Below are 53967 nucleotides of genomic sequence, written 5' to 3' on the forward strand. Positions count from 1 at the left end.
CGGGACGGGAGAACCGGATCACGCGACCTTGGGCCCCTTGAGGCTCAGGCGCCGGCTTCCGTGGCGACGAGCTGCCAGTTCGGGTCGCGGGTGCCCAGCGTCCGGGCGAAGGTCCAGACGTCCGGCACCTCGACCACCGCCTCGGCGCTGCCGTCGGTCACCTGCCCCTGCGCGTTGCGGGTGGCGGTGATGAGGTGGGAGAGGAAGTGCACGGTGACCTGCGCGACGCGGTTCTTCACGTCGACGGCCACGATCTCGGCCTTGTCGAGGGAGACGAAGGTGGTCTCCACGGTCTCGCGGCGGGCCTCGCGGGCGTCGATCTCGCGCTCGAAGCCCTCGCAGACCTCGCGGGAGAGCAGGCTGCGCAGGGTCTTGCGGTCGCCCTTGGCGAAGGCGATCACGATCGCCTCGTAGGCGCTGCGGGCCCCCTCCACGAAGGCGCGCGGATCGAAGGCGGGCTCGACCTGGACGATGGATTCGAGGCCCTGGGCGATGGCCGAGCCGGGCTCGGCGATGCCGCGCCAGTCGCGCACGTCGGTCTTCACCGCGGTCTGGCCGCGATCGGCCGGGGGCTGGACCCGGTCGGCGCCGGGCAGGCGCACGACGTTGTCGCCTTCCCCGCGGGCCGGCGGCTCGGTGCGGCTGCGGTCCACCGGCTTGAAGGGCGAGCGCTCCGTGCCGGTCTTCTGACCCAGCACCGAGCGCAGGCGCCAGATGACGAAGACCGCCAGCGCGAGAAAGATCAGGGTCGTCAAGTCGAAGGAGTCCTGCATCACTGATCCGATCGTGGCCGTGGCACGAATACGTTACTTCACGGGGCTCTGGAAACCCGGCCCGGGTCCTCGGCTGACATGCGTGGCCGAGACACGCCCGGCCGAATAAGTCCGGCCAGGAAGGATCTGGCCGGGAGAGATCTGGCCAGAAAGATCTGGCCATGTCGCGCATTCCCCCGGCCCCGCGCAAGGCGCAGGCCGGGTTCCTGCGCGCGGAAGTCTCGATCGGGGTCGAACCTCCGGGCTCGTGCGGAGATATGGATATCGCGGGCGGCGATTCCAGGCGAGGGCGCGCGCCTGCGCCGCCTTGACCCGGCGGCGGCCCCGACGGGTCCCGCGTCCCGGGCTCCTGGGCTCGCCTTGTCCCGTGCGGGCGAGCGTGATAGCGCGCTATCGCGCGGGCCGGGCGGTGGTGGCAGGCCAGTGTGCAGGCCGGTGCGCCCGGTTCCGGGCGACCGGGATCGGCGCCCACGGGGTTCGCCCCCGGGAGAGCGCATCAGACCCGGGCCCCACCGCGCCCCGACGATCCAGGAAGAGGACAGAACGCCATGGCCGACACTCCGGCACCGAACGGCAACGGTGGCGCCACGGCGCAGACCGACGACGCGACGCCGACGATCAACGCGCTCGCGCAGTACACCAAGGATCTCTCCTTCGAGAATCCGAACGCGCCGCGCTCCCTGCAGCCGCAGGAAAGCGGGCCGCAGATCAACATCCAGGTGAACGTCAACGCCAAGCAGGTGGCCGAGTTCGATTTCGAGGTCGACCTGACCCTGGAAGGCGATGCCAAGATCGCCAACGAGGTGCTGTTCGCCTTCGAGCTGACCTATGCGGGCATCTTCCGCATGCGCAACATCCCGCAGGACCAGCTCCACCCGGCCGTGATGATCGAGTGCCCGCGCCTGCTCTTCCCCTTCGCGCGCCAGATCGTCGCCGAGGCCGTGCGCAACGGCGGCTTCCCGCCCCTCTACATCGACCCGATCGACTTCGTCGGCCTCTACCGCCAGAAGGCCATGGAAGCCCAGGCCCAGGGCGAGACCGGCCCGCTCGCCTCCTGAGAGCGCGCGTCGCGCCCCGTCCGCCCGGGGCGGGATCCGGGGTCCTGAGGATCGAAGGCCGGACTTGGCCGTTACTCGCAGCCAGTCCGGCCGCGGCCCCGCGTGCCGCCGGTCGCCGGATCGCCTCAGCCCCGGGATCGCATGCTCGCCACACACCACCTCGCCCTGATCAACGTCTTCACGGGCGACATCCAGGGCGGGCTCGGACCGTTCCTCGGCACCTGGCTCGCGGAAGCCGCGTCGTGGAGCCCCTCGCGGATCGGCTTCGTCACCACCCTGGTGGGGATCGGCTCCCTCCTCCTCAGCGGCCCCTTCGGCGCCCTGGTCGACCGCCTCGGCCGGCCCCGGATGCTGATCGCCGTGGCCTGCGGCGCCATCCTGTGCGGCACCCTGCTGCTGCTCCCCGCACGCGGCGTCATCCCGGTCTTCGCCGCGCAGATGATGGCGGCGGCGGGCGGCACGCTGCTGCTGCCGGCCGTCACCGCCCTGACCCTCGGCATCGTCGGCAAGGACCGCTTTCCGAAGCAACAGGGCCGCAACCAGGCCTTCAACCATCTCGGCATCCTGCTCGCGGCCGGCGGCATCAGCCTCGGCACCGGCTGGTTCGGCCCCGCCATCGCCTTCTGGGTGCTAGGCGCCATGGCGGTGCTGGCCATCGTGGCGGCGCTGACGACGCCGGGGCATTGCTACAGCGAGCGCCGGGCCGTGGGCTGGCAGGAGGAGGGCGACGACACGCCCGAGCGCGCCGGCCTGCGCAGCATCGTGGCCAACCGCAAGCTCCTCGTCCTCGCCGTGGCGCTGGCCCTGTTCAACCTCGGCAACGGCGGCATGCTCTCGCTGCTCGGCCAGAAGCTGGTGGCCACCGCCGTCGACGCCACGAGCTGGACCGCCCGCTACGTCATGGTGGCGCAGCTGGTGATGATCCCCGTGGCGCTCTTCGCCGGATCGCTCGCCGACCGGCGCGGGCGGCGCCAGCTCCTCATCGCCGCCTGCGCGGTGCTGCCGGTCCGCGCCGCGCTCTCGGCCTTCATCGACGATCCCCTCTGGCTGATCTCGGCCGAAATCCTCGACGGCGTCGCCTCCGGCATCATCGGCGTGGCCGTGCCGGTGGTGGTGGCCGACCTGACCTGGGGCTCCGGTCGCACCCAGACGGCGCTCGGCGCCCTCAACGCCCTCCAGGGCATCGGCGGCGCCCTCTCGGCCTGGTACGGCGGCCTCGCCCAGGCGATGCTCGGCTGGACCGGCGCCTTCCTGGCGCTGGGGGCGCCCGCCCTCGTCGCCCTCGGCCTCGTCCTGTGGCTCGACACCACCAGCGAGAGTCGCGGCCGAGGCGAAGGTGACGGACATCCGGGCGACGGGTCGTCCGCGAACGGCGCCGCCGCCGAGAGCGGGAGCGAACCCGGCCGCGGCACCGAGAAGGCTCGGGGCGCGCGCGAGCCGGAGACCGCCTGAGGGCGGATTGCCGCCCGGCGGAACAGGCCGCCCCCGCCCCGGTTTGGCGAGGGAGCCTCAGCCACCGGAGCCCCCGACCATGCACGATCGACCCGACGGACGGACCCTGCGGGTCACCGAACCGCGCGCCGTCCCCTGGCTCAGCATCGTGTTCGGCTACGGCCCGATGCTGCCCTTCGTGGTCGGTGCCGTCACCGCCTGGGTCCGGCCCGGCGATCCCTTGGGCGAGGCCGCCCTGCTCCTGACGATCCTCTGGGGCTGCGCCATCCTGCTGTTCCTGTCGGGCGTGCGCCGGGGCCTCAGCTTCCGCACCGAGGGCGGGCCGACCCTCACCCAGATGGCCACCATGATCGGGCTGTTCAGCCTCGGCTTCGTCGCCCTGGCGCTGGCGACCCTGGACGCGGCAGTGGCCGCGCTGGTCCTGCTCCTCGTCGGATTCGGGGCGATCGCGGTGCTCGACCCGATCGCGGCACGGCGGGGCGAGGCGCCCCTGTTCTTCGCGCGCCTGCGCCCGGTGCAGATCCCCATCGCCCTCCTCAGCCTCGCGGCCCTCCTGGCCCTGAGGCTCTGAACGCCCCCCTGCTTGCCGCCCCCCGCCACCCGCGATAGAGCCCCCGGGACCCCGAACAGCCCCGATGGACGCGAAGATCACCATGGCCAAGGCCGATTCAACGAAGGCCGACACCCTGAAGCCGCGCCTGCCGCGCGGTTTCGTCGACCGGCGCGCGGACGAGATCGCCGCCCAGCACCGCATGCTGGAGACGATCCGGCAGAGCTTCGAACTCTTCGGCTTCGAGGCGCTGGAGACGCCCTTCGTCGAGTACACCGAGGCGCTGGGCAAGTTCCTGCCCGACCTCGACCGGCCGAACGCGGGCGTGTTCTCCTTCCAGGACGACGACGAATCCTGGCTCTCGCTGCGCTACGACCTCACCGCCCCCCTGGCCCGGCACGTGGCCGAGCACTTCGACGCGATCCCCAAGCCCTACCGGAGCTTCCGCGCCGGCTACGTCTTCCGCAACGAGAAGCCGGGTCCGGGGCGCTTCCGCCAGTTCATGCAGTTCGACGCCGACATCGTGGGCGCCGCCTCGGTGGCGGCGGATGCCGAGATCTGCATGCTGATGGCCGACACCCTTGAGAAGCTCGGGCTCACCGGCCAGTACGTGGTCAAGGTCAACAACCGGAAGGTGCTCGACGGGCTGATGGAGTCGATCGGGCTCAGCGGTCCCGACAAGGCCGGTCAGCGCCTGACCGTGCTGCGCGCCATCGACAAGCTCGACCGCCTCGGCGACGCGGGCGTGCGCGAGTTGCTGGGCGCGGGGCGCAAGGACGAGAGCGGCGACTTCACCAAGGGCGCCGGATTGCCCGATGAGGCGATCGGCCGGGTGCTGGCCTTCACCGGCTGGACCGGAGCGGGATCGGCGCCGGCCGACAACGCCACCACCCTGGCGAACTTCGAAACCTCCCTGGCGGGCAGCGCCATCGGCCTGGAGGGCGTGCGCGAGCTCGCCGACATGGCCGCCCTGTTCGCGGCGGCCGGCTACGACGCCCGCATCCGCATCGACCCCTCGGTGGTGCGCGGGCTCGAATACTACACCGGCCCGGTCTACGAGGCGGAGCTGACCTTCCCGGTGACCAACGAGGACGGGCAGGTGGTGCGCTTCGGCTCGGTCTCGGGCGGCGGGCGCTACGACGGCCTCGTCGGGCGCTTCCGGGCCGAGCCGGTGCCGGCCACCGGCTTCTCCATCGGCGTCTCGCGCCTGTTCTCGGCCCTGCAGCTCGTGAAGAGCCCGCTGCTCGAGGGCATCGCCAAGCCCGGTCCGGTGGTGGTCCTGGTGCTCGACCGCGACAACGTCGCCGATTACCAGCGGCTGGTGGCGAGCCTGCGCGCGGCCGGCATCCGGGCCGAACTCTATCTCGGCGGCTCGGGCATGAAGGCGCAGATGAAATACGCCGACCGGCGCGGATCCCCCTGCGCCATCATCCAGGGCTCGAACGAGCGCGAGGCCGGCGAGGTCCAGATCAAGGACCTGATTGAGGGCGCCAAGGCGGCGGCCGCCATCACCAGCAACGCCGCCTGGAAAGCCGCGCGCCCGGCCCAGTTCTCGGTGCCGGTGGCCGAGATGGTCGAGCGGGTGCGCGAGGTCCTGGGACGCCACTTCTGACGTCCCAGGCGCACGACGGGGCCGGGGAGTCCTGCTCCACGGCCGGGAGCCGTCAGGCGACCGAGATGTCGACCTGGATGTTGCCGCGGGTGGCGTGGGAGTAGGGGCACACCACGTCGGCGCGCTTCACCAGATCCTCGGCCACCGCCCGGTCGAGGCCCGGCAGGGTCGCCTTGAGGGCGACGACGAGGCCGAAGCCGGTACCGTCGTCCCGCGGGCCGATGCCGACGCTCGACTCGATCTTGGACTCCTCCGACACCGTGATCTTGTCCTTGCCGGCCACGAACTTGATCGCGCCGAGGAAGCAGGCAGCGTAGCCGGCCGCGAAGAGCTGCTCCGGGTTGGTGCCGGCGCCACCGCCGCCGCCCAGCTCCTTGGGGGTGGAGAGCTTGACGTCCACCTTGGCATCGTCGGTCGCGGCGGAGCCTTCACGGCCGCCGGTGGCATGGGCGTGGGCGGTGTAGAGTGCCTTCATGTCGGTCTCTCCTGCTGAACGAACGCGGGGATCGCACGCGTCGGTCCGGCCGGGGCCGGCCCATATCGATTGCGCGCAACCTAGTTATTTCCTCGCATAGAACTTGATTGTGCGCAATATGAAATTTGAATAAGATCGGTCCCGCGGCCCGAGTTCGGCGCGCGGCCCATCGTGAAGGATCGTTGAATATGTCGGGACGGCAGACCCGCACGCGCCGGGAGCCGGTGGCGGAGCCGGCATCCCCGGACGCCCTGAGCCTGGACAGCCAGCTCTGCTTTGCCGTCTATGCCACGGCCCATGCCTTCGGACGGGCCTATAGGGCCCTGCTGGCCGCGCATGACCTGACCTACCCGCAATATCTGGTCCTGCTGGTCCTGTGGGAGGAGGAGGGGCTGACGGTCAAGGAGATCGGCCAGCGCCTGTTCCTGGATTCCGGAACCCTGACGCCCCTGCTCAAGCGCCTGGAGGCGGCCGGCCACGTGAAGCGGGCGCGGGACCGGGCCGACGAGCGGCAGGTGAGCATCTTCCTGACCGAGCAGAGCCGGGCCCTGCGCGGCCGGATGGAATGCGTGCCGGACGAGGTGGGCGGCCTGACCGGCCTCGATCTCGAGGGGCGGCGGGCCCTCCTCGACATCCTGATGAACCTGCGCGGCGCGCTGCATGCGGGCCTCGGCGAGGGCCAGGCCGGCGCCGGCGAAGACCAAATCAGCCTCGGCGAGGGGAGGGACCGCTCCGTTCCCTCCGGCCGCGACGCCGCGCGACGTGGATCCTGAGGGACGCGAGGCATGAAAAAAGCCGCTCCCGCCGTGGCGGGAACGGCTTCCTGATCGAGCCCGGGCGGATGATCCCGGCCGGCCCCGAAGGACAGGCCGGACCGATCGCGGAACCCCGGGCCTCGGGATCAGGTCGTCAGGATCAGGACTTGGTCTTGAGGTAGGCGATGATGTCGTCGACCTTCTTGGGGTCCTTGATGCCGGGGAAGACCATCTTGGTGCCCGGAACCTTCTTCTTCGGGTCGACCAGCCACTCGTGGAGATTGGCCTCGTCCCAGGTGATGCCGGAGGCCTTCAGGGCCGCCGAGAAGGCGTAGCCGTCCGCGCCTTCGCCGGCCTTCGAGCCCACGACGCCCTTCAGGGTCGGGCCGACGCCGTTCTTCTCGAAGTTGTGGCAGGCCTTGCAGGGGGCGAAGGCCTTCTCGCCGGCGGCGGCGTCGCCCTCGGCATGCGCCGACAGAGGCAGCAGCAGGGCCAGGGCGGCGCCGAACATGACATGACGCATCGTGTTTTTCCTCCTAGAAGCGGCTTCAGCCGCTCGGGCTTATGGCAGAGCTTACCCGTTTAGAACAGATCGAGACAGGAACGCGCAAGGTCCGCCGCGATGAGCTGCGGCCAAAGGAAGCTTCCCCGGCGGCGTTCGGTTCCGCCGCCGCGGTCGAGGCCACGAACCGGATGCGCCGCGCCGGCGTTTGTCCTAAGGTCCACCGCAAAGCGCCGTCCGTCCCTCCGTCTCTCACCGCCGCTTGCTCATAGGCGATCGCGGCTGAGCGGATGATGAAGATGGCCCGCCCCCGGAGGACATGCCCATGTCGATCGCCTTTCCCGTGCCCGATGCCGCCATCGTCGCCCGCCGCGAGGCGATCATCGCGGGCCTCGCCCCCCTGGTCGCTCCGGAGGCCCTGGTCACGACGGAGGACGAGCGCCGCGCCTTCGAGACCGACGGGCTCACCGCCTACCGCAAGATGCCCCTGGCCGTGGTGCTGCCCTCCACCACCGCCGAGGTCTCGGCCGTGATGGCGTTCTGCCACGCCAACGGCGTCCGGGTGGTGCCGCGGGGCGCCGGCACCTCCCTGGCCGGCGGCGCCATCGCCCAGGAGGATGCGGTGATCCTCGGCATCTCGAAGATGAACCGCATCCTCGACATCGATTTCGAGAACCGCACCGCGCGGGTCGAGGCCGGCATCACCAACCTGGCCATCTCGGGCGCGGTCAGCCACGAGGGCTTCTTCTACGCCCCCGACCCCTCGAGCCAGCTCGCGTGCACCATCGCGGGCAACATCGCGATGAATTCGGGCGGGGCGCACTGCCTCAAGTACGGGGTGACCACCAACAACCTGCTCGGCGTGACCCTCGTGATGAACGACGGCACCGTGGTGACGATCGGCGGCACGCATCTCGATGCGCCCGGCTACGACCTCCTCGGTCTCGTCTGCGGCTCGGAGGGGCAGCTCGGCATCGTCACCGAGGCGACCGTGCGCATCCTGCGGGCGGCGGAGGGCGCGCGCCCGGCGCTGGTCGGCTTCGGCTCGGTGGAGGATGCGGGCGCCTGCACGGCCGCGATCATCGGCGCGGGCATCATCCCGGTGGCGATCGAGTACATGGACCGCGAGGCGATCCTGATCACCGAGGACTTCGCCCAGGCGGGCTATCCGCGCGACGCCGAGGCCATGCTGATCATTGAGGTCGAGGGGTCCGACGCCGAGTGCACGGCGATGCTCGCCCGCATCGAGGCCATCGCCAGCGACTTCAACCCGACGAGCATCCGGGTCTCGAAATCCGAGGCCGAGAGCGCCGCCATCTGGAAGGGCCGCAAGTCCGCCTTCGGCGCCACCGGCCGGATCTCGGACTACATCTGCATGGACGGCACCATCCCCACCGGGCAGCTCCCCGGGGTGCTGGAGCGCATCGGGGCGATCTGCGCCGAGAAGGGCCTGCGCGTCGCCAACGTGTTCCATGCCGGCGACGGCAACCTGCACCCGCTGATCCTGTTCGACATCAACAAGCCGGGCGAGATGGAGAAGGCGGAGGCGGCCGGCGACGAGATCCTCAAGCTCTGCGTCGAGGTCGGCGGCTGCCTCACGGGCGAGCACGGCGTCGGCATCGAGAAGCGCGAGCTCATGCGCTTCCAGTACGCCCAGGAAGACCTGGAGCAGCAGATGCGGGTGCGGAACGTCTTCGACCCGCACTGGCTGATGAACCCCGCCAAGGTGTTCCCCCTGGAAGGGCGCCTGGTCGCCTGAATGCCAAGAGCCTGAGCGCCCAGGGTCTGTCAGGTTCCTCCTGAACCAGACAGACCCTCGATTGCGGTCACGTCGTTCGTCTCTTCGGGATAACCGGTTTCCGCCGATCCCTGACGACCTCTAGGGCTCGGGGCCGAAGGCCTCGCAGCGGAAGGCGCCGTAATCGGTGCGGGCCAGGCGTTCGGCGAGCGCCGGCAGGAACAGCGTCGCTTCCTCGGCGAGCCGCCACGGCGGGTTGACGACGATGAGGCCGTTGCCGTTGAGCCGGGTCGGATCGGGTTCGGACACCATGAGGTCGAGGCGCAGGGCCGGGCGGGCGAGAACCCGGTCGAGCTGCGCCACCATGTGGTCGACCTTGGCCACGTCCTTGATCGGGTACCAGCCGAGATAGATCCCGGTGGGCCACTTGGCCACCGCCCTGGCCAAGGCCGTTCCGAGGCGGTCGATCTCGCCGAGCTCCTCGTAGGGCGGGTCGATCAGGACCACGCCGCGGCGCTCCGGCGGCGGGATCAGCGCGTTGAGCGCGGTCCAGCCGTCGCGATGCATCACCTTCGACAGGGAATCCTGGTTGAAGCGCGCCCGCAGGATCTCGGCATCCGCCGGGTGCAGCTCCACGAACACGCCCTGGTCGGTGGGCCGCAGGAATTCGCGGATCAGGGCGGGCGAGCCGGGATAGGTGTCGGCCCCGTGCCGCTCCTGCACCGCCGCCACCGCCGCGCGGTAGGGCCCGAGCAGGGCTTCCACGGCCTCGGGAAAGGGGGAGTCGAGGCGGCCCCAGCCGTCCCGCCACTCGCCGGTGCGACCGGCCTCGTCGGCGGTGAGGTCGTAGAAGCCGAGGCCCGCATGGGTGTCGATCGCCCGGAAGCCCGTGGGCTTCAGGCAGAGATGCGCCAGCACCCGGCTCAGCACGAGGTGCTTCAGGACATCGGCGAAATTGCCGGCGTGGAAGGCGTGGCGGTAATTCATGGCGTCCGGGCCTGTCTCACCCCGCCCCCCGGCGCTCCGGCCCGGGGTGGGATCGCGGCATCATCTACCGCGCGGCGTCGATGGCGACCGCGTCGGCACGGCAATTCTGGCGCGCCACCTCGGGGCAGGGGGTGAAGCCGCGCAGGTCCTTGGCAAAGCAGATCCGCACCTCCTGGAGCTGGCCGCCCCGGCAGGTCACCGACATCATGTCGGGACGCAGGCCCCGGTTGGCCGCCACGAACTGCCGGGCGATGTCGATCGGCGCCATCCGGGTGTCGCGCTCGGGGGCCTTGAAGGCGTCCGGAAGGGTCACCGCCGCCCGGGCGTCGCGAGCCGCCTGGAAGTAGGAGACCGGGTCGAGCCCCGAGCAGGTGCCGTGGGTGCGCCACTCGTGCCGGGCGAGGCCCTCGCTCGGGTAGACCTCGCCCGCCACCGCGATCGCCTGCCGGGTGGGCGACCGCTCGACGGAGGAACAGTTGGACGGGTAGCCGCGGGTGTATTGCGGCCAGAGCCCGTGGACGACGAAGCCGAGGCCGCGTCCCGGCCGGCACTGGCCCTGCGCCTCGCGCCGGGCGCCGGGCCCCTCGCAGTAGGTCGGCGACCAGGACAAGGCCAGGACGTAGAAGTCGAACGTGCCCGGCGTGCCACCGCGCTCGAAACCCTGCGCCATCGCCGGCGACGCCGGTCCGCCCGACGCCATCAGCGCCAGGGTCAGGCCCGCCAGGGTGCCGCGTGCGCGCGACCGGTGCCCGGCGGCAGGGCTCACGGACGGGCTTCGCGGCAGGCCGAGGAATAGGCGTAGGCGAGGTTGCGATCCAGGCCGTGGACGCAGAACTCGATGCCCCAGTCGGCGCCGATGATCCCGAGCCCGTCGCGCACCGAGTAGTCGACCTTGCGGCGGACGCCGTCCGAGGTGGTGGCCACGGCGCTGCAGAAGCGGCGCGGGACGTAGTCGAGGCCCCAGGGGCGCCAGGCCGTGCGCTCGATGTGCTCGTAGCGCAGGATGGTCAGGGACGAGTTCCAGAACTTCGCCTCCTTCTCGGCGAAGTGCGTCGAGAGCCGCTCCAGCACCTCGGGGGCCTGGCAGCCGGGGATGTCGGCGTCGTAGTTGAATTCGCGCTCCTCGGCGGGGGTGATCTCCTCGCGGCCGGAGCGGGCGAGCGCCGGCTGGAGGGCGCCCGCCAGGACGAGGCCGAGGGCGAGGGCGGTGGAGAGGGGATTCGGGCGCATGCCGGCGTCTTTGTTCCGCTGGAGTCCGTGGAGCTGACCCGAACGATGGCGGCTCGGCCCGCCCTGTCAAGCAGGCGGCCGGCCGCGCCGTCGCTTTCCGCGGACCCTGGGGTGCGCCGGGCACACCCCGGATGCGGGACCAGCGCGCCTGTCAGTAGATCGGTTCGGCGAGGCCGGGGGCCGCGAGCGAGAGCGGCTCGGCGGCGAAATCCTCCGGGGGGAGGGCGGCCGCGACCCGGGGCGCCGGGGCGCGCGGCACCGGACCCCGCGGCGCGGCGGCGTAGGCCACCGGCGGAGCGGTCGGACGAACGGGGGCCGGGCCGTGGGCGAGCTGCGCGGCCGGAACCTTCGCGGGTTGGCGCGCCGACATCGGGGCGACGCCGTAGGGATCGTCCTCCTCCACGTCGATCGGGGCCTGGGGCGGGGCGGGCAGGCGCTCGGGCGGACGGGGCCGGGCCGTGGCGCGCGGCACGCCGTCGGCACCGAGCTGCGGCGTGAACTTGATCAGCGGCTGGCAGATGCGACGCAGGCCGCGCGGGTCGTGCCGGGCGAGGTCGACGTGGATGTGGTCGTAGTGGAAGACGTTCGAGCCCGGCGCCAGCACGGTGGAGAACCGGGCGCAGGCCCCGAGGAAGACCTCGCGCAGGAAGCCCTGCTCGGCCTCGGTGCCGCGCCAGCCGCCCTTCACGGTGATGACGTAGCCGTCGGCGAGCTTGAACGACATGATGTCGACGGCATTGCCGAAGGAATGCTCGGAGAGCTTGGCGCCGGCCTGGTTGTTGCGGCCGCGGCAGGCATAGGTGCCGGCGTTGATCTCGGCCACGGGCTGGCCGAAATACAGGTTCGCGGCCGGCTGGATCGTGTCGGCGAGCCAGGCCTCGGCCTCGGTCAGCGCCGGGCAGGCCAGGGTCACCCGCTGCTTGAGGGCGACGGTTCCCTTGCCCAGGCGGGTGACGCGATAGGGCTGCAGCATGCCGCAGACGCCCGGCCCGCTGATCTCCTTGACGGCGGTGACGAACTCCGTCGTCTCCACCAGGCGCTTGGCGTTGCAGGCCTGCTCGGTCTGGTCACGCCACGGCTCGCGCTGCTCAAACTTGTTGAGTGCACAGCCGGTGAGGCCCGCGCCGAACAGCGTCAGGGCCGAGAACGCGAATACGCTACGCCACATGACGCGGACGATGCGCCGGGTTCCGTAAACGTTGCGTCAACGATGCGGTGCGGGCGGCGTCCCTGTGGACGGGTGTTGACAGGAGGCGGCCGAGGCCGGACCAAGCCCCCATGCTGTCCCTCGTCGATCTCCGCACCCGTATCGCCGCCGGCACCCTCGACCCCGCCGGCGCCATCCATCTCGCCGAGGCCGCCATCGCGGCCCGCGACCCCGGCATCGGGGCGATCGTCAGCCGAAATCCCGCCCCGGCGATCGCCGGCTCCGGGCCGCTGGCGGGCATCGCGGTCGGGGTCAAGGACATCATCGACACCGCCGACCTGCCGACGCAGATGGGGTCTTCGATCTATGCCGGCTGGCAGCCCAGGGCGGATGCCGCCATTGTGGCGCGTCTGCGGGCGCTCGGCGCCGTGCCCCTGGTCAAGACCAGCACCTCCCCCTTCGCCAGCCACGATCCCACCGCCACGGTGAACCCGCGCGACCCCGGCCACACGCCCGGCGGCTCCTCGGCGGGGTCGGCCGCGGCCGTCGCCGCCGGGATGGTGCCCCTCGCGCTCGGTACCCAGACCGGCGGCTCCGTGATTCGGCCGGCGGCCTTCTGCGGGGTGGCGGCGATCAAGCCGTCCTTCCGGCTCCTGCCGACGGTGGGCGTGAAGACCTTCTCCTGGGCGCTGGACACCGTCGGCCTGTTCGGCGCCGGCATCCGCGACGTCGCCCAGGGCCTGAGCCTGATCGCCGACCGGCCCGCCCTCGACCTGGGCCTGGACGCGGCCCCCCAGGCTCCGCGCCTCGGCCTCTGCCTCCAGGGCTTCGCCGACGCGCCCGACCCGGACGCCCTCGCCGCCCTGCACCGGGCCGCCCGCGCGGCCGAGGCCGCCGGCGCCCGGGTCGTCGACCTCGTCCTGCCGGCCCCGCTGCCGGAGGCCTGGGCGCAGCACCCCGTCATCCAGGACTACGAGGCACGCCAGGCGCTGGCCTGGGAATACGCCCACCACCGGGCGCAGCTCAGCCCGGAACTCGGCACGCAGCTCGATGCGGCCCAGGATCTCGTCGCCGCTCAGTACGACGCGGCGCGCCGCGCCGCGCACCGGGCCCGGCGCGCGTTGAAGGACCTGTTCGGAGATTTCGACGCGATCCTGACCCTGTCGGCCCCGGGCCGGGCGCCGGCCGGCCTCGGCACCACGGGCGACGCGCGCTTCAACCGCCTCTGGACCCTGATGGGCGTGCCCTGCGTCACCGTCCCGGTCCCCGGGGACGGCCTGCCCCTGGGCGTTCAGGTCGTCGCCCGCTTCGGCGACGATGGCCGGGCACTCGCCGTGGCACGGATGATCGAGCAAGCCCTGGCGGTGTAGCGCCCCGACGCGGCAAGCCGACGAGATAGAACGACGACTGCCCCTCGCCCCTGCCCGTATTACAGACGATCGCCCCAATGCATTCCTGGAAACAGGCCGTGGCCCGGGCCTTCGACGGGGCCGAGGGCTATGACGGCGCGGCGGCGATCCAGGCCGTGGTGGCGGAGCGCCTGGCCCGGCGCATCGGGGCCGAGCCCCTGGCACGGGCGCCGCGCATCCTCGAGATCGGCTGCGGCACCGGCCTGCTGACCGCGCACCTGCGCCGGCACCTGCCGGGGGGCGTTCTCTTCGCCTCGGACCTCGCCCCCGCCATGGTGCAGCGCTGCCGCGCCCGCCTCGCCGGAACCGCGGACCTGCGCTTCGTCGTCATGGATGCCGAGCGGCCGGCCTGCGCGCCCGGCTTCGACCTCATCGCCTCGAGCCTCGCGGCGCAATGGTTCGAGGACCTTCCCGGAACCCTGGCGCGCCTCGCCGCGCTGCTGGCCCCCGGCGGCCTGCTGGCGGTGGCGACGCTGGGCGCGGGCACCTTCGCCGAGTGGCGGGCGGCGCATGCGGCCCTGGGCCTGGAGGCGGCGACGCCCGTCTATCCGGCCTTGTCGGACCTCGCCGCGCTGGCCTGTCCGGGCTGCACCCTCGCGGTCTCCGCCGAGCCCGTGGTCGAGGCCCATGCCGACGGCCGGGCCTTCCTGGGTTCCCTGCGCGCCATCGGCGCCGGGACGCCCGGCGCCGCGCGGACCCTCGCGCCGGGCACGATGCGGCGGGTGCTGCGGGGCTTCGAGGCGGGGGGCGCGCAGGTCACCTACGAGGTCGCGACGCTGCTCATCCGGCGCGCGCGACGGGGTTAAGGGTTTTCACGTGCAACAGCGGCTCAGGCCGCGGGTTGGGTGTCGCCGCCCGGGCCGCCGCCCCGTCGCAGCAGGAACACGCCCTGCGCGCCCATCAGGTTCCAGACCCACCAGGGCATCGCGAAGCGCATCGGCCGGCCCCTGGCATCGAGGGCGGTGGCCTTCTCGATCTCGGCGTTCACGGTCCGGCACAGGCCGACGAAGTCGCGGATCGTGCAGTGATGGATGTTCTGGGTCTCGTACCATTCCTCGGGCATCAGGGCCGTGACCGGCATGCGACCCCGCAGGGCGAGTTCCGAGCGCACCCGCCAATGGCCGAAATTCGGGAAGGAGATGATCACCTGCCGGCCGATGCGCAGGAGGTGCTCCAGCACGATGCGCGGGTTGCGCGTCGCCTGGATGGTCTGGGACAGGACGACCACGTCGAAGGCGTCGTCGGGATAGTTCGCCAGATCGGTGTCGGCGTCCCCCTGGATCACCGGCAGGCCCCGGGCGAGGCAGGCGTTCACGCCCTCCCGCGACAGCTCGATGCCGCGCCCGTCCACGCCGCGCCGGTCGCGCAGCAGGGCGAGCAGGGCGCCATCGCCGCAGCCGATGTCGAGGACCCGGGCGTTCGCCGGCACGAGGTCGAGCACCACGAGGTGGTCGACGCGGGTGCTGCCGGCCTCCTCGCGCGGCAGCGTCTCCGCCGCCTCCCAGGGCCGGTGCGCGAACCTCTCCGATCCCGTCACAGGCCGCGGGCCCGGGCGGCGGCGTCGATGTAGCCGCGTGCGGCGGCGAACATCGCCGGCTCGTCGAGGAGGAAGGCGTCGTGGCCCTTGTCGCTCTCGACCTCCACGAAGGCGACCGGGGCCGAGGCCGCGTTCAGGGCGTGGACGATGGCGCGGGATTCGGAGGTCGGGAACAGCCAGTCGGAGGTGAAGGAGATCACGCAGAACCGGGTCTTCGTGCCCCGGAAGGCCTTGGCCAGCACTCCACCCTGGTCGGCGGCGAGGTCGAAATAGTCCATCGCCCGGGTGAGGTAGAGATAGGCGTTGGCGTCGAAGCGCTCGACGAAGCTGAGGCCCTGGTGGCGCAGGTAGCTCTCGATCTGGAAGTCGGCGTTGAACGAGAAGGTGGGTGCCGAGCCACCCTGGAAGCGGCGGCCGAACTTGCGGTGCAGGGCCGGCTCCGACAGGTAGGTGATGTGCGCGCCCATGCGGGCGACGCCGAGGCCCTTGGCCGGCCGGGTGCCGGCCTCGAGGTAGCGCCCCTCGGCCCAGGCGGGATCGGCCATGATCGCCTGCCGGCCGACCTCGTGGAAGGCGATGTTCTGCGCGGAGTGGCGGGGCCCGGTGGCGATCGGCATCGCGGCGAAGACCCGCTCGGGGTAGCTCGCGGCCCATTGCAGCACCTGCATGCCGCCCATGGAACCGCCGATGCAGAGGAACAGGTCGCGGATGCCGAGCCGGTCGAGCAGCATGGCCTGGGCCCGGACCATGTCGCGGATGGTCACGAGGGGAAAGTCGAGGCCGTAGGCCCGGCCCGTGGCCGGGTCGATCGAGGCCGGGCCGGTGGAGCCCATGCACGAGCCGATGACGTTGGAGCAGACGACGAAGTAGCGGTCGGTGTCCACGGGCTTGCCCGGCCCCACCAGGGTCTCCCACCAGCCGCGCTTGCCCGTCACCGGATGGGTGTGGGCGAAGTGCTGGTCGCCCGTGAGCGCGTGGCAGATCAGGACGGCGTTGGAGCGGTCCGCGTTGAGGGTGCCCGCCGTCTGGTAGGCGATCTGGAACGGTGCGAGCTGCACGCCGGCATCCATCGCCAGGGGCTCGTCCAGGCCGAACTGCGCCACGAGGCCCTTGGGCTCGCGGGCCTGGGACAGCTCGGCGCCCGGCGCGTCGGCGCGCACCGATTCGTCTTCGGGCGTGCCTGGCTTGAGGGCGGTATCCAGCGACATGGTCATGAAACGGGTTGGAGGAGACGGCGCGTCGGTCCGGGCGGGACGGAAGGGACGGCTCGGCGTGCCATCCGGAGAGAAGACCATGCGTCGTGAGGCGTTGAGGTAGTGTGCGCTCCCTCACGCGTCAACGAAAGGGCCACGCACCGCGCTTGGGGCCCGCCCACGGTTTCACAACCGCCCCGTCGCGCCGGTTCCGGGCAAACGGCTCTGGCCCTTCGGCGCGCGCGATCGTAGACCGGGGCGGTGGCGCCCGGGAGGCGAGACCCCGGCGCCGGCTCCCCCGATCGTCCCCACCGCACCCTCGCGAGCCCCCGATGCGCTTCACGACGAGACCCGCGCCGCCCCTCGACAATCTCGGCGACCTGCGCGCCGAGATCGATCGGATCGACGCCGAGATGCACGCCCTGCTGATCCAGCGCGGGTCGATCATCGACCGGCTGATCGCGGTCAAGCGCACCTCGGCCAGCGGCTCGGCCTTCCGGCCCGGACGCGAGGCCTCGATGATGCGGCGCGTCGCCGAGCGCCATCGCGGGCTCCTGCCCCTCGACACCGTGGAGGGGATCTGGCGGGTCATCATCGCCACCTTCACCTACGTACAGGCGCCGTTCTCGGTCCATGCGGACATCTCGGGCGGGGATGCGCCGATGCGCGATTCCACCCGCTTCCATTTCGGCTTCACGGTGCCCTACCGGCCCCACCCCACCTGCCTCGCGGTGATCGAGGCGGTGGCCGCCTCCCGCGGCGACCTCGGCATCTTCCGCCTCGACCCCGACGGCTCGGGCGCCACCACCGACGCCGCGCCTTGGTGGGAAGGGCTCGTGGGCGCCGGCCGGCCCAAGGTCATCGCGCGCCTGCCCTTCATCGAGCGGCCCACCCACCCGGCCGGAACCCCGGTCTTCGTGGTCTCGAACCCGCTGGACGATCCGGCGGCGGCCCAGCGCGACTGGGTCCTCCATGCCACCCGCGTCGCCGCCTGGGAGCCGGAGGCCGCGCGCGCCCTGCAGGACCTCTACGGCGAGGTCGTCGCCCGCGCAGCCGGGCCGGACGGGCACGGCCTGCTCCTCGCCGTCCCCGGCGGGGTCAGCGCCCGGCAGTTGCACGAGGCCCTGACCCGGGCCGGCGCCGCCCCCGAGACCCTCGACGAGATCGGCAGCCACGCCGCCCGCTTCCGGGTCTGAGGGACGCGGATCTGACGCATGCGGGTCCGAGGGACGCGGGCCGGAGGCACGGGGCCCGCTCGCAAAGCCGGGCCAGCTTTGTTAGACGGGCGCTTCGCCGATCCACCGGCGGCCGCCAGGTCCTCGTCCATGTCCTCGTCCCCCACCTCCGCCCCCGTCGCTCCCTCACGCCCGGTGCCCCGCCCCGGCGTCCTCGCCATCGAGGCCTACGTGCCCGGCAAGAGCGGGGCGCCCGGCCATGCCAAGGTGCACAAGCTCTCCTCGAACGAGACCCCGCTGGGCCCGAGCCCGAAGGCGGTGGCGGCGATGCGGGCAGAAGCCGCCAAGCTCGAACTCTACCCGGAGGGCACGTCCCGGGCGCTGCGCGAGGCGATCGCCGCCCGTTACGGCCTCGACCCGGCGCGGATCGTCTGCGGCGCGGGCTCCGACGAGCTCCTGTCCTTCCTGGCCTATGCGTATCTCGGGGCCGGCGACGAGGGGATCTTCACCGAGCACGGCTTCCTGGTCTACCGGATCGCCATCCTGGCCGCCGGCGGCACCCCCGTGGTGGTGCCCGAGCGCGACCTGCGCGCCGACGTCGACGCGCTGCTGGCCGCCGTCACGCCGCGCACCAGGATCGTCTACCTCGCCAACCCCAACAACCCGACGGGCACCTACCTGCCCTTCGACGAGATCCGGCGCCTGCATGCGGGCCTGCCGCCCCACGTCCTCCTCGTCCTCGACGGCGCCTACGCGGAATACGTGCGGGCGAACGACTACAGCGCCGGCCTCGACCTCGCGCTCGAGGCCAACAACGTCGTGATGACCCGGACTTTCTCGAAGATCCACGGGCTGGCGGCGCTCCGCATCGGCTGGATGGTCGGCCCGTCGGAAGTGGTCGACGCGATCAACCGCATCCGGGGACCCTTCAACCTGTCGGGGGCCGGCATCGCCGCCGGGGCGGCCGCCATCGCGGACGACGTGCACGTGGCCGCCGCCGTCGCCCACAACGACACCTGGCTCGCCACGATGACGGGGGCGGTGCAGGAACTCGGGCTGACCGTGACGCCGAGCGTCGCGAACTTCATCCTCGTCCACTTCCCCGACGCGCCGGGCCGCACGGCCGCCGAGGCCGACGCGTTCCTCTCCGCCCGGGGCGTCATCACCCGGCGGGTCTCGTCCTATGGGCTGCCCCACGCCCTGCGCGTCACCGTCGGCGGCGAGGAGGCGAACACCGCCTTCCTCGACGCCCTGACCGCCTTCGTGCGGGGCGAGACCCGTGGCTGAGATCGACGCGCCCCTCCTGGAGACCCTGGCCATCGTCGGCCTCGGGCTGATCGGCTCCTCGATCGCCCGGGGCGCCCGGCAGTTCGGCCTCGCCCGGCGCATCGTCGCCCTCGACCGCGACGCCGCGGTACTGGAGCGGGTGCGGGCGCTCGGCCTCGCGGACACGGCCACGGACGACCTCGCCGCGGGCGTGGCGGGGGCCGATCTCGTCATCCTGTGCGTACCGGTGGGCGCCGTCGGCGCGGTGGCCGAGATCCTGGGTCCGGCCCTGAAGCCGGGAGCCATCGTGTCGGATGTCGGCTCGGTCAAGGCCTCGGTGGTGGCGGCCGTCACGCCGCACCTGCCCGCCGGCGTGCATTTCGTGCCGGCGCACCCCGTGGCCGGCACCGAGTATTCGGGGCCGGATGCCGGATTCTCGACCCTGTTCTCCGGACGCTGGTGCATCCTCACTCCGGCCGAGGACACCGACCCGGCTGCGACCGCGCGAGTCCAGGCCTTCTGGGAAGGCCTGCGCGCCATCGTCGAGACGATGACGCCGGAGCATCACGACCTCGTCCTGGCCATCACCAGCCACGTACCGCACCTCATCGCCTACAACATCGTCGGCACCGCCGCCGACCTCGAGGCCGTGACCCAGTCCGAGGTGATCAAGTTCTCGGCCGGCGGCTTTCGCGACTTCACCCGCATCGCCGCCTCCGACCCGACCATGTGGCGGGACGTGTTCCTGACCAACAAGGACGCGGTGCTGGAGATGCTGGGGCGCTTCAACGAGGACCTCGCGGCCCTGGCCCGGGCGATCCGCTGGGGCGACGGCGAGGCCCTGCACGACCTCTTCACCCGCACCCGCGCCATCCGCCGGGGCATCGTCGCCATGGGCCAGGAGACGGCCGAGGCCGATTTCGGCCGCGGGCGCCCGAGCGACCCCGCGGCCTGAGGCGCGTCCCCCGCGCGGGCGGTCGCTCAGTAGAGCGGCGGCAGCTGCACGTTGGGGATCGGGAACGGGCCGAGCATCAGGCGGCCCTCGGCGAGGCGCAGGGGCGGCAGGGGCTTGAGGGCATCGTCGGCCGGGGCCGCGACGCCGGCCTCGGCACTGGCCTGGCTGCGACGCCCGAGGAGCTGGCCGACGAGGCTGCCGATCAGCGCGCCCTTCTCGGCACCGAAGCGCTGGCCCATGACCTGGCCGACCAGGGCCTCGACGCCGGCCGCGCGCAGGTCGAGCTGGCCCTGGAGCCGGTGCGCGGCGTCGAGGTCGAGGCGGCCCTTGGCCTGGAGCCGGCGCTCGCCCTTGGCCAGGGACAGCAGCGCGATGTCGAGGCCGCCGCCGGCCTGGCGCCAGTCCTCCAGCTCCTTGGCCACGGTGCCGGTGCCGAGGGCCGTGGCACGGCTCACGGTGGCGTCGAGGGCGAGGTCGGCCGGGTCGGCATTGCCCAGCGCCGCGTCGACCAGCGGCAGGCGAATCCGGTTCGCCCGCAGGCTGGTGTCGATGGACCCCTCCGATTCGAAGCGGCCCGGGGTCGGACGGGCGTGGAGCTCGAGGTGCTGGGTGTCGAACGCGATCGGCTCGGGACCGGCGCCGCGCACCACGCCCTTGGCGCCGTTGGCCACCACGGAGGCACGCACGAAGCCGTCGGAGGCGCCATGGAAGCTGCCCTCCAGGGAGGTCCAGGTCGCGTCCGCCGTGAGGTCGCCCTGCTCGACGTGGAACGGCCCGCCGACCTCGAGGATGCCCTGGCGCGGCTGGTAGACCTGGGTCACCGCCGTGACCGGCCCGAGGGTGAAGCGGCTGTCGGAGCGGCTGAAGGCCAGGGAGGCGCAGCGCAGCTCGATGCGGAAGGGATAGCCGGTGATGCTGCGGTCGGCGCAGGTCCAGGTCCGGCCCGCGGCCGCTTCCTGCGCGATCCAGCCATCCATCTCGGAGGCGGCCCGGTGGCGGATGTAGAACCACCCGAGCGACCAGGCGATCACGAGGGTGGCGAGGAGAATGTAGGGGAGGAACAGCCCCTTGCGCGAGAGGGGACGGGTCGGGGTCGGGCTCTGCGCCATCGCGTGTCGGTATCCTGCGCTCGCGTCACGGGCCTGCGGCCATCGTCGGGGCAGCCCGGATGCAAGGCTTGGCAGGGTCTCGGCGGCGAAAGCATGGCAGGGCCCCACGGGCGCTGCAAAACGCGAAGCCGTGACGTCAGCGGAGCGACCGCTCCGCCCGATCAGTTCGCGGCGTCGGCCTTCTGCTCACTCCCGAGATCGGCCACGATGGCCTCGCGCTCGGCCTCGTCCTCGGCCAGCCGGTGGACATGCATCTCGGTCGCGCCCTTGTGCCGGGCCCGGGCGATCCAGTTCCGGTGCAGGCGTTCCCGCGGGCTCTGCCCGGCGGAGGCCACCGAGACGAGTTCGCCGACGCCCGAGGCGTCGCGGCGCACCGCCATCACCACGGCCTCGCCCATGTCGTCGAGCTCGGGCTCGGCCAGCTCATGGATGCCGACCACGTAGCGGCGGCCGGACCGGCCGCGCCAGGCGCTGAGCACCAGGGCGGGGGTCCCGCGCAGGCCGGCCGTCGTCCTCAGGCGTTCCTCGCGCACTTCCTGTCTCCGTGCTCGATCGTCCTTCAGGTCGCGCAGGGCGGCCGACCAGGACAGGGCTCTCTTGTTCGCCATTTGTTCCACATTAATCTTAACGGTTCGTTGGCGTCAAGGACGACGCCCCGGCCTCGAATGAGATGGGGATGACGGAAGTTATCCACAAGTCGTACACAGGGGCAACCCGGCCCCGGCGACCCCCTCAGGCGATGGGCGATCCGTTCCGCCGGGCCTTGGCCGGAGAGGCCGGGACGGCATTCGGAATCGCGTGCCCGGCGGCCGCGAGCTCGTTCCGGCCGGCGGCCAGCAGCGCGTCCGACGCGGACTCGATCCGGCCCTGGACCACCTCGAGGAAGCGGGCCCGGTCCAGGCCCGGCGCGATCGGGGCGAGGAACTCGATCACCGCAGTGCCGGGCCGGCGGACCAGGCGGCGGCGGGGCCAGTGCAGGCCCGTGTTCAGGGCGACGGGCAGGCAGGGCACGCCGAGGGCAGCGTACAGGTGGGTGATGCCGAGCTTGTAGGCGGGGGGCGCGCCGGGCGGGCGGCGGGTGCCTTCGGGGAAGATGATGAGCTGACGCCCGTCCCGGATGGCCCGGGCGGCGGCCTCGTTCATGGCGGTCATCGCCCGGGCCCCCTTGCTGCGGTCGATGGCGACCATGCCGGAGCGCGAGAGGAACCACCCGATCAGCGGGATCCAGAGCAGCTCGCGCTTGAGGATGTAGGCGAAGTCCGGGAAGGCGGTGACGAGGGCCAGGGTCTCCAGGGCCGACTGGTGCTTGGCCGCCACCAGGAGGGGGCCGGACGGGATGTTCTCGACGCCCCGGAACTCCACCGTGATGCCGCCCACCACCCGCAGGAGCCACAGGGTGACGCGGCCCCAGAGCTGGGCCAGCCGGATGACCCCGCGCCGGGAGACGAGGGTCGGCAGCCCACCGATCGCGATGAGGGTCGTGGCGACGTAGAAGGCGAGGTTGAACGCGAGGGAGCGGACGAGGAGCATCGGGAACCTGGAGGAGACAGCCCGGGACAGGGCGCGGCCCGGCTCCCGTGTAGCGTGCGATCTCGTCCCAGACCATCCGAGCGCGGGATTATCCGCCCCCTCAGTCCCCCTCCGCCAGGGTGCCGCGCTGGCGCGGATCGGCGGCGCCCGCCAGCAGCCCGTCGGCGGCCTGCACCGAATTGGCCGAGCCGGAGGTCGCCCCGACCCGGACCGTGTGACCGCGGGCCCTGAGCAGGGCCAGGGTGTCGGGGGAGAGGCCTTCCTCGGCCATCAGCACGTCCGGCTGCCACTGGTGGTGGATGCGCGGCGCGGCCACGGCCTCGGCCAGGTTCATGCGGAAGTCGAGCACGTTGACGATGACCTGCAGCACCGTCGAGATGATGCGGCTGCCGCCGGGGCTACCCGTCACCAAGACGAGCCGGCCGTCGCGGAAGACGAAGGCGGGGGTCATCGAGGAGAGGGGCCGGGCCCCGGGCGAGACCGCGTTGGCGACGCTGCCGACGAGGCCGTAGGCGTTGCGGGCGCCGGGCTTGGCGGAGAAATCGTCCATCTCGTTGTTCAGGAGCACGCCGGTGCCCTCCGCCACGAGGCCGAGCCCGTAGGAGAAGTTCAGGGTGGTGGTGTTCGAGACCGCGTTGCCGGCCCTGTCCACCACGGAGAAATGGGTGGTCTGGTCAGATTCGAAGGGGAGGGGATCGCCCGCCTTCACCTCGGCGGCGGGCCGGGCGCGGGCGGGATCGATCCCGGCCCGCAGGCGCGCCGCGTAGGGCTTGGCGATCAGGCCCTCCATCGGCACCTGGGTGCGGGCGGGGTCGCCGAGCCAGGTCGCCCGGTCGGCATAGGCCGGCTTCATCGCCTCGGCCAGGGTGTGGAGGGCATCGGCGCTGCCCGCCCCCATGCGGGCGAGGTCGAAGCCCTCCAGCACGTTCAGGATCTCGACGAGGTGGATGCCGCCGGAGCTCGGCGGCGGCATCGACGCGATGGCGTAGCCCCGATAGGTGCCGCGCACGGGCTCGCGGAGCACCGGGCGATAGGCGGCTAGATCCTCGGCCGTCATCACCCCGCCCGCGGCCCGTACGGCGGCGGCGATGCGCTCCGCGATGGGGCCCGAGTGGAAGGCGTCGGGGCCGGATGTCGCGATGGCCGCGAGGGTGTCGGCGAGATCGGTCTGGACCAGTCGTTCACCGCGCTCCAGGGGTCTATCGCCGGCAAAGAAGATTTTTCGCGAAGACGGCCAGCGGCCGAGCAGGCCGGCGGCGCGGGGCAGCGAGTCCGCGAGGCCCGACTCCACCGGGATGCCCTCGCGGGCGAGTTTCTCGGCCGGGGCGATCAGGTCGGCCAGGGTGAAGCGGCCCGAGCCGTAGAGGCGGTGCGCCTCGGCCAGACCCCGCACGGTGCCGGGCACGCCCACCGCCTTGCCGGTGCGGGTGGAGGCGGCGCGGTCGGGCTCGCCCCGGGGGTCGAGGAACATGTCGGAGCGGGCGGCGGCCGGGGCGGTCTCGCGGTAATCGAGGGCGATCGTCTCGTCGCCCTCCGCCCGGTGGATCATCATGAAGCCGCCGCCGCCGAGGTTGCCGGCCCGCGGCAGGGTCACGGCCAGAGCGAAGCCGACCGCCACGGCGGCGTCGATGGCGTTGCCGCCGGCGCGCAGGATCGCGACGCCGACGCGGGTGGCCCGCGCCTCCTGCGAGGCGACCATGCCGTGGGCGCCGAGCACCGGCAGCAGGCGGGCGTCGTCGGACTGGATCGGCGGCCGCTCCGGCAGGGCCGAGACGGGGCCGGCCCCCCCTTGCGCGAGACCCGGCCCCGTGGCGGACAGGACCGTGCCGGCCAGAACCAGGGCGAGGGCGATGCGCGAGGAGGTCAGCCGCATGTCAGGCGCGTCCGTTGTCGCGGGGCGGGAGGACGGGCGCGCCGCGATGGCGCCCCGCGATCAACCAGTAGACGAGGCCCGACGCCGCGCCGGTGAGGAACAGCACCGCAGTGATGCGCCCTTCCAGCGCCAGGGTCTCGGCGCTCGCCCCGGTGCGCGACAGGCCGCGGGCGAGCCAGGGCACGGCGGCGGTGAGGAGACCGGTCCCGGCGCCGTACCAGCTGGCGGCGCGCCAGCCCAGGACCGCCCCGAGGACGGCCACCAGGACCGGCGGCACCACCAGGAGCACGAACAGCGCGCGGGCGATGGCGGCGAGCGCGAACAGCAGGGTCTCGGGACCGATCCCGGAGGCGAGGTCGGTCAACCCGGAGAACAGCCCGACGAGGCCGAGGCGGGACAGGGTCTCGCTGGTGGCCGGGTCGAGCATCGCGCCGAGGGCCAGGACGGCCGCCCCGCAGGGGATCGCCAGGACCAGGGCGAGGCTCGCGATGAACAGGTCGCCGAGGAGACGCACCCCTCAGTCTTCGTCGCCGTCGTCGGCGCCCGCATAGACGCCCTCGGCGCCGATGCCGTCCTCCAGCATCATCCGGGCCCGGGCCCGCAGCTTCTCGGTCTCGCTCTTCAGCTGGCCACAGGCGGCCAGGATGTCGCGGCCGCGCGGGGTGCGCACGGGTGAGGCGTAGCCGGCTTCGTAGATGATGTCCGAGAACTGTTCGATGCGGTCCCAGTCCGAGCATTCGTAGGCACTGCCCGGCCAGGGATTGAACGGGATCAGGTTGATCTTGGCCGGGATGCCCTTGAGCAGGCGCACCAGCTCGCGCGCGTCGGCGTCGCTGTCGTTCACGCCCTTCAGCATCACGTACTCGAAGGTGATGCGGCGGGCGTTGTTCAGGCCGGGATAGGACCGGCAGGCGGCCAGCAGCTCGGAGAGCGGGTACTTGCGGTTCAGGGGCACGAGGGTGTCGCGGAGGTCGTCGCGCACCGCGTGCAGGGAGATCGCCAGCATGGCGTGGGCCTCGTCGCCGAGGCGCTGCATCTGCGGCACCACGCCGGAGGTCGAGACGGTGATGCGCCGGCGGGAGAGGCCGAGGCCCTCCTGGTCGGCCATCACGCCGACGGCGTCGACGACGTTGTCGAGATTGTAGAGGGGCTCGCCCATGCCCATGAAGACGATGTTGGTGACCTTGCGCCGGGTCTCGTCGGCGCCGGGGGCGGTCGGATTCTGGCCGGCCCAGTCGTTGAGGTGGTCGCGGGCGACGACGAGCTGCGCGGTGATCTCGGCCGCCGTCAGGTTGCGCACGAGGCGCTGCGTGCCGGTGTGGCAGAACGAGCAGGTGAGGGTGCAGCCGACCTGGCTCGAGACGCAGAGGGTGCCGCGCCCACGCCCCGGGATGTAGACGCACTCGATCTCGGCGCCGCGGTTGTGGTCGTGCTTGCCCGTGGGGGCCATGCGCATGAGCCACTTGCGCGTGCCGTCGCGGGACACCTGCTCGGTGACCACCTCGGGCCGGTCGAGGGTGTAGGCCTCGGCGAGCTGGCCCTTCAGGCCCTTGCCCACATTGGTCATCTCGTCGAAGGCCTTGGCGCCGCGCACGTTGAGCCAGTGCCAGATCTGGCCCGAGCGCATGCGCTGCTCGCGCTCGGAGACGCCGATGGCGCCGAGCCGGGCCTTCAGCTGCTCGCGGGTGAGCCCCACGAGGGAGGCGCGCCCGAGAGGGGCCGCCTGCGGCTCGAACTCGGGCAGCTTCTCGATTGCGGGAACGGCGCTCGCGTCGCGCCGGGCGGTGTCGAACGACGCCGTCGCCATGATCTGGATGAACCTTCGGACTTGGGATGGGTCCGATATAGGGGATTCGGCTCGAAAACGCGAATGCGGGCGGGTGTCCCGGCCTCGGGCCTCGTCCCGGACCGGTCCCCAGGGCCGGCCGGCCCTTACTGTGCCGGCTTGACCTCGCCGGGCTTGGCCTCGCCCGGGGAGGCGCCGGCGGCGGGCGCTTCGGCGGGCGGGGCGGGCAGGAGAACGTTCTTGCTGATGCTGCCCTCGGGACCGTACTCCCCCGCGACCGCGATGCAGGCCGTCTCGCGGTTGAGCTGCATCTGGTTCGACATCAGGGCGAACATGGTCTGCACCCGCCCGCCGAACGGTCCGCGGGGGCTGACGTCGGCGGCGCGCACGTTCTGCTTCTCGAGGAGGGCGTCGAACTCCTCCGTGCCGATGCGGTAGCCGCAGACATTGGCGGCGGCGAAGATGTAGGCGGCGAATTCCAGGGCCCGCGGCGCGGGCGCGTTGCGGATCTGGGCCTGCGCGGCGAGCGGCAGGGCGAGACTGGTGGCGAGGCAAGCGACGCGGCCTGCGGCCTGCGGGAGACGAGCGAACATGCGTGGGGTTTCCTCAGGCGCGGAGGCTTCGCGCTCCGCTTGCGCGCTGAGATAGGCCCCGGGCGCGACGCGTCAAACGCCGGCCCCACCGCGAGTCTCAGCCGAGCCGGCTCAGCAGCCGGTCCATCAGCGGATTGTCCGGCGTGAAGGCATAGTCGATCTTGCGCACGTTCACGGCGCCCGCCCCGGCCTTCACCAGGGCGTCGGCGAGGTCGAACACGGCATCGACGGGGCAGTGCAGCACCATCTCGCCGCGGCCCTCGGGCGCGCCGTAGGGCAGGGCCGCGTCGTGCAGGGCGGCGATGCCGGCGAGATCGATGTCGCCGTCGTCGGGCATGGCGGCGCGGACCTCGCGGGTGGTGCGGGCGCGCTCCTCCGCCTGGATGCGGCCGAGGACGGCGCGCAGGGCCCGGCGCTGGGGCTCGCCCCAGGGAGCGTTCAGGGAGGCGACGAGGTTCGCCTCCGAGCGCAGGATGATCCCGTCCTCCAGGATCTTCAGGGCGTTGGCGGCCAGCGTCGCCCCCGTGGTCGTGATGTCGACGATGATCTCGGCCGAACCCGCCGCCGGCGCCCCCTCGGTGGCGCCCAAACTCTCGACGATGCGGTAATCCGCCACGCCGTGCTCGGCGAAGAAGCGGCGGGTGAGGTTGATGTACTTCGTGGCGATGCGCAGGCGCTTGCCGTGGCGGACCCGCATCTCGGCGGCGACCTCGTCGAGGTCGCTCATGGCGCGGACGTCGATCCAGGCCTGGGGCACGGCGACCACCACGGTGGCCTGGCCGAAGCCGAGGGGCGTCAGCAGCTCGACCTGGCCGCGGGCGTCGGGCAGCGACTCGCGGATCAGGTCCTCGCCGGTGATGCCGAGATGGGCTGCCCCGCTGGCGAGCTGGGCCGCGATCTCGGAGGCTGAGAGGTAGCGCACCTCGACGCCCGGCACGCCCACGAGCTTTCCGCGGTAGTCGCGCGCGCCGGTGTTCTGGGCGAGCTTGAGGCCGGCCCGGGCGAAGAAGGCGGCGGCGTTCTCCTGCAGCCGGCCCTTGGAGGGAACCGCGAGGACGAGGGAATCCGGTTCAGCCAACGGTCGCGTCCTTCGCGGTGGGGGCGTCCGCGACGACCCGCGAGAGCCAGACGGCGCAACCGACGGCAGGCACGGGCACGGGGCTCCCGAGGTGCTGGAGCAGGCCGTCGTAGCGGCCGCCGCCCACCAGGGGCAGCTTCGGCGCATCGGGCGCCGTGCCCTCGAAGATGAAGCCGGTATAGTAGTCGAGGTTGCGGGCGAAGCCGCCGGAGAAGCGGAAGTTCTCCACGGCCAGGCCGCGGGCGGCCATGAAGCCGGTGCGCTCCTCGAACAGGTCGAGGGCCGCGTCGAGGGGCGGATGGTCGAGGCCGGCCTCCTGCACCAGGGCCCGCACCGCGGCGGCGGCGCTGTCGGGATCGCCCTCGATGGCGCGATAGCGATCGATGAGCGCGCGGTTCTCGGGGTTGAGTCCGGAACCCCCACTCGCCTGCGCGGAGGCCTTGGCGAGGAAGCGCTCGGCGATCTCGCCGGCGCTGCGGCCGCCGACCCGCGAGATGCCCGCGATCGACAGCACGTCCTCCACGAAGGCGCGAACCCCCTTCGGATCCTGGCCCTGGATCGCGGCGAGGAGACCCGCATGGGGGTCTTCCGTGCGCAGGCCGTTGGTGACCGCGTCGAGGGAACGGCCGGCGGCCAGCGCCCGCAGGGTGCGGCGCTTGGCGGTGGGCGGCACGCTGAGGGCGTCCAGCAGGGCGTCGACGAGACCCATGTCGCCGAGGCGGACGGCGACGTCGCTGCGCCCGAGCAGGGCAAGGCCCTCGAGGGCGAGGCCGATCACCTCCGCGTCGGCGGCCGGCGTGTCGGTGCGCCCGACCGACTCGATGCCGGCCTGGAGGAACTCGTCCGGCTCGTCGCCGGCGAGCCGGAAGACGGGTCCGAGGTAGCTGTAGTCGGCCCCCTGCGGGTCCTTGGGCGCGGAAAACTTCGGGGCATGCGCGAGGTGGTGGCGGCAGACCGGAATCGTGAATTCCGGGCGCAGACAGAGCTCGCTACCCGCGGCGTCCTGGGTCACGAAGATGCGCCGGCGGATGTCCTCGCCGGACAGTTCGAGGAACGGCTCCACCGGCTGCAGCACAGGCGGCGTCACGGCGCCGTAGCCGGCCTCCTGGAAATGGGCGAGCAGGCGCAGGTGCTCCTGCGATCGTTCGCCCGCGGTGCCCCCGCCTGCCTCCGGTCTCGTCATCGTCTCGCCTGCCGCCTCGTCGCGGGCTCTAGTAGCAACCGGGCCTGCACTTGGCGATGGCTTTCGGCGCTGCCGTCCGGCCCGGAACGCTAGACCCAGCCCTGCAATTCGCGCCGGACCACGGTCTCGATCACCGTCATGCCGAGGTCGCTGTCGTTCAGGCAGGGGATGTAGGCGAACTGCTCGCCGCCATTGTCCTCGAAGTAGTGCCGGTTCTCGCCGTCGAGCTCCTCCAGGGTCTCGAGGCAGTCGGCGGTGAAGCCGGGCGCCACGATCGCCATGCGCTTGACGCCGCTCTTGGCGAGGGTCTGCACCGTCTCGTCGGTGTAGGGCCGCAGCCATTCCTCGTTGCCGAAGCGCGACTGGAAGGTGGTGCGCATCTTCTCCGTCGAGAATCCCAGCGCCTCGCGGATCAGGCGCCCGGTCTTCACGCACTGGCAATGATAGGGGTCGCCCTTGAGGAGGTAGCTCTTCGGCACCCCGTGGAACGAGGTCAGGATCACCTCGGGCTCGAAGTCGAGCTTGGCCAGGCCCTCGCGGATCGAGGTCGCCATCGCGTCGATGTAGACGGGGTCGTCGTGATAGGGCGGCGAGACGCGCACCGTCGGCTGCCAGCGCATCTGCATCAGGGCCTTGAAGGCCTGGTCGCAGGCCGTGGCCGAGGTCGCGGCGGCGTATTGCGGATAGAGCGGCACCAGGAGGATGCGGTCGCAGCCCTGGTCGAGCAGGGCCTGGATCCGCACGGAGACCTCCGGCTTGCCGTAGCGCATCGCCCAGTCGACCACGACCGAATCCCCCATGGCCGCCTGCAGGCGCTCGGCCTGGCCGCGGGTGATCGTCTTCAGGGGGCCCTCGTCGCGCTCGTTGTTCCACACGCTGGCGTAGTCGCGGCCCTTCGGCCCCGGGCGCTTCGTCAGGATGACAAGGTTGAGGAGCGGCCACCAGATCAGGCGCGGCACCTCGATCACCCGGCGGTCGGAGAGGAATTCCTTGAGGTAGCGGCGCATCGGCCAGTAGCTCGTGCCCTCCGGCGTCCCGAGATTCATCAGGAGGACGCCGACCCGGCCCCAGCGCACCGGCGGATGCTCGGCCGGCAGGGAGGCTTGTCCCGGTGCGGGTCCGGGGGCGGATCCCGGAACCGGTCCGGGAGCGCTTCCGGGTCCGCCCGTCTGGGTCGGGAGCGACAGTCCGTCCTGCGGGAGCGGCGGTGCGACGCGTTCGTTCATCGGGTTTCCGTATCGCCCTGGAGGTGAGCGCTTGAGAGCGGCGGGTTCAGAAAGGTTGTGTCGTTGGGGATATCTATCTAGAGCACGGAGCCTTCCAGCGACCACACGATGGATGAAGGCGCGACATGCCGTCTCCCCGGTACTTCCTCAACCACTTCATGCCCTTCACGGGTTATCCCTATACGGGGGGGCCGACCGCCTGCAATCTCTGCGGCTCCGCGGAGTCCGTGGTGGTGGCCGAGAGCGACCGCCGGCTGAAGACGCTGAAATCCATCGCCTGCCGCCAGTGCGGCCTGATCCGCACCGACCCGATGCCGACGCCGGCCGAGCTCGCGGACTACTACGCCAGCGCCTACCGGGCCGATTATCAGCTCGCCTTCGCGGGCGGCCCGCCGCGGGTCCACCTCAAGCGCTCCGCTCGCGAGGCCGCCTTCCGCGCCGGCCTCCTGGCGCCCATGCTGAAGCCGGGCGCCCGCGTGCTCGATTTCGGTTCCGGGTCGGGCGAGTTCCTGGCCGAGGCCCGCGCGAAGGGCTGCGAGGCGATCGGCGTCGAGCCGGGGCGGGACTATGCCAACTACGCCCGCGCCCATCACGGCGTCGAGGTGCTGGACGACGCCGACGAGGATGCGCGCTTCCCCGAGGGGTATTTCGACGTCGTCACCACCCGGCACGTGCTGGAACACCTGCGCGACCCTGCCGACGTGATGGAGCGCCTGTCCCGCTGGCTGAAGCCGGACGGCGTGCTTTTCGCCGCCGTGCCCGACATGGCCACCACGGGCAAGCCGGCGCACGAGCGCTTCCACTTCGCCCATGTCCACGGCTTCGTCCGCGAAACCTTCGACCTCACCGCCCGCCGGGCCGGTCTCGTGCCGCATCCGGACTACCCGCGCGAGAACACTGCGGTGGTCTATGCCAAGACCGACGCCCCGCTCGTGGCCCTGGCCAATCCCGGCCTCGCCGAACGCCTGGCCGTGGCGCTGAAGCCGATGCCGCCCGCCGTCTTCCTGGCCTCCGGCGCCTGGCTCTGGCCGATGGTCCGCCGCAACGCCAAGGCGGTGCGCGACACCTTCGTCTCGCGCTGAGGCGGCCGCGCGCGGGTCGCGGCCGTCGTAGCCCCTTCGTGAACGGCGTCCTAGAACGCGGGGTCAGGCGGCGGCATCCGGCCGCCCGCCCGACACCCGAGACGCCGCCGTGACGAACCCCCCCAGGACGCCGCCGAACCGCCGCCAGACCCTCGGCCTCGGGGCCGGTCTCGCCATCGCTCTGGGCAGCCCGGCCGAGGCCGCGCCCGCGGCGACACCCGAACCGACCTTCAGCCTGCTCCTCGTCAACGACCTCTATCAGATGGCCGAGGTCGATGGCCGAGGCGGGTTCGCGCGCCTCGCCGCCATCGTGAAGGCCGAGCGGGCCCGGGGCGTGCCGATGCTCTACGCCCATGCGGGCGACACCCTCTCGCCGTCGCTGCTGTCGGGCTTCGACCGCGGCGCCCACATCGTCGAGCTCCTCAACCGCGCGCCGCCCGACGTGTTCGTGCCCGGCAACCACGAGTTCGATTTCGGCCCGGCGACCTTCGCCGAGCGGATGGGCGAGGCGAGCTTCCCCGTCCTGGCGGCCAACCTGCGCGACGGGGCGGGCCGGCCGCTGGCGGGCGTGCGCGACCGAATGGTGGTCACCCTCGGGGGCATCCGGGTCGGCGTGGTGGGGATCGCGCTGGCGAGCACGCCGGAGAAATCGCAGGCGGGCGACCTGCGCTTCGCCCCCGAGATCGAGACCCTGGCCCGCGAGGTCCAGGCCCTGCGGGAGGCGGGCGTCGACCTCGTGGTGGGCGTCTGCCACACGGCCCGGGCCACCGACGACGCCATCGTGGCCGCCCGCCTCGTCGACATCCTGCTCTCGGGCCACGACCACGACCTCGTGGTTCGCTACGACGGCCAGACAGTGATGGCGGAATCGAGCTTCGACGCCCATTACGTCACCGCCATCGACGTGACCGCGACGGTGACCGGCACCGGGCGGGACCGGCGCGTGGACTGGCACCCGAGCTTCCGCATCCACGACTCGGCCCAGGTCACCCCCGATCCCGAGACCCTGGCGGAGGTGCAGCGCCTCCAGGGCGCGCTGTCACGGGAACTCGACGTGCCGGTGGGCGTGACCCGCGCCCCCCTCGACAGCCGCATCGCCGCGGTGCGCGTCCGCGAAGCGAGCTTCGGCAGCCTCGTGGCCGATGCCTTGCGGGCGTCCACCGGAGCGCAGGTCGCGATCACGAACGGCGGCGGCATCCGGGGCAACCGGTTCTACCCCGCCGGCGCGACCCTGACCCGCCGGGACATCCTGACGGAGCTGCCCTTCGGCAACACCATCGTGCTGGTGTCGCTGACGGGCGCGCACCTGCGCGCCCTCCTCGAAGGGGCGCTGGCCGATTGGGGCCACCCGGCGGGCCGCTTCCCGCAGGTCTCCGGCCTCGTTGTCACCCTGGATCCCACCGCGCCGGTGGGCAAGCGGATCGTGTCGCTGAGCGCGGCGGGCAGCATCGTCGACCCGGACGCGACCTACACGGTCGCGTCGAACAACTTCCTGTACGACGGCGGCAACGGCTACGGTGACCTCGCCCGGGGCCGGACCCTGATCGGCCGGACCGACGGACAGCTCGTGGCCAATGCCGTGATGGCGTATATCCGCGCCAACGCCCCGCTCCCCGCCCCCGCAGAGGGCCGCATCCTGGTTCGCTGATGTCCGAGACGCCCGTCGCCGATGCCCTCGCCCGCTTCCGAAAGTCGGGCTCGTCCTGGCTCGCGCTGCCGTTCTTCCAGGATGGCGCCGCCGACGCGGTGGCCGCCCGGATCGACGCCCGCATCGCCGCCGGCGCCACCGTGCTGCCGGCGCCCGAGGCCGTCTTCAACGCCCTTGCGCTCACGCCCCTCGACCGCGTGAAGGTCGTCATCCTGGGGCAGGACCCCTATCCCACGCCGGGCGACGCCAACGGCCTCGCCTTCTCGTATGTCGGCCCGCGGCGGCTCCCGGCCTCGCTCAAAGTGATCCTGGCCGAGCTCGCCGAACCGGGCGTCCCGCCGGCCAAGCCCCGGACGGGCGACCTCACCCCCTGGGCCCGGCAGGGCGTGCTCCTCCTCAACGCCGCCCTCACGGTGGAGGCGGGCAAGGCCGGGGCGCACCTGCGCTACGGCTGGTCGGCCCTGACCGACCAGGCGGTCTCGGCGGTCTCGGCCCGCCCGGAGCCGGCGGTGTTCCTGCTCTGGGGCGCCCAGGCCCGCGCCCGCGCCGCCCTGGTGGAGGCCGACCGCCACGGCATCGTCGCATGCGGCCATCCCTCGCCGCTCAACCGCGCGCGGGATTTTCCCGGCTCGCGCCCCTTCGACGCCGCCAATGCCTGGCTGTCGGGCCACGGCGTCGCCCCGATCGACTGGCAGCTCGGCTGAGGGCCGGGGGGGGGGGGCGGCCTCAGAGCGGCCCCTGCTTGGCGAATTCCGAGAACACGGCCCGCAGGACCTTCAGCCGGCCCTCGTAGGCTTGCGTCAGGCAGGCGACGTCGGCGCCGCAGGCGCGGCGCTCGGTGAGCCAGGCCTCCTGGTCCTCGCGCAGCTTGGCGTTGCCGCCCATGGGCAGCATCGCCCGCAGGATCTCAAAGCGGGTCGCCATCTCCACGTCGCGGTCGTTGAGGGGCAGGTGGGCGCAGATCGCCTTCTCGTCGGCGGCCTCCGCCTTCTCGCAGGGGAAGCTCGCGGCCTCGGCCGAGCCGGCCGCGAGGACGAGGACCAGGCCGCCGAAGAGCGGGCGGAGAATCGTCAGCATGGAGCAGGCCTCGTGCGATCGGGATCAGAACGTCAGATGCTGAGCCAGCCCCGCGCCCGCAGCCGCGCCAGGAGCGGCAGCAGCGGCAGGCCGAGGATGGTGGACTGGTCGCCCGCGACCGCCGCGAACAGGTGGATGCCGAGGCCTTCCAGCTGGTAGCCGCCGACGCTGGAGCACACCCGCTCGGGCCCGGCGAGATCGACATAGGCCGCGATCGCCGCGGCATCGAGGGGCCGCATGGTCAGGTGCGCGGTCTCGACGAAGCTCTCGACCACGGCCCCGTCGACGGCCAGGGCCACCGCCGCGTGCAGCGCGTGGGTCCGGCCCGCGAGGGCGCCGATCTGCGCGGCGGCGGCGGAGAGGTCCGCCGGCTTGTGGAACAGGGTGCCGTCGCAGGCCAGGACCTGGTCGGCGCCGACGACCACGCGCCCGGGCCGGCGAGCCGCCACGGCCCCCGCCTTGGCCTCGGCGAGCCGACGGGCCAGGGCTTCGGGCGGCAGACCGGCGCACGCCGCCTCCACCGCGCGCTCGTCGACCCCGGGGCTCTCGGAGTCGACGGCAAGGCCGGCGCTCTCGAGGAGCGCGCGCCGCGTCGCGCTGGTGGAGGCGAGGAGGAGGGGCAGGCCCCCGCGCCAGGGCGAGGCGGGCCGCGGGCGGCTTGGCGCGCTCACGAGGCGATGAACTTCAGGCGGTGCTCGCGGTGCAGGTCGAGGATGGCGGCCGCCGTCTCCTCGATCGAGCGCCGGGTCACGTCGATGGTCGGCCAGCGGTGCTTGGCGCAGAGGCGGCGGCAGGCGGCGATCTCGTCCGCCACGGCCCCGCGATCGACGTAGAGGGAGGAATCGTCGGCCTTCAGGCTGAGGAGCCGGTTCTGGCGGATCTGGACGATGCGCTCCGGGCTGGCCAGCAGCCCGACGAGGAGCGGCTTTCGCGCCGTCTCGAGGCTCTCGGGCAGGGGCATGCCCGGCACCAGGGGGAAGTTCGCGGTCTTCAGGCCGCGATTGGCGAGGTAGATCGCCGTCGGGGTCTTCGAGGTGCGGCTGACGCCCACGAGGATCACGTCGGCCTCGTTCACGTCGAGGGGCAGGACGCCGTCGTCGTGGGCCAGGGTGAAGTTCATCGCGTCGATGCGCTTGAAGTACTCGGCGTTGAGCATGTGCTGCGCGCCGGGCCGGGCCGTCGAATCCGCCCCCAGATAGGATTGCAGCAGGGCGTGCACCGGCTGGAGCACCGAGAGGCAGGGCGATCCGGTCTCGCGGCAGGCCGCCTCCAGCCGCTCGGTGAGGTCGTGGCCCACCAGGGTGTAGAGCACGAGCCCCGGCGCGGCCTCGATCTCGGAGATCACCCGTTCGAGCTGCGCGGCGGAGCGCACCAGGGGATAGACGTGCTCGATGGCCGAGACGCCCTCGTACTGGGCGGCGGCCGCGCGGCCCACGTTGATGAGCGTCTCGCCGGTGGAATCCGAGACGAGGTGCAGGTGGAAATAGCTACGGCTCATCGAAGGGCTGTCTCCTCCGGCCTGAGGTCCAGGATGCATGACGATCACCCGTCATGGTCTTGTCCACCGGGCTCGGTCAGGGGAGTCGATAAGGGTGGATAAGCCGGCTTGCCCGAAGGGTCCAGCGGGCGCCCGGGCCGTCTTGTCGACTCCGGCGTCAACACACCGTCACACCGGCGCGATTCCCAAGCGGTTTTGGGAGAATCCGGGACCGAGGCCCGGTCGGCGACCGCCGGGCAGGGGCAAGGCACTGTGGGCCATCACCTATCCGGGACATTGAACCCAATCCGTTAAAGGCTGATTAACGCCGCGGTCGCGGGGACGCCCTGTGGACGAATTTCCGCTCCCGCCATCCAGCCCTCTAAAAGAAAAAACAGAGTCCTAGAATCTCTCTTTCCTTTTAGAGAGCCGGTGTGGGGATGACGGCCGGAACGCCCCTCCGACACCCGGACGAGCACGAGGTTTCCGGGAGCGAGAGGTTTTCGAGACGCGGCGGTTTCGGGAGGAAGACATCCGACGCTTCGGTGCTACATACCGGCCACAGGGGAATGGGACGTCGGGAGATCGGATGAGCCAGGCAGTTGCAGGGGACCGCACGGGTGGGGACCGGGCGGTCCTGCGGGTTCTCGCGGGCGAGGCCTTGCCGCGTCCCCCCGCCTGGATGATGCGCCAGGCCGGGCGCTACCTGCCCGAGTACCGGGAGGTCCGGGCAAAGGCCGGGTCCTTCCTCGACCTCTGCTACAATCCCGACTTCGCCACCGAGGTGACGCTGCAGCCGATCCGGCGCTTCGGCTTCGAGGCCTCGATCCTGTTCTCCGACATCCTGGTGATCCCGGACGCGCTCGGCCAGAACGTGCGCTTCGTGGAGGGCGAGGGGCCGCGCCTCGACCCGATGGCGGGCCGGCGGGAATTCGAGCGCCTGCGCGAGGCCGGCGATCCGGCGATCTTCGCCCACCTGGAGCCGGTCTTCGAGACGGTGCGGCGCCTGCGCGCGCAACTGCCCCACGAAACCACGCTGCTCGGCTTCTGCGGCGCGCCCTGGACGGTGGCGAGCTACATGATCGGTGGGCGCGGCACCCCCGACCTCGCCCCCTCCCGGGCGCTGGCCCGGCAGGACACCGCCCTGGTGGAGGCCCTGATCGACCGCCTCGTCACGGTGCAGACCGAATACCTGGTGCGCCAGCTCGAGGCCGGCGCGGATGCGGTGCAGATCTTCGAGTCGCACGCGGGCGCGCTGCCCGACGCGCGGGGTGCCGACGCGGCCGGTAGCGAGGAGTCCGTCAACGAGGTCGCCGAGAGCGCGCTGCCGGAGAGCGCCTCGGCCGGATCCAACGACCGCGACGCCCTGACCCGCTGGTCGCTCCAGCCCATCGCCCGGATGATCGCCGGGGTCCGCGCCCGGGTGCCGGGCGCGAAGATCATCGTGTTCGCCCGCGGCTCCGGCCTCAAGGGTCACGCCCGCGTGGTGCCCGAGACCGCCGCCGACGCGGTCGGCGTCGACTGGTCGGTGGACCTCAAGGCCCTGCGCGCCCGGGTGCCCGCCTCCACGGTGACGCAGGGCAACGTCCATCCCGAAACCCTGATCGAGGGCGGGGCCGCCCTCGACGCGGCGGTGGACGGCGTGCTGGCGGCCACCGAAGGCCTGCCGCACATCTTCAACCTCGGCCACGGCATCACGCCGCAGACGCCGATCGCCCATGTCGAGCGCATGCTCGCCCGGCTGCGGGGCTAAGGCCGACGTGGACGGGCTCTACCTCTGGCTCAAGGCCGGGCACCTCGTCGCGCTCATCTCCTGGATGGCGGCGATGCTCTATCTGCCGCGCCTGTTCGTCTACCACGCCGCCCTGGTGCCTGGGCCGCACGCGGCGGCCCAGTCCGAGACCTTCAAGGTCATGGAGCGGCGCCTCCTGAAGGCGATCATGACCCCGGCCATGATCGCCACCTGGATCTTCGGGCTGATCCTGGCCTGGATGAGCGGCTACTACGCCGCCGGCTGGCTCCAGGCGAAGTTCGTCCTGGTGCTCGCCATGAGCGGCATCCACGGCTGGCTCGCCCGGATGGTGAAGGACTTCGCCGCCGACCGGAACACGCGGGGACACAAGTTCTACCGCGTCCTCAACGAGGTGCCGACGCTCCTCATGATCCTGATCGTGATCCTGGCGGCGGTGAAACCGGCTATCTGGTGAGGGCCTTTGCCCTGTATCCCGGGATCACAGGATGCCGGGATGCCGGGATGCGGTGAACCCGGGAGCCGGCGCCGGCCGCGCACGGGCGGCCCGGCGCTCCGGTACGGCCCAAGGCGGGACTGAAAGCGGGACCGATGGCTGAGCACGCGCACGATCCTCACGACCACGCCGATCACGGGCATGCCCGCGCGCCTATCCCCAGCACTGCCCCTGCCGGGCACGGCCATTCCCACGGAGGCGGTCATGCGCATGGCGCTGGCCATTCCCACGGCGGTGGCGGGCATTCCCACGCGCCGGCCACCTTCGGGCGCGCCTTCGCCATCGGCATCAGCCTGAACATCGCCTTCGTGGTCATCGAGGCGATCTACGGTTTCGCCAGCGAGTCCATGGCCCTGGTGGCCGATGCCGGCCACAACCTGTCGGATGTGCTCGGGCTGCTGGTGGCGTGGATCGCCTCTGTACTGGTGAAGCGCACCCCGACGCCGCGCTTCACCTACGGTCTGCGCGGCTCCTCGATCCTCGCCGCGCTGTTCAACGCGGTGTTCCTGCTCGTCGCCACCGGCGCCATCGCCTGGGAGGCGATCGTGCGTCTGGTCGCCCCCGAGCCGCAGCCGGTGGCGGGGCTGACCGTGATGGTGGTCGCCGGCCTCGGCATCCTCGTCAACGGCGCCACCGCCTGGCTCTTCGCTTCGGGCAAGGGCAGCGACATCAACATCCGCGGCGCCTACCTGCACATGCTGGCCGACGCCGCCGTCTCGGCCGGCGTGGTGGTGACCGGCCTCATCATCGTGCTGACGGGAGCGGCCTGGATCGACCCGCTGGTCAGCCTCGTCATCGCCGGCCTCATCGTCTGGGCGACCTGGGGCCTCCTGCGGGACAGCGTGGTGATGTCGCTCTCGGCGGTGCCCCCCGGCATCGACCCGGCGGCGGTGGGTACCTACCTGCGGGCGCGCGCCGGCGTGGCGGACCTGCACGACCTCCACATCTGGCCGATGAGCACCACCGACATCGCCCTGACGGCGCACCTCGTCATGGCGGAGGGGCATCCGGGCAACGGCTTCCTCATCGCCACGGCCGAAGAGCTGCGGAGCCGCTTCGGCATCGGCCACGCCACCCTGCAGATCGAGGAGGCGGGCGGCCCCGCCTGCGCGCTCGCCGGAGATTGCACCGTATGATCCGTGCCTTCGTCGTCGGACATCCCATCGCGCATTCGCGCTCGCCGCTGATCCACGGACACTGGCTCGCCGAGCACGGCATCGACGGCCGCTACGAGCGCATCGACGTGGCGCCGGAGGCCTTTCCGGCCTTCCTGGCCGGACTGCGCGCGAACGGCTTCGCCGGCGGCAACGTCACCATCCCGCACAAGGAGGCGGCCTTCGGGCTGGTCGAATCCCTGACGCCGCGGGCGGAGAGGATCGGGGCGGTGAACACCCTGTTCTTCGACGGGTCCGAGCGCCTCTGCGGCGACAACACCGACGCCCCCGGCTTCGTCGCCCATCTCGACCAGAGCCTGGGCCTCGGCTGGACCGAGCGCGGCGGCGGCACCGCCCTGGTGCTCGGGGCCGGCGGCGCCGCCCGCGCCATCGTGGTCGGCCTCCTGGAGCGCGGCCTGTCGCGGGTCTGGGTCGCCAACCGGACGCCGGCCCGGGCCGAGGCCCTGGTGGCCCTCGACCCCACCCGGGTCGAGGGCGTCGCCTGGCACGACCTGCCGGACGCCATGGCCCTCACCGGGCTCCTCGTGAACACCACGTCGCTCGGCATGGTCGGCCATCCCCCCCTCGCCCTCGACCTCCTGCCCCTGCCCGAGGACGCGGCGGTGGCCGACATCGTCTACGCGCCCCTGGAGACGCCCCTCCTCGCGGCGGCCCGGGCACGGGGGCTACCCGCCGTCGATGGCCTCGGCATGCTGCTGCACCAGGCGGTGCCGGGCTTCGCCCGTTGGTTCCGCACGACCCCGGGCGTGACGCCGGCCCTGCGCGCCCGGATCGTCGCGGACCTGGCGCCCGCATGAGCCGGTCGGTCATCCTCGGACTCACCGGCTCGATCGGCATGGGCAAGTCGGCCACCGCGGCGATGTTCGCGCGCCACGGCGTGCCGGTCCACGACGCGGATGCGGCGGTGCATGCCCTCTACGGCGCCGGCGGTGCAGCGGCGGCCGCCATCGGCGCGGCCTTCCCCGGAACCCTGGACGCGGACGGCGCCGTCGACCGGGCGCGCCTGCGGGAGGTGGTGATCGGCGCGCCCGAGCGCCTCGCCGCCCTCGAGGCCCTGGTCCATCCCCTGGCCCAGGCCGCGGCCCGGGACTTCCTCGCCCGCCACGCCGAAGCGCCCCTGGTGCTCCTCGACATCCCGCTCCTGTTCGAGACCGGCGGCGAGGCCCGCTGCGACCGGGTCCTGGTGATCACCGCCCCGCCCGACGTGCAGCGCGCCCGGGTGCTCGCCCGGCCCGGGATGGATGCGGCGACCTTCGAGGCGATCCGCGCCAAACAGTGGCCCGACGCCGAGAAGCAGGCCCGCGCCGATTTCGTCCTCGATACCAGCCTGGGTTTCGACCACGCCGAGGCCGAGGTGGCATCGATCATCCGGCAACTGACCGCGGGATCGGTGCCGGCGGCGCCTTGACGCCGGCCCTGGAGGGCGCAAGGTCGGAGCTTGCGGCCCCCGCCTCCGGGACCCTTCGATCAGGACCCTTCGATGCTGCGTGAGATCGTCCTCGACACCGAGACCACCGGCACGGATGCCAAGAACGGCGACCGCCTGATCGAGATCGGCTGCGTCGAATTGATCAACCACGTGCAGACGGGCAAGGTCTTCCACAAACTGGTGAATCCGACCCGGCCGGTTTCCCAGGGCGCCTTCGCGGTGCACGGCATCTCGGACGCCATGCTCGCCGACAAGCCGCTCTTCGCCGACATCGTCGACGAATTCCGCGACTTCTGCGGCGACTCGCCCCTGGTGATCCACAACGCGCCCTTCGACGTCGGCTTCCTCAACATGGAATACGCCCGCCTCGGCGCGGCGGCGCCCCCGCCCATCGACCTCGCCGACGTCGTCGACACCCTGCAGCTCGCCCGCCGCAAGCATACGGGGGCGGCCAACAACCTCGATGCCCTGTGTTCGCGCTACGGCATCGACACCACGCGGCGGACCAAGCACGGCGCGCTCCTCGACGCACAGATCCTGGCGGAGGTCTATGTCGAGCTCCTCGGCGGCAAGCAGACCAGCCTCGGGCTCGCCATGACGGAGGCCGAGGAGGTGGTGATCCTCGGCGATGGCGGCGAGGTCGTCCCGGTGGGGCCGCGCCCGCTGCGCCATCGGCTCAGCGAGGCCGAGCGCACCCGGCACGCGGCCTTCATCGCGACCCTCGGGGGCGGCGGTGCGGTCTGGCGCGATTATCTCGGCGAGGAGGAGACCGCCTGAAGGCCGGTCGAACCGATCCAGACCGGCGCGGATTGTTCGTTCCGTCCCGTCGCCGCCACGATGCTGCGACGCACGAGGCTCCTTATTGCATCGCAACAAAAGCCTCCCATATACCATCCCACTGGATGGTAACGGGAAGGTCCGATGCTCGATCTCGAGGATAAGCCCAGGGCGCCGATTCGGGTTGGCGACACCGAGAAGATCACGATCAATCTCGGCTACGTCGATCTCGGCCACATCGATCTTCTCGTGTCCGAGAGCGTCTACGCCAACCGGAGCGACTTCATCCGCACGGCCGTGCGCAACCAGATCGCGCGCCACGGCGACGTGACCCGGCAATCGGTGGCCCGCAAGGGCGTCGAACTCGGCCTGCGCCGCTACGACCGGGCCGAACTCGAGGCCGCGCGCGCCAGCGGCATCCGCCTCGACATCCGCGTCCTCGGGCTTGCCAGCATCGCGCCCGACGTCACCCCGGAACTGGCCCGCGAGGTCATCGCGTCGATCGAGGTCATGGGAAGCCTGCAGGCGACTCCGGCCGTGAAGGCGGCCCTCGCCGACCGCCTCCTCTGACAATCTCCAAAAACCGCGTTCCCGACCTCGCATGGTTCGACCCGTCGTCGAGCCGGAAAGCGAACCCCATGACCGACCCTTCGAACCGGATGCAGGACCGCCTCGCCGACATGATGGAGGCGACGCGCCTCACGGCAGCCGGACGCCTGCAGGACGCGACGGACCTGCTGCAACGCGGCTTCGCCGGCACGCCCCCCCGTTCCGCGGCCGACCACGGCGCTCCGGCGCCCCAGCCCCACACCATCGATCTCGTGGCCGAGCGCGTCGAGACCGGCCCGGCGGCCAAGCCGGAATCCAAACCCGCGTTCCAGACCGAGTCCCCGTCGGGTTCGGCCGCCGCCGAGGAGGCGCGCCTCGCCGCGATCCTCCCCGAGAAGCTGCGCAAGGTCGTGGAAACGGTGACGCGGGGCATCGCCCCGGTGCTCGGGGGCCTCGGCAAGGCCGGTCCCGGCGGGGCGACCCCCTCCGGCCTCGTCGGCAATCTCGGCACTCTCGTCTCGGGCCTGGCCGGCGGTCTCGGCCCGTCGGGCTTGAACCAAGCTCGTGCGCCCCTCACCGAGGGCGGCAGCTTCACGGAGCACAGCTTTTCCAACGCGGCCGGGGCACGGGACTACAAGCTGTTCGTCCCCAGCGACGCCCGTGCCGACCTGCCCCTGGTGGTGATGCTGCACGGCTGTACCCAGTCGCCGGACGATTTCGCCGCCGGCACCGGCATGAACGCCCGCGCGGAGGCGGAGGGCTTCCTCGTGGCCTACCCGGCCCAGAGCGGGCGCGCCAACGGCCAGCGCTGCTGGAACTGGTTCCAGCCCGGCGACCAGGGCCGGGATTCCGGCGAGGCGGGGATCATCGCCGGGCTGACCCGCGCGCTCATCGCCGAGCATCGAGTCGATCCGACCCGGGTCTACATCGCCGGCCTGTCGGCGGGCGGTGCGGCGGCGGTGAACATCGCCCGGGCCTATCCCGACCTCTACGCGGCGGTGGGCATCCATTCCGGCCTCGCGGCGGGCTGTGCCCGCGACGTCTCGACCGCCCTCACGGTGATGCGCCTCGGCCCCGTGGCCGCTGCCGACGGCGCGGTCTCCACGGTGCGGGTGCCCACCATCGTGTTCCACGGGGAGAGCGACGGCACCGTGAACCCCCGCAACGGCGAGCAGGCGCTGGCCCAGGCCGGCATCGACGGGCTGACGCCCGAGGCGGCGGAGGCGGTAAGCCCGGGCGGCCTGCCCTACACCCGCACCCGCTACGCCGATGCGGACGGCCGGGTCGCGGTGGAGGGCTGGATCGTGCGCGGCCTCGGCCACGCCTGGTCCGGCGGAAGCCCGGCCGGCAGCTACACCGATCCGCGCGGGCCCGACGCGACGCGGGCGATGCTCGATTTCTTCCGGGCCAATCCCCTCGCGGCGGGACGGGCCTGAACGTCCGGTGGTTCAACCCACCGCGACGTTGTCGATGAGGCGCGTGCGGCCGAGATAGGCCGCCGCCAGCACCCGGGCCGGCCGCGTGGCGTGCTCCACCGGCGCCAGCGTCTCGGCATCGCGGACCTCGAGATACTGCACGGGCTCGAAGCCCGCCGCCGCCAGCGCGGCCCGGCCTCCCTCGACCAGGGGGCCGGCGCTTCCGCCGGCCGCGAGGCCTGCGGCGATCTCGGACAGGACGGCGTGGAGGCGCGGTGCGCGCACCCGCTCCTCTGGGGCGAGGTAGCGGTTGCGCGACGACAGAGCGAGGCCATCCGCCTCCCGCAGGGTGGGGACGCCCTGGATCTCCACGGGCAGGTCGAGGTCGCGCACGGCGCGGCGGATCACCAGGAGCTGCTGGTAGTCCTTCTCGCCGAACAGCGCGCAGTCGGGCTGGACCTGGTTGAGCAGTTTGGTCACCACCGTGGCGACGCCCGAGAAGTGACCCGGCCGATAGGCGCCGCACAGGCCCTCGGTGAGGCCGCCCACCTCGATCCGGGTCGAGAAGTGCTCGGGGTACATCCCGGAGACTTCCGGCAGGTAGGCGGCATCGACCCCCGCCTCCGCCAGCAGGGCGAGGTCGGTCTCGGTGTCGCGGGGATAGCGCGAAAAATCCTCGTTCGGGCCGAACTGGGTCGGATTGACGAAGATGCTCGCCACGACGCGCCGACCGAGGCTGCGCGCCCGCGCCATCAGGGCGAGGTGGCCGGCATGGAGCGCGCCCATCGTCGGCACCAGCACCACCCGCTCGTCGGCCCGGCGCCAGGCGGCGACCGTGGCGCGCAGGGGGGCGACGGACGTGAACCGGAGCAGGGAGACGGGATCGGACATCGGCGGCTCGTCCTCGGCAAGGTCTTCGGCAGGGTCTCGTGGACGCGGATCGCATCCCGGCGCGAGACCTAATCGCCCCGCCGCCGGGACGCCAGACGCCTCAGGGACAATAGGGCCGCAGGGGCCGGCCGTAGGGATCGTCGACCCCGAGGGGCGGGGTGAAGCCGTAATAGCTCGGCTTGCCGAGGCCGTAGGCCGAGCCGACATAGCTCGGGTCGCCGGGGGAATCGGTGGGGATGGGTACCTGCCGCGGGATGCAGCCGGCCAGCCGGCGGCGCGGCACCGGTGCGTGGTGAGCCACGCCACCCTCCTCCTCCGCCCGCGGGAAGTAGCGCGGCAGGCCCTCGGGCTCCGCCCCGTAGCCCTCCACCGCGCGCCCGGGGGTCGGGAAGGCGAGGCCGCCGAGATCTGCTGAGCCGGCGGGGGCTGCCGTCAATCCGGCCAGGAGCACGAGCCCCGCCCCGCCCCGTCTGATCGCCACACCGCCACACCGCATCGGGTCCACTCCTCGCGGGACGACCGTGTCAGGCAGGCGTGAACCGAGTGTTAACCATAGGTCGCCGCGATGACCCGGCCGATCGCCGCATGGGCCGCGTCGCGGGCCTCGCTCGTGGTGTCCGACCCCGTGAGGTAGATGGCCGCCACCAGGGGCGCCCGGGCCGGCGGGCGCAGGAGCGCCACCACATTGGCGGTGCTGTAGGCCCCGCTGCCGGTCTTGTCGCCGACGCCCCAATCGGCCGGAAGCCCCGCCCGCAGGCGCTTCGTTCCGGTGCGGGAGGCCGTCATCCAGCCCTCGAGCCGGGCGCGACTGGCCTCCGTCAGCGACGGCCCGAGCAGGATCTTCCCGACGGTCGCTGCCATCGCGGCGGGCCGGGTGGTGTCGCGGGGATCGCCGGGCACGGCCGAGTTCAAGTCGGGTTCGGTCCGATCGAGCCGGGTCACCGGGTCGCCGAGGTCCCGGCCATAGGCGGTCAGGGCCGCGGGACCGCCGAGGGCGGCGAGCAGGAGGTTGGCGGCGGTGTTGTCGCTCCAGACCAGGGCGGCGGCGCACAGAGCCTCCACGGACATCGCCCCGGCCTCCGGTCCGCCCGCCCTCAGGGCGCGCGTGGTGACGGGGGCGTAGGTGTCGAGGTCGGCCTCTCCGTAGGCGAGGCGCCGGTCGAGCCGTTCGCGCCCCGCCTCGACCCGGGCCAGGATCGCGGCGGCGAGGAGCAGCTTGAAGGTGCTGCAGAGCGGGAAGGCGCCCTCGGCGTCGTGCAGCAGGGCGGGGCCGCCGCCCGTGTCGAGGACCGCGATCCCGGCCCGGCCGCCGAGGTCGCCGGCGATCCGCGCCAACGCCGCACCGGCCTCGGCGAACCGGTCCTGGGGGCCTGGATCGGTCTCGTGGCCCTTGCCCTGACCCTGGGCCGTGCTCAGCAGGGGCAGGAGGGCCCCCGCCCCGAGGAGGGTCCGTCGCGTCAGGCTCATGCGGTTCCGGTCGATGGGTCTCGGATGGGTCTTGGCGAGGTCAGGGCCCGGCCGTCGAGGGGCGCGAGGCGCGAGGGGGCCGCCGTCGGCTGCGCTCCCGCAGCGATCGGCCGGCTCAGGGCCCGGGCGAGGCCGGGCAGGTCGGGGGCTGCGACGGTGCCGGGGCCGTAGAGGTGGGAATCTAGGGCATCGAGGCCTGCGGCGACCTCCGGCCGGGCCCGCCAGGCCCGCGCGAGGTCGGGCTGCTCCGTGAGGACGGGGTGGAGATGCGCGCGGAAGGCCCGCGCGTCCCGGGCCGAGGCGGCGCGGCCGAGCGCCCGGCGCGTCCGCGCGTCGAGACGCCGGCGTCCCGAACGCCCGCCGCTGCCGAAGCCGAGCAGGGCGAGGCCGAGGCCGAAGGCGCCGAGGGCGGCCGTCGCCACCACGAGGGGGGAGGCCGGCAGGACGGGTTTCGCCTCGTCGTCCCTGTCGGGCAGGCCGCCGCCGATCTGGCGGGCGGGGATCTCGGCCTCGCGCAGGGTGCGCGAGACGGTGTCGAACCACGGGATGACGATCGCGTCGAGGGGGATGATCTCCTCGATCGCGGGGCGCACGTCCCACTGGTAGGTCGCCCGCGCCACCGGGCCGGCGGGGGTGATGATCGTCTCGCGGGTCACCGGCCCGGCGAAGGTGAGGATGCCGCGCGTGCGCATCACCGGGCGGGGCGGCAGCCCCTCGGCGACCATGCCCTGGGCCTCCAGGGTGACGATGCGCCGTGTGGTCTCGCCGAGCTTCACCGTCTCGGGGTCGGGGCTCCAGGAATCCGTGATCGTCACGTCCTTGGCCGGGAGCCACCAGGGCTCCTTGGCGTCGGGCCCGCCCACCGGCTTCGTCCAGGTGGCGACGGGCAGGGTCACCGGAGCCGAGGGCACGTCGACGACGACCCGCTTGCCGCCGTCGTTGACGGTGAGGCGATGCAGGAACGGATCGATGGTGAAGTCGCCCGGATGGTGCGGGAAGATCGCCACCACCCGGTCGAAGGCGATGGCCACCTGCCCGTCGGGCAGGCGGGTTTTCGACCAGGCGTCGCGGCCGAGCTGCGTCCAGCTGAAATTGGCCAGCGACGGCTGGATCACCTCCTCCAGCAGGATCGGCTGGCGGTAGACCCCGTGGATGCGCAGCAGCACCATCTCGCGGGAGAACGGATCGGCGTTGCCGTTGCGCTCCGGCGTCACCGTGAGGGTGAGGTCGCCGGGACCGATCTCGGCCCGGGCCGGGAGGGGCGCGAGGAGGAAGGCGGCGAGGCCGGCCGCGAGGACGCCCCGCCGGTTTCGAAACGCGGACCGATCGCTCACCATGGATTGCTCCCGCCGGGCACCGCCGTGCCGGCCTCGACCCGGGCCGCCTGCTCCGCCTTCAGACGCAGCTTGAGATAGCGTCCCGGATCGTCCGGCAGGGTCTGCAGCCAGAGGCGGTCGGGGCGGATCTCGTGGGCCTCGAAGCTCTTCGTCACTCGGCGCACCTCCCGCTCGGGGGCCATCGCGACCATGGCGGAGCCCGCCCCGGTGCGGCCGCGCCCCGCCGCGTCGCTGGCCGAGCCGCGGGCCTCGCCCTTGCCGGAATCCGCCGAGACCTGCTCGGCCTTGCCGCGCCGGGCCACCTTGCTGTTGCCCGGGGTCGAGGAGGAGGTGCCGCCCTCCTTGTTTCCGGCCAGACCCTCCCCGCTGGAGGTGGCTTGGGTGTCGTCGTTGGGGTCCTGGTTCGCGGTCTTGTTGTAGCGCGCGCCCACCGTGGCGGTGGCGTTGGCCACGCCCCCGCCCTTGCCGGGATCGCCGGCGCCCTCGTCCACGAGGCGGGCGATCAGCGAGCGGTTGGCCTGTGCGTCGGCGTCGCGGGGGTTGTACTGGAGGGCGGCGTCGTAGGCGTCCAGCGCCCCCTGCAGGTCGCCGGATTTCGCGAGCGCGTTGCCGAGGTTGTAGGCGTTGCGCCGGCCGCCGTTGCGGAAGAGGGCGGCGGCTTCCGTGTAGCGCCCGGCCTGGTAGAGGGCCGGGCCGCGCCAGGCCGGGTCGTCGAGCACCCAGGCGGCGGCCCCGGGCAGGCCGGCCCCCAGCAGGGCGCGGCCAAGGCTGGTGCGGGGCTGAGCCGTTGCTGTCAGGGCCAGGATGCCGGCGCCCGCGAGCCCCAGGGCGGCGAGGCGTGCCCAGCGGGTCCAGTCGCGGGGGAGGGCGGGCAGGCGGTCGGACAGGACACCGAGGGCCATCAGGCGCTCCTGCGGAACAGGACGAGGGCGGGCAGCAGGGCCAGCAGCACGAGCCAGCGCCCGAGATCGGCGAAGGCCAGCACGGTGTAGCCCCCGGCGGCGAGGTGCTGGGCGGTGCTGGCGCCCACCGCGTCGAGCACCGGGGCGGGGCTGTCGAGGAGGGCGAAGCGGCCCGCCCCCGCGTCGGTCAGGCGCTCGAGGGCGCCCCGGTCGGGCTTGGGAGAGCCCGCCGGCAGGCCGGGTCCGGCGGGCACGAAGAGCCCGTGCAGGTGCCAGCCTTTGGCACGGATCGCGGCGGCCTCGCGCAGGGCCGCGTCGCCGATGCCGTCGCCGTCGGTGACGAGGACGACGTCGCCCGCGATCACGCCGGCCTCCGCGAGGGTGCGGCGGGCCAGGGCGAGGCCGCGCTCGGGATGGGTGCCCCGGTCCGGCACGGTGTCGCCGTCCAGGGCGAACAGGGTGGAGGACAGGGCATCCCGGTCGGTGGTGGGCGGGGCGGCGAGATAGGCGTCGCCCGCATAGACCACCACGGCGACGCTGCGGGTGCCGGCGGCCTCGGCCACCGCCTGCGCCACCTGGCGCACGTCCTTGAGGTGGCCGCCCTCCGCGATGGAGCGCGACAGGTCGCATACCACCACGGTCGCGTCGAGGTTGCGGAAGGTGGCGGCGTCCGGGCGCTCCACCGCCGGGCCGGTGAGAGCCAGGGCGACGAGCCCGGCCGCGAGCGCCGCGGCGAGGTTCGCCTGCCGGCGTCCGCCGAGCACCGCCCCGCGCCGGGCGAGCAGCGCCATCAGGCCGGGATCGACGGCCCGGGTCCAATCGCCGAGGGGCGCCGAGCGCCAGGCGGCGCGCAGCGCCAGGGCGGCCACGACGGGAATCGCCACCAGCCACCAGGGCCGCAGGACCGCCAGGGTGTCGAGGAGACTCATGCGATCCGCCGCGACGCGAGGAGGGCGGCCGCCGCCAGGAAGGCGAGGGCGGCGGGCCAGGGCCAGAGGTCCTTGCGCAGGGGCACCGGCGGCGCCTTGGCGCGCCCGCCCTCGATCGCGTCGATGGCGTCCGCCATGGCGATGAGGTCGTCGGTGGTCTTCACGCGGAACATCCGGCCGCCGGTGAGATCCGCGATCTCGCGCAGGGTCTCGGTGTCGACGACGTCCTGCTCGCCGTCGGCGTCGGAGAGGTCGCGGGGCCCGAGCGCGATGGTGTGGACCCGGACGCCGAGCTCCTTGGCGAGGCCGGCCACGTCCCGGGGCGTGGTCTGGCCGGCATTGTTGGCGCCGTCCGTCATCAGGATCACCACCTTGGCGGTGGCCACCGGCGCGCCCTCGGCCTCCGGTCCCGCCGGGGTCAGGCGCTTGAGGGCGAGGCCCAGGCCGTCGCCGATGCCGGTGGAGCGCCCGACGAGGCCGATGGTCGCCTCGTCGAGGGCGCGGGCGACGGTGGCGGTGTCGAAGCTCGGGCTCGCGGCGACGTAGGATTCGTTGGCGAAGATGACGAGACCGATGCGGTCGCCGGCCCGGCGGCGGATGAAGTCGGTGCCGACGCGCTTGACCGCGGCGAGCCGGGTCACGGTCTGCCCGTCCAGGGCGAAGTCGCGCCGCTCCATCGAACCCGAGAGGTCCATCACCAGCATGATCTCGCGGCCCGAGGCCGGCAGGGCGGTGGCCGGCAGGACGAGGCGCGGTCCGGCGAGGGCGACCACCAGGGCCGCCCACAGGGTCCAGACCAGGAGGGTGCGGCCGCGGCCGCGGGCCGCCACGCTGTCGCCCCGCGCGGCCTCGGCCACCAGGGAGGGGGGGACCCGCAGGGCGCCGCTCGCCCCGACCCGCTCGGGCGGCATCAGCCGGGCCGCCAGGAGCGGCAGGGGCAGGAGCAGCAGGGCATAGGGGCTCGCGAGGTCGAAGGCCGAGGCGAGGGCGGTGAGCCAGTGCGGCCAAAATTCCGTCAGCATGGCTCAGGCCCCGATCCGGGCGAAGAGCCGCGCCAGCTCGGCATCCACCGGGCCGGGCTCGGACGCGCCGCGCCGGTAGAGCCCCTCGACGAAGATCCGGCCCGCGCCGGCGCTGAAGAAGGTCGTGGCGAAGAGCCGGTCGAGGGCGGCGGCCCAGGCGTCGCCCTGCGCGTCGGCCGCGGCGTCGCCCTGGAGGGTGCGGGCGAGGCGGCGCAGGAGCTGCGCCTGCGCCACCCGGCGGCGCTCCGGCGGCAGGGCGTTGGCGGCGGCGAGGTCGGCCAGGGCCGCGCGCCGGACCGAACCGCGCCGGCGCGCCCGCAACAGGCGCAGCAGGCCGAGGACGAGGGCCGCCGTGAAGCCCAGGGCGATGGCGAGCATCACCGCCCCCTGCGCCCCGCCGGTCTCGGCGGGCAGGTGCAGGCCGCGCAGCTGGTCGAGGCCGGGCGGAGCGTCGGGCGTCACCGGGCCCCTCCCTGTCGGCTTGGTACCCGAGAGCTTGGCGCCCTACAGCATCGCATCGAGGCGCTCCATCAGCGGCGCGTAGGCCTCCGGGCCGGCCTCGACGTCGAGGCGCAGGCCCTCGATGCCGCGCTGGGCGTAGGCGACGAGGCGGGCATCGGTGCCCGGGGAGGCCCGGTCGGTCCGGCTCGCCTGCACGGTGCCGCGCCGGCCGTCCGGCGTGGCGAAGGGGTAGAAGCCCGGCGGCCGGGCCCGCTCGAAAGCGTCGCTCACGAGGACGAGGCGGATCGACAGGCGCTCGGCCATGATCGTCAGGAGGGGATCGAAATCCGGGCCCGGCGCGTCGAGGGCGCTGCCGATGACGAGGTGACCGCCCGAGGGCAGCAGGCTCTGGGCCAGGGTCAGGGCCGGCGCGAGGGGCGGATCCGCGGCGGATCCGTCGGCCAGGGCCCGGGCGTGGGCCAGGGCCAGGGCGCCGGTGAGGGCGGTCATCGCCCGCTCGCCGCCGGCCGGGCGGACCACCACGGGCTCGCCGGCCCCCGCCGCCACGAGGCCGATGCGGCCGCCGTCGCCGACGATGCGCCAGCCGAGCAGGACCAGGGCCTCGGCCGCCGCCACCGAGCGCAGGGCGCGGCGGGTGCCGAAGAGCATGGAGGGCCGGACGTCGACGAGGAGCACCACGGCACGGTCGCGCTCGTCGTGATGGGTGCGCACGTGCAGGATGCCGGTGCGGGCGGTGGCGTTGCGGTCGATGTGCCGGCGGTCGTCGCCCTCGGACCAGAGGCGCACGTCGTCCGGCTCGGAGCCGCGCCCGCGCCGACGGGTCACGATCCCGCCGGGCAGGCCCGCCAGCGTCCGGGTGGCCGGCCCGGAGCCGCGCCGGGCGAGGTGGCGCAGGCCCATCAGCGCCTCGCCCGAGAGGTGGATGCCCGGCGCCATCAGCGGGTCGGTGGCCGGCAGGGCGGCGGCTGCTGCGGCTTGGGCCGGGCTCGGCACGGTCATGGTCGCGCTCAGAGGGCCCGCACCCGCTGGACGAGGCCGCGGATGATGCCCCGGGCCGTCTGACCCTCGGCGGCGGCGCGCCAGGTCAGGCCGATGCGGTGGGCGAGGGCGTCGGCGGCGAGGTCCGCCACGTCCTCCGGGATGACGTGGTCGCGGCCGTGCAGATAGGCCCGCGCCTTGCCGGCGAGCATCAGCGCCAGGGTGCCGCGCGGGGAAGCCGGGTGCTCGATGGCGGCGCGCAGGTCGGGGGCCGCCGCGTCGGTGCGGGTGCCGGCGACCAGCCGCACGAGGTAGTCCTTGAGGGCCGGGGAGACGTAGACGTTGAGGGCGGCCTCCCGGGCGGCCCGGATCTCCGCCACGGAGAGCCGCACCGGCATCGCCTCGGCGTGGTGGTTCAATTCGCCCTCGACGAGGTCGAGGATGCGGCGCTCGGCGGCCTCGTCCGGCATCTCCACCAGGACATGGAGGAGGAAGCGGTCGAGCTGCGCCTCGGGCAGCGGGAAGGTGCCCGCGTGCTCGATCGGGTTCTGGGTCGCCACCACCATGAACGGGTCGGGCAGCGCATGGGTGTGGCCCGAGACCGTGATCTGACCCTCGGCCATGGCCTCGAGCAGGGCCGACTGCACCTTCGGCGGCGCGCGGTTCACCTCGTCGACGAGGACGAGGGAGTGGAACAGGGGGCCGGGCAGGAACTCGAAGTCGCCGGCATCCTGGCGCCACACGGTGGTGCCGGTCAGGTCGGCGGGCATCAGGTCGGGGGTGCACTGGATGCGGGCGAAGCTGCCGTCGAGCCCGTCCGACAGGCGCTTGACCGCGCGGGTCTTGGCGAGGCCGGGGGCGCCCTCGATGAGGAGGTGGCCGCCGGTGAGGAGGCCGATGAGGAGGCGCTCGACCATCGCGTCGGCGCCGATGAGCCCGTGCAGGAGGCCCTCGCGGAGCGCGAGGATGCGGCCGCGCAGGGCGGCGTCCACGGGCGGAGCGCCGGTCGCCGGCCGTTCGGCGAGGGCCGCGCCGCTCATGCGGAGGGGCTCGCGCCGGCCGGCCGGAGCGCCCGGATCGTCGATGGGGCAAGTCTCTGCAGGGCAAGCCTCTGCAGGGCAAGCCTCTGCAGGGCAAGTCTCTGCAGGGCAAGTCTCTGCAAGGCAGGACTCTGCGGAACAGGACTCTGCGGAGCAGGAACGGTGGGCCGGTCCATGCGCGTCTCCTCGGTGATCTTTTTTGGGTCGGATTCTTGCGCGATCCGCCTCCTTCGGGTGTGCCCGCTGCGCGGGGCGGGCGTCAATCCCGCCCCGGCATCCGCGAGGCCGCAGGGCACGGGCCGGGTCACCCGGTCCGGACACAACTCTGCGGGCGCGGCCTCGTTTTCGCGTGCCGCCTCGTCTTCGACCACGGCCTCGGCGGGAGACGTCGTCCGGTCCGGCTCAGAGCTTCTTCGACATCGGGGCCGCGCCGTGTCCGGCCATGCCCGCGCAGCAGCAGGCGGCCTTCTTGGTCCGGGACGGCTTCATGGCGCCCGCCCGCATGTCCATCTTGCCTTGGCCGCACATCATGCCGGCGCCGCCTCCGCAGCACCCGGCGGCCTGGGCGGGAACGAGGCTGGCCAGGGCGAGGCCGGCGGCCAGGGCGAGGGCGGTCACACACGTGTGCATCGGGAAAATCCTGCTGAGGAGGGCGGATGGGGCGGATCTAGTCGGAAAATCGCCCGCTTCCAGCCGAAGCGACCCTGTCCGCGATTGCGAACCGGCGCCCGGCCCCGTGCGTTCCCCCGGCCCCTGCCGGAGGCGCCGCCCGTGACCACCGATCTCTTCCCCCGCTTCGCCGCCCCTTGGATCGACATCCCGGCCGGCCGCTTCTTCGCCCGCATCGGCGGGCCGGAGGACGGGAGGCCGGTGCTGCTCCTCCACGGCTTCCCGCAGAGCCACGCCTGCTGGCACCGGATCGCGCCGGCCCTCGCCGAGCGCCATCGGGTGATCTGCCTCGACCTCAAGGGCTACGGCTGGTCCGCCGCGCCGGAGGGCGACCCGCGCCACGAGGCCTACGCCAAGCGGACCCTCGCGGCCGAGGTGGTGGCGGTGATGGAATCCCTGGGCCACGTCCACTTCGCCCTGGTCGGTCACGACCGGGGTGCGCGCATCGGCTACCGCCTCGCCCTCGACGAGCCCGGGCGGATCGCCCGGCTGGCCCTCCTCGACATCCTGCCGACCCTGGTCCAGTGGGAGCGGATCGAGGCCAACCCGCGCAAGCCCTCGCACTGGCACTTCCTGGCGGAGGCCGCCCCGGGGCCGGAGCAGGCCATCGGTCGCGACCCGGACGCCTATTTCGAGGGGCTGCTGCGCGACTGGAGCGGGGACAAGTCCCTCAAGGCCTTCGCCCCCGCCGCCCTGCATCTCTACCGGCAGGCCTGGGGCGTGCCCGAGCGCATCCACGCCTTCTGCGAGGATTACCGGGCGGGGGCCACCCGCGACCGGGACGCCGATCTCGCGGACCTCGCCGCCGGGCGTCGGCTGGCCTGCCCGACCCTGATCCTCACCGGCGACAGCTATCTCGACCGTGAGCCCGAGACGCCGCTCGCCGCCTGGCAGCGCACCTTCGCGCCGGGCGCCGTCGCCGCCGAGGTCACGTCCGGCCATTTCCTGGCCGAAGAGAACCCCGCCGCGACCCTGGCGGCCCTGCAATCCTTTCTGGGGTGAGCGGGCGAGGCAGCCGACAGAGCGTCAGATCCGCCCGCACCGGAGCTTCACGCGTGTGATCCTCGCGCGCGTTCGGACGGTATTTCCGTCGCTGTCGAAGACCGAGGGCAGGGTTTCGAGCAATTGGTTCGCCGCGACGCTCCGGCAGGCCTCAGAGCGAGATGGATAAGGGATCATCGCCCCGGATCGGAAAACTTCGGA

General features: G+C 72.8%; 56 protein-coding genes. 23 read left to right on the plus strand and 33 right to left on the minus strand.

What is annotated here, in order from left to right; all coding sequences use genetic code 11:
• Positions 1–44 precede the first annotated feature (44 nt).
• Entirely contained in the window at positions 45–773 is a 729-nt protein-coding gene (locus ASF18_RS11910) for a Tim44/TimA family putative adaptor protein (protein ID WP_056218452.1), read from the minus strand.
• 548 nt (positions 774–1321) lie between these two features.
• Between ASF18_RS11910 and secB the strand changes: the two genes are divergently transcribed.
• The 4 genes from secB (at position 1322) to hisS (ending at position 5445) form a co-directional block, all read left to right on the plus strand.
• Positions 1322–1831 carry a protein-export chaperone SecB gene (secB, locus tag ASF18_RS11915; protein WP_056218455.1) on the plus strand — a complete coding sequence of 170 codons (510 nt, stop codon included), beginning with the start codon at positions 1322–1324 and terminating at the stop codon, positions 1829–1831.
• A 141-nt stretch (positions 1832–1972) separates the two neighbouring features.
• Positions 1973–3283 (plus strand): MFS transporter, encoded by a 1311-nt coding sequence (locus ASF18_RS11920; protein ID WP_082487439.1) that lies wholly within the window; start codon positions 1973–1975, stop codon positions 3281–3283.
• Between the two features lie 79 nt (positions 3284–3362).
• Positions 3363–3854, plus strand: a complete 492-nt coding sequence (locus tag ASF18_RS11925) for a DUF3429 domain-containing protein (protein ID WP_056218460.1) — start codon at positions 3363–3365, stop codon at positions 3852–3854.
• A gap of 82 nt (positions 3855–3936) precedes the next feature.
• Complete coding sequence (hisS, locus tag ASF18_RS11930; protein ID WP_056352762.1) at positions 3937–5445, plus strand: histidine--tRNA ligase; 1509 nt, start codon at positions 3937–3939, stop codon at positions 5443–5445.
• 52 nt (positions 5446–5497) lie between these two features.
• Here hisS and ASF18_RS11935 read toward each other — a convergent pair whose 3' ends face one another.
• Positions 5498–5920 carry an organic hydroperoxide resistance protein gene (locus tag ASF18_RS11935; protein ID WP_055946503.1) on the minus strand — a complete coding sequence of 141 codons (423 nt, stop codon included), beginning with the start codon at positions 5918–5920 and terminating at the stop codon, positions 5498–5500.
• Between the two features lie 188 nt (positions 5921–6108).
• On the opposite strand from ASF18_RS11935, the gene ASF18_RS25060 reads away from it, so the two are divergent.
• On the plus strand, positions 6109–6693 hold the full coding sequence (locus ASF18_RS25060) for a MarR family transcriptional regulator (RefSeq protein WP_156394222.1): 585 nt from the start codon (positions 6109–6111) through the stop codon (positions 6691–6693).
• Positions 6694–6835: 142 nt separating this feature from the next.
• Here ASF18_RS25060 and ASF18_RS11945 read toward each other — a convergent pair whose 3' ends face one another.
• A complete protein-coding gene (locus ASF18_RS11945; protein ID WP_056218463.1) occupies positions 6836–7198 on the minus strand; it encodes a c-type cytochrome in 363 nt (120 codons plus the stop codon).
• Positions 7199–7502: 304 nt separating this feature from the next.
• On the opposite strand from ASF18_RS11945, the gene ASF18_RS11950 reads away from it, so the two are divergent.
• The gene (locus ASF18_RS11950) at positions 7503–8936 is read left to right on the plus strand and encodes an FAD-linked oxidase C-terminal domain-containing protein (RefSeq protein ID WP_056218466.1); all 1434 of its coding nucleotides are present in this window, start codon (positions 7503–7505) and stop codon (positions 8934–8936) included.
• Between the two features lie 120 nt (positions 8937–9056).
• Here ASF18_RS11950 and rlmJ read toward each other — a convergent pair whose 3' ends face one another.
• From rlmJ to ASF18_RS11970, 4 genes are all read right to left on the minus strand, one after another.
• Positions 9057–9902, minus strand: a complete 846-nt coding sequence (gene rlmJ / locus ASF18_RS11955; RefSeq protein ID WP_056351816.1) for a 23S rRNA (adenine(2030)-N(6))-methyltransferase RlmJ — start codon at positions 9900–9902, stop codon at positions 9057–9059.
• Positions 9903–9966: 64 nt separating this feature from the next.
• Positions 9967–10602 (minus strand): ribonuclease T2, encoded by a 636-nt coding sequence (locus ASF18_RS11960; RefSeq protein ID WP_056276715.1) that lies wholly within the window; start codon positions 10600–10602, stop codon positions 9967–9969.
• Positions 10603–10664: 62 nt separating this feature from the next.
• Positions 10665–11132: a hypothetical protein gene (locus ASF18_RS11965; protein WP_056218471.1), complete on the minus strand. Its 468-nt coding sequence runs from the start codon at positions 11130–11132 to the stop codon at positions 10665–10667.
• A 151-nt stretch (positions 11133–11283) separates the two neighbouring features.
• A complete protein-coding gene (locus ASF18_RS11970; RefSeq protein WP_056351819.1) occupies positions 11284–12300 on the minus strand; it encodes an extensin family protein in 1017 nt (338 codons plus the stop codon).
• A 110-nt stretch (positions 12301–12410) separates the two neighbouring features.
• Here ASF18_RS11970 and ASF18_RS11975 point away from each other — a divergent pair, with 110 nt between their 5' ends.
• Both ASF18_RS11975 and ASF18_RS11980 read left to right on the plus strand, forming a co-directional pair.
• Positions 12411–13649, plus strand: coding sequence for an amidase (locus tag ASF18_RS11975; RefSeq protein WP_056351824.1), 1239 nt, complete (start codon positions 12411–12413; stop codon positions 13647–13649).
• A gap of 77 nt (positions 13650–13726) precedes the next feature.
• Positions 13727–14494: a methyltransferase domain-containing protein gene (locus tag ASF18_RS11980; RefSeq protein WP_056351826.1), complete on the plus strand. Its 768-nt coding sequence runs from the start codon at positions 13727–13729 to the stop codon at positions 14492–14494.
• Positions 14495–14517: 23 nt separating this feature from the next.
• Here ASF18_RS11980 and metW read toward each other — a convergent pair whose 3' ends face one another.
• Positions 14518–15225, minus strand: coding sequence for a methionine biosynthesis protein MetW (metW, locus tag ASF18_RS11985; RefSeq protein WP_082487441.1), 708 nt, complete (start codon positions 15223–15225; stop codon positions 14518–14520).
• Positions 15222–16439: a homoserine O-acetyltransferase gene (locus ASF18_RS11990; protein WP_056276378.1), complete on the minus strand. Its 1218-nt coding sequence runs from the start codon at positions 16437–16439 to the stop codon at positions 15222–15224. The genes metW and ASF18_RS11990 overlap by 4 nt, the downstream gene beginning before the upstream one ends.
• 311 nt (positions 16440–16750) lie before the next feature.
• Between ASF18_RS11990 and ASF18_RS11995 the strand changes: the two genes are divergently transcribed.
• The 3 genes from ASF18_RS11995 to ASF18_RS12005 all read left to right on the plus strand — a co-directional run bounded on the left by ASF18_RS11995 (position 16751) and on the right by ASF18_RS12005 (position 19814).
• The gene (locus ASF18_RS11995) at positions 16751–17614 is read left to right on the plus strand and encodes a chorismate mutase (protein ID WP_056351829.1); all 864 of its coding nucleotides are present in this window, start codon (positions 16751–16753) and stop codon (positions 17612–17614) included.
• 129 nt (positions 17615–17743) lie between these two features.
• Positions 17744–18880, plus strand: a complete 1137-nt coding sequence (locus ASF18_RS12000; RefSeq protein ID WP_056351832.1) for a histidinol-phosphate transaminase — start codon at positions 17744–17746, stop codon at positions 18878–18880.
• Between the two features lies 1 nt (position 18881).
• Complete coding sequence (locus tag ASF18_RS12005) at positions 18882–19814, plus strand: prephenate/arogenate dehydrogenase family protein (protein ID WP_056352766.1); 933 nt, start codon at positions 18882–18884, stop codon at positions 19812–19814.
• A 26-nt stretch (positions 19815–19840) separates the two neighbouring features.
• On the opposite strand, the gene ASF18_RS12010 is transcribed toward ASF18_RS12005, so the two are convergent.
• From ASF18_RS12010 to hemH, 10 genes are all read right to left on the minus strand, one after another.
• A complete protein-coding gene (locus tag ASF18_RS12010) occupies positions 19841–20923 on the minus strand; it encodes a DUF2125 domain-containing protein (RefSeq protein WP_056351835.1) in 1083 nt (360 codons plus the stop codon).
• 161 nt (positions 20924–21084) lie between these two features.
• Entirely contained in the window at positions 21085–21531 is a 447-nt protein-coding gene (locus ASF18_RS12015) for a hypothetical protein (protein ID WP_055946546.1), read from the minus strand.
• A gap of 124 nt (positions 21532–21655) precedes the next feature.
• The gene (locus tag ASF18_RS12020) at positions 21656–22453 is read right to left on the minus strand and encodes a lysophospholipid acyltransferase family protein (RefSeq protein WP_056351837.1); all 798 of its coding nucleotides are present in this window, start codon (positions 22451–22453) and stop codon (positions 21656–21658) included.
• 100 nt (positions 22454–22553) lie between these two features.
• On the minus strand, positions 22554–24326 hold the full coding sequence (gene ggt, locus ASF18_RS12025; protein WP_082487443.1) for a gamma-glutamyltransferase: 1773 nt from the start codon (positions 24324–24326) through the stop codon (positions 22554–22556).
• A gap of 1 nt (position 24327) precedes the next feature.
• Entirely contained in the window at positions 24328–24840 is a 513-nt protein-coding gene (locus ASF18_RS12030; protein ID WP_056351840.1) for a hypothetical protein, read from the minus strand.
• 3 nt (positions 24841–24843) lie between these two features.
• A complete protein-coding gene (rlmN, locus tag ASF18_RS12035; RefSeq protein WP_056351843.1) occupies positions 24844–26133 on the minus strand; it encodes a 23S rRNA (adenine(2503)-C(2))-methyltransferase RlmN in 1290 nt (429 codons plus the stop codon).
• 125 nt (positions 26134–26258) lie between these two features.
• Positions 26259–26705, minus strand: a complete 447-nt coding sequence (locus ASF18_RS12040; RefSeq protein WP_056276360.1) for a hypothetical protein — start codon at positions 26703–26705, stop codon at positions 26259–26261.
• A gap of 97 nt (positions 26706–26802) precedes the next feature.
• Positions 26803–27783, minus strand: a complete 981-nt coding sequence (gene hisG, locus ASF18_RS12045) for an ATP phosphoribosyltransferase (RefSeq protein WP_056218509.1) — start codon at positions 27781–27783, stop codon at positions 26803–26805.
• Positions 27776–28966 (minus strand): ATP phosphoribosyltransferase regulatory subunit, encoded by a 1191-nt coding sequence (locus ASF18_RS12050; protein ID WP_056218512.1) that lies wholly within the window; start codon positions 28964–28966, stop codon positions 27776–27778. Before ASF18_RS12050 ends, hisG begins: the two co-directional genes overlap by 8 nt.
• A gap of 89 nt (positions 28967–29055) precedes the next feature.
• Positions 29056–30192: a ferrochelatase gene (hemH, locus tag ASF18_RS12055; protein WP_244472679.1), complete on the minus strand. Its 1137-nt coding sequence runs from the start codon at positions 30190–30192 to the stop codon at positions 29056–29058.
• 125 nt (positions 30193–30317) lie between these two features.
• Here hemH and ASF18_RS12060 point away from each other — a divergent pair, with 125 nt between their 5' ends.
• From ASF18_RS12060 to ASF18_RS12070, 3 genes are all read left to right on the plus strand, one after another.
• Positions 30318–31274: a class I SAM-dependent methyltransferase gene (locus ASF18_RS12060; RefSeq protein WP_056351846.1), complete on the plus strand. Its 957-nt coding sequence runs from the start codon at positions 30318–30320 to the stop codon at positions 31272–31274.
• A 109-nt stretch (positions 31275–31383) separates the two neighbouring features.
• Positions 31384–32922: a bifunctional UDP-sugar hydrolase/5'-nucleotidase gene (locus ASF18_RS12065; protein WP_056351849.1), complete on the plus strand. Its 1539-nt coding sequence runs from the start codon at positions 31384–31386 to the stop codon at positions 32920–32922.
• A complete protein-coding gene (locus tag ASF18_RS12070; protein WP_056351852.1) occupies positions 32922–33626 on the plus strand; it encodes a uracil-DNA glycosylase in 705 nt (234 codons plus the stop codon). The genes ASF18_RS12065 and ASF18_RS12070 overlap by 1 nt, the downstream gene beginning before the upstream one ends.
• Positions 33627–33648: 22 nt before the next feature.
• Here ASF18_RS12070 and ASF18_RS12075 read toward each other — a convergent pair whose 3' ends face one another.
• From ASF18_RS12075 to ASF18_RS12085, 3 genes are read right to left on the minus strand one after another with little or no spacing between them, the layout of a single operon-like run.
• Complete coding sequence (locus ASF18_RS12075) at positions 33649–33999, minus strand: lysozyme inhibitor LprI family protein (protein WP_056351855.1); 351 nt, start codon at positions 33997–33999, stop codon at positions 33649–33651.
• A 32-nt stretch (positions 34000–34031) separates the two neighbouring features.
• Positions 34032–34670, minus strand: a complete 639-nt coding sequence (locus tag ASF18_RS12080; RefSeq protein ID WP_056351858.1) for a Maf family protein — start codon at positions 34668–34670, stop codon at positions 34032–34034.
• The gene (locus ASF18_RS12085) at positions 34667–35497 is read right to left on the minus strand and encodes a pyruvate, water dikinase regulatory protein (protein ID WP_056218528.1); all 831 of its coding nucleotides are present in this window, start codon (positions 35495–35497) and stop codon (positions 34667–34669) included. The genes ASF18_RS12080 and ASF18_RS12085 overlap by 4 nt, the downstream gene beginning before the upstream one ends.
• A 568-nt stretch (positions 35498–36065) precedes the next feature.
• On the opposite strand from ASF18_RS12085, the gene ASF18_RS12090 reads away from it, so the two are divergent.
• The 8 genes from ASF18_RS12090 (at position 36066) to ASF18_RS12125 (ending at position 43088) form a co-directional block, all read left to right on the plus strand.
• A complete protein-coding gene (locus ASF18_RS12090) occupies positions 36066–37229 on the plus strand; it encodes a uroporphyrinogen decarboxylase (protein WP_056351861.1) in 1164 nt (387 codons plus the stop codon).
• A complete protein-coding gene (gene hemJ, locus ASF18_RS12095) occupies positions 37195–37683 on the plus strand; it encodes a protoporphyrinogen oxidase HemJ (protein WP_056351865.1) in 489 nt (162 codons plus the stop codon). The genes ASF18_RS12090 and hemJ overlap by 35 nt, the downstream gene beginning before the upstream one ends.
• 134 nt (positions 37684–37817) lie before the next feature.
• Entirely contained in the window at positions 37818–38858 is a 1041-nt protein-coding gene (locus ASF18_RS12100; RefSeq protein ID WP_082487447.1) for a cation diffusion facilitator family transporter, read from the plus strand.
• Positions 38855–39694 (plus strand): shikimate dehydrogenase, encoded by an 840-nt coding sequence (locus ASF18_RS12105; protein WP_056351868.1) that lies wholly within the window; start codon positions 38855–38857, stop codon positions 39692–39694. The genes ASF18_RS12100 and ASF18_RS12105 overlap by 4 nt, the downstream gene beginning before the upstream one ends.
• Positions 39691–40305, plus strand: a complete 615-nt coding sequence (gene coaE / locus ASF18_RS12110; RefSeq protein WP_056351871.1) for a dephospho-CoA kinase — start codon at positions 39691–39693, stop codon at positions 40303–40305. The genes ASF18_RS12105 and coaE overlap by 4 nt, the downstream gene beginning before the upstream one ends.
• A gap of 72 nt (positions 40306–40377) precedes the next feature.
• Positions 40378–41103, plus strand: coding sequence for a DNA polymerase III subunit epsilon (gene dnaQ, locus ASF18_RS12115; RefSeq protein WP_056218542.1), 726 nt, complete (start codon positions 40378–40380; stop codon positions 41101–41103).
• A 144-nt stretch (positions 41104–41247) separates the two neighbouring features.
• Positions 41248–41673, plus strand: coding sequence for a hypothetical protein (locus ASF18_RS12120; RefSeq protein WP_056218545.1), 426 nt, complete (start codon positions 41248–41250; stop codon positions 41671–41673).
• A gap of 68 nt (positions 41674–41741) precedes the next feature.
• Positions 41742–43088, plus strand: coding sequence for a PHB depolymerase family esterase (locus tag ASF18_RS12125; RefSeq protein WP_056351874.1), 1347 nt, complete (start codon positions 41742–41744; stop codon positions 43086–43088).
• Between the two features lie 12 nt (positions 43089–43100).
• Here the strand turns inward: ASF18_RS12125 and panC are convergent, their stop codons facing one another.
• The 11 genes from panC to ASF18_RS24265 all read right to left on the minus strand — a co-directional run bounded on the left by panC (position 43101) and on the right by ASF18_RS24265 (position 52725).
• Positions 43101–43958 carry a pantoate--beta-alanine ligase gene (panC, locus tag ASF18_RS12130; protein ID WP_056351877.1) on the minus strand — a complete coding sequence of 286 codons (858 nt, stop codon included), beginning with the start codon at positions 43956–43958 and terminating at the stop codon, positions 43101–43103.
• Between the two features lie 100 nt (positions 43959–44058).
• Complete coding sequence (locus ASF18_RS12135) at positions 44059–44454, minus strand: hypothetical protein (RefSeq protein ID WP_056351880.1); 396 nt, start codon at positions 44452–44454, stop codon at positions 44059–44061.
• 50 nt (positions 44455–44504) lie between these two features.
• Positions 44505–45425, minus strand: a complete 921-nt coding sequence (bla, locus tag ASF18_RS12140) for a class A beta-lactamase (RefSeq protein WP_056351883.1) — start codon at positions 45423–45425, stop codon at positions 44505–44507.
• Positions 45422–46762, minus strand: coding sequence for a BatD family protein (locus ASF18_RS12145; protein WP_056351886.1), 1341 nt, complete (start codon positions 46760–46762; stop codon positions 45422–45424). Before ASF18_RS12145 ends, bla begins: the two co-directional genes overlap by 4 nt.
• Entirely contained in the window at positions 46756–47664 is a 909-nt protein-coding gene (locus ASF18_RS12150) for a tetratricopeptide repeat protein (RefSeq protein WP_056351889.1), read from the minus strand. The genes ASF18_RS12145 and ASF18_RS12150 overlap by 7 nt, the downstream gene beginning before the upstream one ends.
• Entirely contained in the window at positions 47664–48593 is a 930-nt protein-coding gene (locus ASF18_RS12155; protein ID WP_056276308.1) for a VWA domain-containing protein, read from the minus strand. Before ASF18_RS12155 ends, ASF18_RS12150 begins: the two co-directional genes overlap by 1 nt.
• Positions 48590–49615, minus strand: a complete 1026-nt coding sequence (locus ASF18_RS12160) for a VWA domain-containing protein (protein ID WP_056351894.1) — start codon at positions 49613–49615, stop codon at positions 48590–48592. The genes ASF18_RS12155 and ASF18_RS12160 overlap by 4 nt, the downstream gene beginning before the upstream one ends.
• Before the next feature lie 3 nt (positions 49616–49618).
• The gene (locus tag ASF18_RS12165; RefSeq protein ID WP_056351896.1) at positions 49619–50077 is read right to left on the minus strand and encodes a DUF4381 family protein; all 459 of its coding nucleotides are present in this window, start codon (positions 50075–50077) and stop codon (positions 49619–49621) included.
• A 42-nt stretch (positions 50078–50119) separates the two neighbouring features.
• A complete protein-coding gene (locus tag ASF18_RS12170) occupies positions 50120–51013 on the minus strand; it encodes a DUF58 domain-containing protein (protein WP_244472719.1) in 894 nt (297 codons plus the stop codon).
• A 71-nt stretch (positions 51014–51084) separates the two neighbouring features.
• Positions 51085–52095 (minus strand): AAA family ATPase, encoded by a 1011-nt coding sequence (locus ASF18_RS12175; protein WP_056218574.1) that lies wholly within the window; start codon positions 52093–52095, stop codon positions 51085–51087.
• A 402-nt stretch (positions 52096–52497) separates the two neighbouring features.
• Positions 52498–52725 carry a hypothetical protein gene (locus ASF18_RS24265; RefSeq protein ID WP_200917621.1) on the minus strand — a complete coding sequence of 76 codons (228 nt, stop codon included), beginning with the start codon at positions 52723–52725 and terminating at the stop codon, positions 52498–52500.
• A 141-nt stretch (positions 52726–52866) separates the two neighbouring features.
• On the opposite strand from ASF18_RS24265, the gene ASF18_RS24270 reads away from it, so the two are divergent.
• A complete protein-coding gene (locus tag ASF18_RS24270) occupies positions 52867–53766 on the plus strand; it encodes an alpha/beta hydrolase (protein WP_056351901.1) in 900 nt (299 codons plus the stop codon).
• Positions 53767–53967: the final 201 nt, after the last annotated feature.

Source organism: Methylobacterium sp. Leaf89, assembly GCF_001422215.1.
In the GTDB taxonomy this organism is placed as follows: Bacteria; Pseudomonadota; Alphaproteobacteria; order Rhizobiales; family Beijerinckiaceae; genus Methylobacterium.

Excerpts from the sequence above, each read along its gene's own strand:
- panC (WP_056351877.1), bottom strand. The coding sequence starts at position 43,958 with ATGTCCGATCCCGTCTCCCTGCTCCGGTTCACGTCCGTCGCCCCCCTG.
- ASF18_RS12015 (WP_055946546.1), bottom strand. The coding sequence starts at position 21,531 with ATGGCGAACAAGAGAGCCCTGTCCTGGTCGGCCGCCCTGCGCGACCTG.
- ASF18_RS12000 (WP_056351832.1), top strand. The coding sequence starts at position 17,744 with ATGTCCTCGTCCCCCACCTCCGCCCCCGTCGCTCCCTCACGCCCGGTG.
- ASF18_RS11975 (WP_056351824.1), top strand. The coding sequence starts at position 12,411 with ATGCTGTCCCTCGTCGATCTCCGCACCCGTATCGCCGCCGGCACCCTC.
- ASF18_RS11960 (WP_056276715.1), bottom strand. The coding sequence starts at position 10,602 with ATGGCGTCGGGCGGACCGGCGTCGCCGGCGATGGCGCAGGGTTTCGAG.
- ASF18_RS11920 (WP_082487439.1), top strand. The coding sequence starts at position 1,973 with ATGCTCGCCACACACCACCTCGCCCTGATCAACGTCTTCACGGGCGAC.
- ASF18_RS12155 (WP_056276308.1), bottom strand. The coding sequence starts at position 48,593 with ATGAGTCTCCTCGACACCCTGGCGGTCCTGCGGCCCTGGTGGCTGGTG.
- ASF18_RS25060 (WP_156394222.1), top strand. The coding sequence starts at position 6,109 with ATGTCGGGACGGCAGACCCGCACGCGCCGGGAGCCGGTGGCGGAGCCG.
- bla (WP_056351883.1), bottom strand. The coding sequence starts at position 45,425 with ATGAGCCTGACGCGACGGACCCTCCTCGGGGCGGGGGCCCTCCTGCCC.
- rlmN (WP_056351843.1), bottom strand. The coding sequence starts at position 26,133 with ATGGCGACGGCGTCGTTCGACACCGCCCGGCGCGACGCGAGCGCCGTT.
- ASF18_RS12150 (WP_056351889.1), bottom strand. The coding sequence starts at position 47,664 with ATGGCCCTCGGTGTCCTGTCCGACCGCCTGCCCGCCCTCCCCCGCGAC.
- ASF18_RS12145 (WP_056351886.1), bottom strand. The coding sequence starts at position 46,762 with ATGGTGAGCGATCGGTCCGCGTTTCGAAACCGGCGGGGCGTCCTCGCG.
- ASF18_RS11935 (WP_055946503.1), bottom strand. The coding sequence starts at position 5,920 with ATGAAGGCACTCTACACCGCCCACGCCCATGCCACCGGCGGCCGTGAA.
- ASF18_RS12020 (WP_056351837.1), bottom strand. The coding sequence starts at position 22,453 with ATGCTCCTCGTCCGCTCCCTCGCGTTCAACCTCGCCTTCTACGTCGCC.
- ASF18_RS12075 (WP_056351855.1), bottom strand. The coding sequence starts at position 33,999 with ATGCTGACGATTCTCCGCCCGCTCTTCGGCGGCCTGGTCCTCGTCCTC.
- ASF18_RS12135 (WP_056351880.1), bottom strand. The coding sequence starts at position 44,454 with ATGCGGTGTGGCGGTGTGGCGATCAGACGGGGCGGGGCGGGGCTCGTG.
- ggt (WP_082487443.1), bottom strand. The coding sequence starts at position 24,326 with ATGCGGCTGACCTCCTCGCGCATCGCCCTCGCCCTGGTTCTGGCCGGC.
- coaE (WP_056351871.1), top strand. The coding sequence starts at position 39,691 with ATGAGCCGGTCGGTCATCCTCGGACTCACCGGCTCGATCGGCATGGGC.
- ASF18_RS11970 (WP_056351819.1), bottom strand. The coding sequence starts at position 12,300 with ATGTGGCGTAGCGTATTCGCGTTCTCGGCCCTGACGCTGTTCGGCGCG.
- ASF18_RS24265 (WP_200917621.1), bottom strand. The coding sequence starts at position 52,725 with ATGCACACGTGTGTGACCGCCCTCGCCCTGGCCGCCGGCCTCGCCCTG.
- ASF18_RS11925 (WP_056218460.1), top strand. The coding sequence starts at position 3,363 with ATGCACGATCGACCCGACGGACGGACCCTGCGGGTCACCGAACCGCGC.
- ASF18_RS12070 (WP_056351852.1), top strand. The coding sequence starts at position 32,922 with ATGTCCGAGACGCCCGTCGCCGATGCCCTCGCCCGCTTCCGAAAGTCG.
- ASF18_RS12100 (WP_082487447.1), top strand. The coding sequence starts at position 37,818 with ATGGCTGAGCACGCGCACGATCCTCACGACCACGCCGATCACGGGCAT.
- dnaQ (WP_056218542.1), top strand. The coding sequence starts at position 40,378 with ATGCTGCGTGAGATCGTCCTCGACACCGAGACCACCGGCACGGATGCC.
- ASF18_RS11990 (WP_056276378.1), bottom strand. The coding sequence starts at position 16,439 with ATGACCATGTCGCTGGATACCGCCCTCAAGCCAGGCACGCCCGAAGAC.
- ASF18_RS12090 (WP_056351861.1), top strand. The coding sequence starts at position 36,066 with ATGAGCCAGGCAGTTGCAGGGGACCGCACGGGTGGGGACCGGGCGGTC.
- ASF18_RS11910 (WP_056218452.1), bottom strand. The coding sequence starts at position 773 with ATGCAGGACTCCTTCGACTTGACGACCCTGATCTTTCTCGCGCTGGCG.
- secB (WP_056218455.1), top strand. The coding sequence starts at position 1,322 with ATGGCCGACACTCCGGCACCGAACGGCAACGGTGGCGCCACGGCGCAG.
- ASF18_RS12085 (WP_056218528.1), bottom strand. The coding sequence starts at position 35,497 with ATGAGCCGTAGCTATTTCCACCTGCACCTCGTCTCGGATTCCACCGGC.
- ASF18_RS12170 (WP_244472719.1), bottom strand. The coding sequence starts at position 51,013 with ATGGCGCCGGGCATCCACCTCTCGGGCGAGGCGCTGATGGGCCTGCGC.
- hemJ (WP_056351865.1), top strand. The coding sequence starts at position 37,195 with ATGTCGAGCGCATGCTCGCCCGGCTGCGGGGCTAAGGCCGACGTGGAC.
- ASF18_RS12050 (WP_056218512.1), bottom strand. The coding sequence starts at position 28,966 with ATGACGAGACCGGAGGCAGGCGGGGGCACCGCGGGCGAACGATCGCAG.
- hemH (WP_244472679.1), bottom strand. The coding sequence starts at position 30,192 with ATGAACGAACGCGTCGCACCGCCGCTCCCGCAGGACGGACTGTCGCTC.
- ASF18_RS12105 (WP_056351868.1), top strand. The coding sequence starts at position 38,855 with ATGATCCGTGCCTTCGTCGTCGGACATCCCATCGCGCATTCGCGCTCG.
- ASF18_RS12125 (WP_056351874.1), top strand. The coding sequence starts at position 41,742 with ATGACCGACCCTTCGAACCGGATGCAGGACCGCCTCGCCGACATGATG.
- ASF18_RS12120 (WP_056218545.1), top strand. The coding sequence starts at position 41,248 with ATGCTCGATCTCGAGGATAAGCCCAGGGCGCCGATTCGGGTTGGCGAC.
- ASF18_RS11995 (WP_056351829.1), top strand. The coding sequence starts at position 16,751 with ATGCGCTTCACGACGAGACCCGCGCCGCCCCTCGACAATCTCGGCGAC.
- rlmJ (WP_056351816.1), bottom strand. The coding sequence starts at position 9,902 with ATGAATTACCGCCACGCCTTCCACGCCGGCAATTTCGCCGATGTCCTG.
- ASF18_RS11945 (WP_056218463.1), bottom strand. The coding sequence starts at position 7,198 with ATGCGTCATGTCATGTTCGGCGCCGCCCTGGCCCTGCTGCTGCCTCTG.
- ASF18_RS12175 (WP_056218574.1), bottom strand. The coding sequence starts at position 52,095 with ATGAGCGGCGCGGCCCTCGCCGAACGGCCGGCGACCGGCGCTCCGCCC.
- ASF18_RS11950 (WP_056218466.1), top strand. The coding sequence starts at position 7,503 with ATGTCGATCGCCTTTCCCGTGCCCGATGCCGCCATCGTCGCCCGCCGC.
- ASF18_RS11980 (WP_056351826.1), top strand. The coding sequence starts at position 13,727 with ATGCATTCCTGGAAACAGGCCGTGGCCCGGGCCTTCGACGGGGCCGAG.
- ASF18_RS12060 (WP_056351846.1), top strand. The coding sequence starts at position 30,318 with ATGCCGTCTCCCCGGTACTTCCTCAACCACTTCATGCCCTTCACGGGT.
- hisS (WP_056352762.1), top strand. The coding sequence starts at position 3,937 with ATGGCCAAGGCCGATTCAACGAAGGCCGACACCCTGAAGCCGCGCCTG.
- ASF18_RS11965 (WP_056218471.1), bottom strand. The coding sequence starts at position 11,132 with ATGCGCCCGAATCCCCTCTCCACCGCCCTCGCCCTCGGCCTCGTCCTG.
- ASF18_RS12160 (WP_056351894.1), bottom strand. The coding sequence starts at position 49,615 with ATGCTGACGGAATTTTGGCCGCACTGGCTCACCGCCCTCGCCTCGGCC.
- ASF18_RS12040 (WP_056276360.1), bottom strand. The coding sequence starts at position 26,705 with ATGTTCGCTCGTCTCCCGCAGGCCGCAGGCCGCGTCGCTTGCCTCGCC.
- ASF18_RS12010 (WP_056351835.1), bottom strand. The coding sequence starts at position 20,923 with ATGGCGCAGAGCCCGACCCCGACCCGTCCCCTCTCGCGCAAGGGGCTG.